The 57,671-nt window shown below is 70.2% G+C and carries 46 protein-coding genes, 1 CRISPR repeat array and 1 riboswitch (1 of these 48 running past the window's edge); of the genes, 32 read left to right on the forward strand and 14 right to left on the reverse strand.

Going from position 1 to position 57,671, the window contains the following annotated elements; translation table 11 throughout:
- The 4 genes from cas3 to cas2 all read left to right on the forward strand — a co-directional run.
- Positions 1 to 1,658 (forward strand): CRISPR-associated helicase Cas3' (gene cas3 / locus DSY14_RS12250; RefSeq protein ID WP_211716645.1); only part of this gene is annotated, 1,658 nt, incomplete at its 5' end.
- Entirely contained in the window at positions 1,655 to 2,152 is a 498-nt protein-coding gene (locus DSY14_RS12255; protein ID WP_211716646.1) for a CRISPR-associated protein Cas4, read from the forward strand. The genes cas3 and DSY14_RS12255, both read left to right, overlap by 4 nt.
- Complete coding sequence (gene cas1 / locus DSY14_RS12260) at positions 2,152 to 3,033, forward strand: CRISPR-associated endonuclease Cas1 (RefSeq protein WP_249187759.1); 882 nt, start codon at positions 2,152 to 2,154, stop codon at positions 3,031 to 3,033. Before DSY14_RS12255 ends, cas1 begins: the two co-directional genes overlap by 1 nt.
- A 106-nt stretch (positions 3,034 to 3,139) precedes the next feature.
- The gene (gene cas2, locus DSY14_RS12265; RefSeq protein WP_211716647.1) at positions 3,140 to 3,403 is read left to right on the forward strand and encodes a CRISPR-associated endonuclease Cas2; all 264 of its coding nucleotides are present in this window, start codon (positions 3,140 to 3,142) and stop codon (positions 3,401 to 3,403) included.
- Positions 3,404 to 3,535: 132 nt separating this feature from the next.
- Positions 3,536 to 4,677: direct repeats of the CRISPR family, unit length 30 nt; unit sequence GTCCTCATCGCCCCTACGAGGGGTAGCAAC.
- Between the two features lie 593 nt (positions 4,678 to 5,270).
- Here the strand turns inward: cas2 and DSY14_RS12270 are convergent.
- Positions 5,271 to 5,873 carry a DUF2637 domain-containing protein gene (locus DSY14_RS12270; RefSeq protein WP_307851199.1) on the reverse strand — a complete coding sequence of 201 codons (603 nt, stop codon included), beginning with the start codon at positions 5,871 to 5,873 and terminating at the stop codon, positions 5,271 to 5,273.
- Between the two features lie 1,591 nt (positions 5,874 to 7,464).
- On the opposite strand from DSY14_RS12270, the gene DSY14_RS12275 reads away from it, so the two are divergent.
- Positions 7,465 to 9,336: a GDSL-type esterase/lipase family protein gene (locus DSY14_RS12275; protein ID WP_211716648.1), complete on the forward strand. Its 1,872-nt coding sequence runs from the start codon at positions 7,465 to 7,467 to the stop codon at positions 9,334 to 9,336.
- Positions 9,337 to 9,358: 22 nt separating this feature from the next.
- Here DSY14_RS12275 and DSY14_RS12280 read toward each other — a convergent pair whose 3' ends face one another.
- Together DSY14_RS12280 and DSY14_RS12285 are read right to left on the reverse strand one after the other, a co-directional pair.
- The gene (locus DSY14_RS12280; protein ID WP_211716649.1) at positions 9,359 to 9,979 is read right to left on the reverse strand and encodes a TetR/AcrR family transcriptional regulator; all 621 of its coding nucleotides are present in this window, start codon (positions 9,977 to 9,979) and stop codon (positions 9,359 to 9,361) included.
- Positions 9,980 to 10,198: 219 nt separating this feature from the next.
- Complete coding sequence (locus DSY14_RS12285) at positions 10,199 to 10,975, reverse strand: glycerophosphodiester phosphodiesterase (RefSeq protein ID WP_211716650.1); 777 nt, start codon at positions 10,973 to 10,975, stop codon at positions 10,199 to 10,201.
- Between the two features lie 231 nt (positions 10,976 to 11,206).
- Between DSY14_RS12285 and DSY14_RS12290 the strand changes: the two genes are divergently transcribed.
- A complete protein-coding gene (locus DSY14_RS12290; RefSeq protein ID WP_211716651.1) occupies positions 11,207 to 11,977 on the forward strand; it encodes a DeoR/GlpR family DNA-binding transcription regulator in 771 nt (256 codons plus the stop codon).
- Between the two features lie 85 nt (positions 11,978 to 12,062).
- Here the strand turns inward: DSY14_RS12290 and DSY14_RS12295 are convergent, their stop codons facing one another.
- Complete coding sequence (locus DSY14_RS12295; protein WP_211716652.1) at positions 12,063 to 13,319, reverse strand: MFS transporter; 1,257 nt, start codon at positions 13,317 to 13,319, stop codon at positions 12,063 to 12,065.
- A gap of 451 nt (positions 13,320 to 13,770) precedes the next feature.
- On the opposite strand from DSY14_RS12295, the gene DSY14_RS12300 reads away from it, so the two are divergent.
- Entirely contained in the window at positions 13,771 to 14,457 is a 687-nt protein-coding gene (locus DSY14_RS12300; protein WP_211716653.1) for a metal-dependent phosphohydrolase, read from the forward strand.
- Positions 14,458 to 14,496: 39 nt separating this feature from the next.
- On the opposite strand, the gene DSY14_RS12305 is transcribed toward DSY14_RS12300, so the two are convergent.
- Positions 14,497 to 14,778 (reverse strand): DUF4031 domain-containing protein, encoded by a 282-nt coding sequence (locus tag DSY14_RS12305; RefSeq protein ID WP_211716654.1) that lies wholly within the window; start codon positions 14,776 to 14,778, stop codon positions 14,497 to 14,499.
- Positions 14,775 to 15,242: an Lrp/AsnC family transcriptional regulator gene (locus DSY14_RS12310; RefSeq protein WP_211716655.1), complete on the reverse strand. Its 468-nt coding sequence runs from the start codon at positions 15,240 to 15,242 to the stop codon at positions 14,775 to 14,777. The genes DSY14_RS12305 and DSY14_RS12310 overlap by 4 nt, the downstream gene beginning before the upstream one ends.
- Positions 15,243 to 15,444: 202 nt before the next feature.
- Here DSY14_RS12310 and DSY14_RS12315 point away from each other — a divergent pair, with 202 nt between their 5' ends.
- The 3 genes from DSY14_RS12315 to DSY14_RS12325 all read left to right on the forward strand — a co-directional run bounded on the left by DSY14_RS12315 (position 15,445) and on the right by DSY14_RS12325 (position 19,230).
- A complete protein-coding gene (locus tag DSY14_RS12315) occupies positions 15,445 to 16,356 on the forward strand; it encodes a tryptophan 2,3-dioxygenase (RefSeq protein ID WP_211716656.1) in 912 nt (303 codons plus the stop codon).
- A 70-nt stretch (positions 16,357 to 16,426) separates the two neighbouring features.
- The gene (gene kynU / locus DSY14_RS12320; protein ID WP_211716657.1) at positions 16,427 to 17,665 is read left to right on the forward strand and encodes a kynureninase; all 1,239 of its coding nucleotides are present in this window, start codon (positions 16,427 to 16,429) and stop codon (positions 17,663 to 17,665) included.
- 698 nt (positions 17,666 to 18,363) lie between these two features.
- Positions 18,364 to 19,230: a hypothetical protein gene (locus DSY14_RS12325; RefSeq protein ID WP_211716658.1), complete on the forward strand. Its 867-nt coding sequence runs from the start codon at positions 18,364 to 18,366 to the stop codon at positions 19,228 to 19,230.
- A 653-nt stretch (positions 19,231 to 19,883) separates the two neighbouring features.
- On the opposite strand, the gene DSY14_RS12330 is transcribed toward DSY14_RS12325, so the two are convergent.
- Positions 19,884 to 20,897 (reverse strand): thiamine pyrophosphate-dependent dehydrogenase E1 component subunit alpha, encoded by a 1,014-nt coding sequence (locus DSY14_RS12330; protein WP_374224006.1) that lies wholly within the window; start codon positions 20,895 to 20,897, stop codon positions 19,884 to 19,886.
- A gap of 190 nt (positions 20,898 to 21,087) precedes the next feature.
- Between DSY14_RS12330 and DSY14_RS12335 the strand changes: the two genes are divergently transcribed.
- Genes DSY14_RS12335 through DSY14_RS12345 form a run of 3 tightly spaced genes read left to right on the forward strand, consistent with a single transcriptional unit; the run spans position 21,088 to position 22,762 of the window.
- Complete coding sequence (locus DSY14_RS12335; protein ID WP_211716660.1) at positions 21,088 to 21,528, forward strand: Lrp/AsnC family transcriptional regulator; 441 nt, start codon at positions 21,088 to 21,090, stop codon at positions 21,526 to 21,528.
- A gap of 23 nt (positions 21,529 to 21,551) precedes the next feature.
- Entirely contained in the window at positions 21,552 to 22,328 is a 777-nt protein-coding gene (locus DSY14_RS12340) for a PhzF family phenazine biosynthesis protein (RefSeq protein ID WP_211716661.1), read from the forward strand.
- A gap of 11 nt (positions 22,329 to 22,339) precedes the next feature.
- Positions 22,340 to 22,762 carry a hypothetical protein gene (locus DSY14_RS12345; RefSeq protein WP_211716662.1) on the forward strand — a complete coding sequence of 141 codons (423 nt, stop codon included), beginning with the start codon at positions 22,340 to 22,342 and terminating at the stop codon, positions 22,760 to 22,762.
- Positions 22,763 to 23,284: 522 nt separating this feature from the next.
- On the opposite strand, the gene DSY14_RS12350 is transcribed toward DSY14_RS12345, so the two are convergent.
- Entirely contained in the window at positions 23,285 to 24,526 is a 1,242-nt protein-coding gene (locus DSY14_RS12350) for a nucleotide disphospho-sugar-binding domain-containing protein (protein ID WP_211716663.1), read from the reverse strand.
- A gap of 151 nt (positions 24,527 to 24,677) precedes the next feature.
- On the opposite strand from DSY14_RS12350, the gene DSY14_RS12355 reads away from it, so the two are divergent.
- A complete protein-coding gene (locus DSY14_RS12355; protein ID WP_211716664.1) occupies positions 24,678 to 26,426 on the forward strand; it encodes an ABC-ATPase domain-containing protein in 1,749 nt (582 codons plus the stop codon).
- Positions 26,427 to 26,459: 33 nt separating this feature from the next.
- Here DSY14_RS12355 and DSY14_RS12360 read toward each other — a convergent pair whose 3' ends face one another.
- A complete protein-coding gene (locus tag DSY14_RS12360) occupies positions 26,460 to 27,056 on the reverse strand; it encodes a hypothetical protein (RefSeq protein WP_211716665.1) in 597 nt (198 codons plus the stop codon).
- Positions 27,057 to 27,187: 131 nt separating this feature from the next.
- On the opposite strand from DSY14_RS12360, the gene DSY14_RS12365 reads away from it, so the two are divergent.
- The 3 genes from DSY14_RS12365 to DSY14_RS12375 all read left to right on the forward strand — a co-directional run bounded on the left by DSY14_RS12365 (position 27,188) and on the right by DSY14_RS12375 (position 30,700).
- Positions 27,188 to 28,168 (forward strand): GlxA family transcriptional regulator, encoded by a 981-nt coding sequence (locus DSY14_RS12365; RefSeq protein ID WP_211716666.1) that lies wholly within the window; start codon positions 27,188 to 27,190, stop codon positions 28,166 to 28,168.
- A 436-nt stretch (positions 28,169 to 28,604) separates the two neighbouring features.
- Positions 28,605 to 29,528 (forward strand): proteasome assembly chaperone family protein, encoded by a 924-nt coding sequence (locus tag DSY14_RS12370; RefSeq protein WP_211716667.1) that lies wholly within the window; start codon positions 28,605 to 28,607, stop codon positions 29,526 to 29,528.
- On the forward strand, positions 29,525 to 30,700 hold the full coding sequence (locus tag DSY14_RS12375) for a quinone-dependent dihydroorotate dehydrogenase (protein ID WP_211716668.1): 1,176 nt from the start codon (positions 29,525 to 29,527) through the stop codon (positions 30,698 to 30,700). Before DSY14_RS12370 ends, DSY14_RS12375 begins: the two co-directional genes overlap by 4 nt.
- A 102-nt stretch (positions 30,701 to 30,802) precedes the next feature.
- Here the strand turns inward: DSY14_RS12375 and DSY14_RS12380 are convergent, their stop codons facing one another.
- Complete coding sequence (locus DSY14_RS12380) at positions 30,803 to 32,341, reverse strand: polysaccharide deacetylase family protein (RefSeq protein WP_374224005.1); 1,539 nt, start codon at positions 32,339 to 32,341, stop codon at positions 30,803 to 30,805.
- A 388-nt stretch (positions 32,342 to 32,729) separates the two neighbouring features.
- The gene (locus DSY14_RS12385; RefSeq protein WP_211716692.1) at positions 32,730 to 34,280 is read right to left on the reverse strand and encodes a polysaccharide deacetylase family protein; all 1,551 of its coding nucleotides are present in this window, start codon (positions 34,278 to 34,280) and stop codon (positions 32,730 to 32,732) included.
- A gap of 245 nt (positions 34,281 to 34,525) precedes the next feature.
- A riboswitch (cobalamin riboswitch) is annotated at positions 34,526 to 34,738 on the forward strand.
- Positions 34,739 to 34,882: 144 nt separating this feature from the next.
- Here DSY14_RS12385 and metE point away from each other — a divergent pair.
- The gene (gene metE / locus DSY14_RS12390; RefSeq protein ID WP_211716670.1) at positions 34,883 to 37,171 is read left to right on the forward strand and encodes a 5-methyltetrahydropteroyltriglutamate--homocysteine S-methyltransferase; all 2,289 of its coding nucleotides are present in this window, start codon (positions 34,883 to 34,885) and stop codon (positions 37,169 to 37,171) included.
- Positions 37,172 to 37,254: 83 nt separating this feature from the next.
- Here the strand turns inward: metE and DSY14_RS12395 are convergent, their stop codons facing one another.
- On the reverse strand, positions 37,255 to 38,301 hold the full coding sequence (locus DSY14_RS12395; protein WP_211716671.1) for a DUF3558 domain-containing protein: 1,047 nt from the start codon (positions 38,299 to 38,301) through the stop codon (positions 37,255 to 37,257).
- A 573-nt stretch (positions 38,302 to 38,874) separates the two neighbouring features.
- Positions 38,875 to 39,918 (reverse strand): hypothetical protein, encoded by a 1,044-nt coding sequence (locus tag DSY14_RS12400; RefSeq protein WP_211716672.1) that lies wholly within the window; start codon positions 39,916 to 39,918, stop codon positions 38,875 to 38,877.
- A 633-nt stretch (positions 39,919 to 40,551) separates the two neighbouring features.
- Here DSY14_RS12400 and DSY14_RS12405 point away from each other — a divergent pair.
- From DSY14_RS12405 to DSY14_RS12435, 7 genes are all read left to right on the forward strand, one after another.
- On the forward strand, positions 40,552 to 41,508 hold the full coding sequence (locus tag DSY14_RS12405) for a methionine ABC transporter ATP-binding protein (RefSeq protein WP_211716693.1): 957 nt from the start codon (positions 40,552 to 40,554) through the stop codon (positions 41,506 to 41,508).
- Positions 41,508 to 42,230 (forward strand): methionine ABC transporter permease, encoded by a 723-nt coding sequence (locus tag DSY14_RS12410; RefSeq protein ID WP_211716673.1) that lies wholly within the window; start codon positions 41,508 to 41,510, stop codon positions 42,228 to 42,230. The genes DSY14_RS12405 and DSY14_RS12410 overlap by 1 nt, the downstream gene beginning before the upstream one ends.
- 78 nt (positions 42,231 to 42,308) lie before the next feature.
- Positions 42,309 to 43,184, forward strand: a complete 876-nt coding sequence (locus DSY14_RS12415; protein ID WP_211716674.1) for a MetQ/NlpA family ABC transporter substrate-binding protein — start codon at positions 42,309 to 42,311, stop codon at positions 43,182 to 43,184.
- 238 nt (positions 43,185 to 43,422) lie between these two features.
- Positions 43,423 to 44,817, forward strand: a complete 1,395-nt coding sequence (locus DSY14_RS12420) for a GH1 family beta-glucosidase (protein ID WP_211716675.1) — start codon at positions 43,423 to 43,425, stop codon at positions 44,815 to 44,817.
- A 148-nt stretch (positions 44,818 to 44,965) separates the two neighbouring features.
- On the forward strand, positions 44,966 to 45,997 hold the full coding sequence (locus DSY14_RS12425; RefSeq protein ID WP_211716676.1) for a LacI family DNA-binding transcriptional regulator: 1,032 nt from the start codon (positions 44,966 to 44,968) through the stop codon (positions 45,995 to 45,997).
- A 132-nt stretch (positions 45,998 to 46,129) separates the two neighbouring features.
- Entirely contained in the window at positions 46,130 to 46,354 is a 225-nt protein-coding gene (locus DSY14_RS12430; RefSeq protein ID WP_211716677.1) for a hypothetical protein, read from the forward strand.
- A gap of 150 nt (positions 46,355 to 46,504) precedes the next feature.
- Entirely contained in the window at positions 46,505 to 47,170 is a 666-nt protein-coding gene (locus tag DSY14_RS12435) for a hypothetical protein (protein ID WP_211716678.1), read from the forward strand.
- Between the two features lie 21 nt (positions 47,171 to 47,191).
- On the opposite strand, the gene DSY14_RS12440 is transcribed toward DSY14_RS12435, so the two are convergent.
- Positions 47,192 to 48,352, reverse strand: a complete 1,161-nt coding sequence (locus DSY14_RS12440) for a M15 family metallopeptidase (RefSeq protein WP_249187761.1) — start codon at positions 48,350 to 48,352, stop codon at positions 47,192 to 47,194.
- Positions 48,353 to 49,052: 700 nt separating this feature from the next.
- Here DSY14_RS12440 and DSY14_RS12445 point away from each other — a divergent pair.
- The 7 genes from DSY14_RS12445 to pgsA form a co-directional block, all read left to right on the forward strand.
- Entirely contained in the window at positions 49,053 to 52,379 is a 3,327-nt protein-coding gene (locus DSY14_RS12445) for a nitrate- and nitrite sensing domain-containing protein (RefSeq protein WP_211716694.1), read from the forward strand.
- Positions 52,380 to 52,611: 232 nt separating this feature from the next.
- A complete protein-coding gene (locus tag DSY14_RS12450; protein ID WP_017599665.1) occupies positions 52,612 to 53,013 on the forward strand; it encodes a roadblock/LC7 domain-containing protein in 402 nt (133 codons plus the stop codon).
- Positions 53,014 to 53,111: 98 nt separating this feature from the next.
- Positions 53,112 to 53,531: a DUF742 domain-containing protein gene (locus DSY14_RS12455; protein WP_249187762.1), complete on the forward strand. Its 420-nt coding sequence runs from the start codon at positions 53,112 to 53,114 to the stop codon at positions 53,529 to 53,531.
- A gap of 34 nt (positions 53,532 to 53,565) precedes the next feature.
- Positions 53,566 to 54,162, forward strand: coding sequence for an ATP/GTP-binding protein (locus DSY14_RS12460; RefSeq protein ID WP_211716680.1), 597 nt, complete (start codon positions 53,566 to 53,568; stop codon positions 54,160 to 54,162).
- Positions 54,163 to 54,252: 90 nt separating this feature from the next.
- Positions 54,253 to 55,950, forward strand: coding sequence for a DUF885 domain-containing protein (locus DSY14_RS12465; protein WP_249187763.1), 1,698 nt, complete (start codon positions 54,253 to 54,255; stop codon positions 55,948 to 55,950).
- A gap of 455 nt (positions 55,951 to 56,405) precedes the next feature.
- The gene (locus tag DSY14_RS12470; protein WP_211716681.1) at positions 56,406 to 56,981 is read left to right on the forward strand and encodes an HIT domain-containing protein; all 576 of its coding nucleotides are present in this window, start codon (positions 56,406 to 56,408) and stop codon (positions 56,979 to 56,981) included.
- A gap of 134 nt (positions 56,982 to 57,115) precedes the next feature.
- A protein-coding gene (gene pgsA / locus DSY14_RS12475; protein ID WP_211716696.1) for a phosphatidylinositol phosphate synthase crosses the window boundary here: on the forward strand, positions 57,116 to 57,671 show its 5' portion. It continues 80 nt past the right edge of the window; 556 of the gene's 636 nt are visible here — the first part of the coding sequence; the start codon lies at positions 57,116 to 57,118; its stop codon lies off the right edge, out of view.

The raw sequence follows: 57,671 nt of genomic DNA on the forward strand, positions 1-57,671 counted from the left end.
ACCCCCACCAAGAACGGGCCCACGCCACCACCACCCACATGGTGCTGCGCGCCCCCACCGGGAAGGGCAAAACCGAAGCCGCCCTGCTGTGGGCCACCACCCACACACACCACACCAGCGCCCACACGGCGGGCACACCCCGCCTCTTCTACGCCCTGCCCTATCTGGCCTCCATCAACGCCATGGCCACCCGCCTACGCACCGACCTGGGACAAGACCAGGTCGGCGTCGTCCACTCCCGTGCCGCCAGCTTCTACCTGGCCAACGCCACCTGCGACACCACCCCAACAGACCCGGCCCAAGCCGAGAGGCACCGTGCCTCCCGCGCCCTCGCCCAAGCCAACGCCAGCCGCCTGTTCCGCGAACTCGTCCGCGTCACCACCCCCTACCAACTCCTCCGCGGAGCCCTGGGTGGCACCGCACACGCCGCCACCCTCATCGACACCACCAACTCCACGTTCGTCTTCGACGAACTCCACGCCTACGAACCCCGCCGCCTAGGCATGATCCTGGCGATGATGGGGCTGTGGGCTAGCCTGGGCGGCCGTATCGGTGTGCTCTCCGCGACCCTGCCCGACCGTCTCCTGGACACCATTCGCACCGCCCTGGGCCAAGACCACAAAGTGGAACTGGTTGAACCCGACACCGACTACATCTGGCCCCGCCGCCATCGCCTACACCTACGCGAGCAACACCTCACCGATTCGGCCAGCATCGAAGAGATGGCCACTTCACTGCGCGCAGGACACAGCGTGGCGGTCATCGCCAACAACGTCGCCGACGCCTGGCACCTGTACGACCGGCTCGCCCCGCTCGCCCGAGAACTCCACGGTGAGGACGCGGCCCTGCTGTTGCACTCACGCTTCAAGACCGGCGATCGTAGCCGCATCGAAAAGGCCATCCAAGACCGCTTCGGCACCCGAATCACGCCTCGCCAGCCGGGGCTGCTGGTAGCCACCCAGGTGGTCGAGGTGTCCTTGAACGTGGACTTCGACATCCTGCACACCTCCGCCGCACCCTTGGAAGCGCTCCTGCAGCGCTTCGGCCGTATCAACCGCATCGGAGCCCTCAATCACCCGGCACCGGTCATCGTCCACCAACCCCACTACGCCCCCAGAGGCAGGACCGGCCCCGACTTCGCCGACAAGGTCTACGACGCCGAACCCACCCACCTGAGCTGGGACATCCTGACCCGTCACCAAGGCCGCGAACTCGACGAACACCTGTTCACCACCTGGCTCAACGAGATCTACACCAGCCCCTGGGGCGACCGGTGGCAAGACCATGCCGACACCTCGCGGGAGATCTTCCGCGACCAGTTCCTGGGCTTCCACGAACCCCTCAACGACACCACCCAACTGTCTAAGGCCTTCGACGAGATGTTCGACGGTGTGGAAGGCATCCTGGCCACAGACCGGCAGGCCTACAGAGACGCCCTGCACGACACCGCACCCGGAGAGAAACCCGGCACCGGCAAGTTGCTGGCCTCCCAGTACCTCATCCCGCTCCCGCACTACGCACGAGCGCTGGGCACCTGGGACCGCTCCCTCAACGTTCTGGTCATCGACGCCGAATACGGACCGGACCGCGGTCTGATGGCCATCCACCCGCCCGGCAGCGCCAGCGCCCACGCCTACCAGCCAGGGGTGCTCCTGTGATCTCCGAACAAGATGTGGGCGGGGTACACATCAAGTACCTCCACCACTGTCCCCGCCAGCTGTGGCTGTTCGCCCGCGGATTCCGCCCCGAGGCCACCAGCGCCACCGTTCAACTCGGCGAAGCCGTCCACGACACCTCCTACCGTCGCGCCCATCCCATAGATCTGGGCTCAGCACGCCTGGACGACCTCGACGGCAACCTGTGGGTACACGAGACCAAATCCTCATCGCGCCCCAGCCCCGCCGACGAAGCCCAGGCCATCCACTACTGCTACCGCCTCCGCCTTCTCGGTGTCGACGCCCAAGGTGCGGTCCTGCGCTACCCCAGGACCCGACGCACGCAACGCCTGCCCTACGAACCCGGCTGGGACGAACGAGCTCGTGCCGACATCTCCCAGGTGCGCACCACCGTCGCCCAACCCCTCCCACCGCCCCGGCTGACCCGAACCCGATGCCGAGGCTGTAGCTACTTCGACTACTGCTGGAGCCAGTGATGCCCACCGCAGCCCGCACCTACTGGCTCACCACCAGCTGCCGTATCCGACGCAAAGACCAGTCCCTGCTCATCGAACGCGACCATGGCGAACACGTGCGTATCCCCATCACCGATGTACGCGACCTCATCGCCTGCAAACCCGTCGACGTCAACACCTCCGTGATGAGCCTGCTCAACCAGCACCACATCAACGTGCATCTGCTGAGCTACTACGGCGACTACACCGGATCATTGACCGCCGCCGACACCGCAACCTCCGGAGAAACCGTCATCGCCCAGGTGTCCTTGGCCACCGCCCCTGAGCGGGCGATGCCTATCGCCCGCGACATCGTGCGCGCCACCGCCTTCAACGTGCGCCGCATCATCGACCGGAACTTACTCAAAGCTTCCTACACCGTGTTGAAGAACAATGCTGAATCAGCTCCCGACACGGCTTCGCTCATGGGCATCGAAGGTAACTTCCGTCGCTCGGCCTGGGAGGTTCTGGACACCAAACTCCCAGATTGGCTGCAACTGCACGGACGCAGCCGGCGCCCACCAAAAAACGCCGGAAATGCCTTTATCAGTTACGTCAACGGCATCGTTTATGCCCGCACCGTGACCGCTCTGCGTCTGACACCGCTTCACACAGGAATCGCGTTCTTGCACAGCACGATGGAACGCCAACGCCACTCATTGGCCCTGGATCTGGCCGAGATGTTCAAGCCGATGTTCTCCGAACGGTTGCTACTGCGCATGGCCACGCGCCATCAGCTCAAACCGCACCACTTCGACGTCGACTCCAACCAGGCCATGCTCAGTGACGCAGGGCGCAAACTGGTCGTTGCCGCAGTGCGCGATGAGTTCGCTACCACAGTCAACCACCGCGAGCTCAAATGATCGGTCGCCTACGACGAACTTCTGTACCTGGAGGCTCTCAAGGTGACCCGGGCCTGCCTGGAACACGAAACCTACAAGCCCTTCCGGATCTGGTGGTGAACCGGCCGTGCACGTTGTGGTCGTCTACGACACCGCCGTAGAACGCAACCCGCAGATCCTTCGGACCTGCCGGATGTACCTGCACCACGTGCAGCGCAGCGTCTTCGAGGGGCAGTTGAGTATGGCTCAGCTCAAACGCTTCGAACGGGCAGTCAAGGACGTCATCGATGACGGGTACGATCACGTTCTCGTCTACACGTTTCCGCCAGGTTCTGTCCCACAGCGCCTGGCGTGGGGGATCACCAAACCGGAGCCGAGCGATATCCTGTGAAGGAGACGACGATGGTACTTGGGGGCCGCTTTTCAGCGACACACCGGGCTGCGCTGCACCACCGGAGGGTCGCTGAAAAATACGGCCACAAGGGCTTCGCTGTAAACCTGGGACCTGCGACTTTACCGTCGGGTCCTCATCGCCCCTACGAGGGGTAGCAACCTGGTGAGCACCACGGCCGCCCACGGGCCGGTGTGGTCCTCATCGCCCCTACGAGGGGTAGCAACTAGGGGACATGCCGGATGTCCCCTGACTGTCACCGTCCTCATCGCCCCTACGAGGGGTAGCAACGTCGAGTTCGCCAACGACCGGGGCGGCGACCAGTGCGTCCTCATCGCCCCTACGAGGGGTAGCAACAACTCCGCCATGCTCGGGTACGTCACCACATGCTGGTCCTCATCGCCCCTACGAGGGGTAGCAACCGTACCGGCCGATCGGCTGGTCCGGCCCCGACCCCTGTCCTCATCGCCCCTACGAGGGGTAGCAACAAAAAGGCCACAAGGTCGCCACCCCGCCTTCATCAGTCCTCATCGCCCCTACGAGGGGTAGCAATCGGCGAGGTCGACACGGACGCCCATCCCGGACCTGCGTCCTCATCGCCCCTACGAGGGGTAGCAACCCGTCCTCTACCAGGGCCACCCCGCCCTGACCATGGTCCTCATCGCCCCTACGAGGGGTAGCAACAGCTCAGCGACGGCCCTGTGCCCGGCTGAGACGAGCCGTCCTCATCGCCCCTACGAGGGGTAGCAACACGATGACCGTGGTGGTGTCCTCGGGCTGGTGGACGTCCTCATCGCCCCTACGAGGGGTAGCAACATGGGCATGGTGGCGTAGCGCTCCCAGCCTCCGGCGTCCTCATCGCCCCTACGAGGGGTAGCAACATCAGGGCCAGGTCCACGCGCCGCCCTCCGCCGAGGTCCTCATCGCCCCTACGAGGGGTAGCAACATCATGATGTTGCGCATCAGGGATCCTTGCTCGATGTCCTCATCGCCCCTACGAGGGGTAGCAACAGAGCGCACTGGACGCCGAGGCCCGCGACGACATCGTCCTCATCGCCCCTACGAGGGGTAGCAACAAGAGGTGGGGAAGAGGACGCCTGGAAAGGCGAACGTCCTCATCGCCCCTACGAGGGGTAGCAACCACTTGGGCTGGCCTTCAACGCCGCCTCGCACTACGTCCTCATTTCCTCTACGAGGGGTAGCAACACTACGGGGTGGTGAGCTCTGAGGCGTCCCGCGACCCAGTCCTCATCGCCCCTGCGAAGGGCAGCAACCTGTGCGCGGCGGCCAGACTGACAGGCCGGCCGTGCTCCTCACCGCCTACGGCGACCCGCCCGAGGTCGTCACAGCGCGATGGCCCGCGAGGTGTTCGGTATCGACTGCCATGTCACCGAAGACTCTGAGACCGGTGCCCCTCTGAACATCCCTAGGGCACGTGCCAACCGAAGTGTCTGATCGGTTCGGCATCGGGTCGCTTGTCAGGAGCGTTGGCACCGTTCCGACCAGAGGCCGCATCGGCAGGAATCCTGGTCTCATGCCGCCCCAAACGCAGAAGCCACCGCCTCTGGTCAGGTTCCATGCCCAACTCGCTGTCTGCCGTGCTCCCTGAGTATTGATCTACTCCAGGTGATGCCTCTGCCACCCTTGGCATGCGCGACGTGGACCACTCTTGAGCAAAGGTGTACCGGATCGGTCCAAGCCCTTGGCCTGCTAGTGCTTGAACCTCGCGACTGCGTACGAGCACCATCCGATGGGGTGGGGGCGTGCCCGGTGAGTGGTCCACCTCGTGCCATGACCGTGCCACCCACCGGGCATCAGGTTCCAGCGTTGTTCTCAGTCGGGCACGAGAGTAATCTGGGTCAAATTGTTACTTATCGTCCTCCTCATTAGCTGATTTCTCCATGATGGCGCGAGCCCATCTGCGTGACTTGCCGAACCGCTCGGCAAGCCTTCTTTCGGAAAGTGGGCTACCGATTCGCACGCTCTCCTGGTAGGCATGGATCGCTTGTTGATCGACATCGTTGGTTCCAGAATCAGATTCCGGTCTTCGGTAAGCGTTCGATCGCACCAACCACATGAGCATTTCGTAGCACCCCACCAGCGCTACGGCTGGCCAAGCCGCCACGATGGAGCCTACGACTCCGTTCTGCCAACCATGCGCGATATTGGCGGCCAGGGTGGCGGTGATCCCTACCCACAGCAGGAGCCAAGCCAGCCAAGGAGCTTTTATTCCTACGCGGGCGGAGTGGAGGATGACCATTGACGCGGCGTACACCAGGCCATCGATGGTCAAGGGGATCATGATCGCAGTGATGCCGCTCTCACCGTATTCGGTGACCACCGCATAAGCGTGGCGGTAGGAAACAACCGCCGCGATTAGCGCGACGCAACAAACGACGAGCTTGGTCGTTCCCCTGATCAGTCGATCGGTCGCGTTCTCTTCTCTGTCGTCGCTAGCTTCCAGGGTCACCTCACCTTCCTGTACTCCAAGGGCAAGGAGTCCTGGCGGGGTAGTCGTGACGATGATCTCCAGAGTGGTTCAACCAACACGGGGGGTTGTGGAAGCAGAGAACGCTGCCCCGGTGTGGCTTCACTTCAAGGTGAGGCGGCATGGACCGGCCTGAACATGCTGGTCAGCCGGGGACGGCAGCTAACACGGCGGAGCGCTCGCGTGTAACCAACCTGCAGCGATGCTGAGGGGTTCTGTGGGTTACGTGAAGCGCGAGTTCCAAGTGGGGATCGAGGGTTCCTGGGATGAGCTTGCGCGCATCCTCCGACAACCAAGTGCTGCAGCTGCCGGCGGTAGTAACCAGACTCACTGAAACGCTGGGCTATGAGCCCAGGGGGCCGCGTGAGGATTGACACCTAAGACTCGGACCATGCGCGGAACCGAGGGCTATCGAGTGCCCAGTGCGAATCTTCTGAACTGCGATGATGTCTGCATCACCTGTAGTTGACGGGTTCCTCCGTGTGTGTCGGAAGCAGGGGGACGCATTCGCCATGGCGGACCGGAAGCGGGGCTCACCCCCGCGTGCGCGGGGAGCAGATCATGGTGATCGTCGGTGGCCTGATCACCCGGGGCTCATCCCCGCCTGCGCGGGGAGCAGTTCTGGATCCCCTGCCCCCTGTGCGATCGGCCGGGCTCATCCCCGCCTGCGCGGGGAGCAGTCTCGATGACTTGCGAGAATGCGACCTGGTAGGGGCCATATCTGCAAGTTGGCGAAAAACGGACAGTTCGCCCGCTCCTGGTTCTGGTTGCTCTGGTACTTCCGACCGAGCAGTGCCCCGCGATGGCCATGGCGGCGGCTGACTGGCCGAGCAAGTGCTCCCGTTGTCAGGCTCTCCTTCGCCGCAGGGGCTCAGTGGCGCTGCCACTGGGTGGTGGAGTCTGCGGAGGGCTGGTCTTCCTGCTCTTGAAAGGCGGGAAAGAAGCCGCCCCCGCTGGCTGGCGATGGGGTTTGTGATCGCTCCAGAGCTGTTCTAGGGTGCAGCCACGACCTCGTACGGTGAATACACGTTGAAGCTTGCGGACGTGGATACGTTGAGGTTGCTGAGGCACTGGTCAGGGCAGGTGTGGCTGGGGCTCGGTCTGAGGACTCATAATCCCTGGGTCGCGGGTTCGAGTCCTGCCCGGCCTACCCCTCCCCAACGCACAAAAAGCGCCGCCGACCTGCGGATACAGGCCAGCGGCGATACACGTTGACGTTCTCCGGTGCGCAAGTCCGCGAAGTCGTCCTGTGTCCCGCGTCGGGAATCATGAGCACCGCTGCGGAATGCGGACATAAATCCCCGGTGGGGCATAAGGGTCGGGTTCCTCCCATTCCGGTGCATGGTGGTGGGGAGCGGAGTCGTCGGCTCGGTCGGGTGAGGCGGATGCAGTGGCCGCGCCGTGGAGTCGGGGCGAACCGGCGTATCTCCCCTACACTGGCCGCCGGTCCGGGCCCGGACGTGGCCCAGGTCTCAGCAACCAACGTCCGGCGGGGATCGTCGGAATAATGGATGGACATCGTGTATCCGGGGGAGAGCGTGTGGTGGACGGAGGTCGAGCGACGCGAACGGGGATGGGCCGACGGAGACCGGCACGCGCCCTTCGTCTGCTCGCCGCCGTGGTGGTGGGCACGTTCCTGGTGACCGCGCTCCACCCCGAGGGCACCCATGACGCGACGCTCCGACCCTTGGACGAGAACGCGGATCGGACGGCCGCGCCGCTGGCCGAGCTGCTGGATCACACCGGCATCTCCCAGGACGGCGTCTCCGACGGCGGCGACCTCGACGGGGCCGGTAACAGCCTCTCCGCGCGCACGCTGGAGGCGGCCGGCTGGCTCCCCGGTGGTGAGGTCACGCTCCTGGACACGCCGCTGCGGCTGCCCGCCTACGGCGAGGGGCGCCCCGATCACGTGGTCGCCGATGGCCAGCACCTGGACCTCGATGTGCTGCCCGCCCGGATGCGCTCCGTGACCTTCCTGGCCACCGGGACGCGCACCGACGGCACCGGAGCCGACGTCCGGGGCGTGGGCAAGGTGATCTACACCGACGGCGGCGAGCGCGACTTCGACCTGGTCGTCCCGGACTGGGCGGCCGGCCCCGCCGGTGACGCGGCCCTGACCCTGCCCTACGCCAACTCCGCGACCGGGTTCGGTCGTGACGCCATCGGATCGGTGCGCCTGTACGCGCGCACGATCCTCGTGGATCCGGGCCGGGAGGTCGACCGCGTGGTCCTGCCCACGGTCACCGACCAGCAGGCCGACCTGCGCGTGTTCTCCGTGGGCGGGCGATCCGCCGTGCAGGACTGGACGGGCACGTGGGCGCGCGCCACCTCCGGGTACGCGGAGGTGGGGCCCTGGGAGGACCAGACGTTGCGGCTGGCGGTGCGGTCGACCACCGGTGGGCCGAAGGTGCGAATCCGGTTGGACAACACCTTCGCGGCGCGACCGGTCACCATCGGGTCGGCGTCGATCGCTCTGCGCGACGAGGGGCCGAGTACGCGTGGGGCCGCCGTTCCCCTGACCTTCGACGGGGCTCCGGGCGGGATCATCCCGGCGGGCGGGCGCCTGTTCAGCGATCCGGTGGAGCTGGCCCTGCCGCCGCAGACCGAGGTCCTGGTCAGTTTCCACCTGCCCGAGCGGGTGACGGCGGCGCCCATCCACTTCGCGTCCGTGGACACCAATCACACCAGTGCTCCGGGCAGTGGGGACCAGACCCTGGACCGCTCCGGTGAGCCCTACACGGGTGTGGTGGACCAGTGGCCCTTCCTCACCGGGATCGACGTGATGGACGGGCCCGGCGCGGTGGTGACGTTCGGTGACTCCATCACGGACGGCATCCGCTCGACCAGGGACGCGCACGCCCGTTGGCCGGACGTGCTCAGCGACCGACTGCACGCGAGGGAGGACCTGCCCCACCCGGGCGTGCTGAACCTGGGTGTGGCGGGCAATCGGGTGGCGGCCGACGGTTACCCGGGCGAAGGGGTGTCGACGTACGCCAACGGTGTGAGCATGCTGCACCGGGCCCAGCGCGACGTGTTCTCCCAGAGCGGTGTGGGGACCGTGGTCGTGTTCGCCGGAATCAACGACCTCCGGTGGGGGGCCTCCTCCGAGGAGGTCATCGCGGGCCTGCACCGGTTGGCGCGTACGGCGGAGGAACACGACGTGCGCGTGTTCGCGGGGACGTTGGTGCCCTGTGGCGGGTCGGCGCGCTGTACGCCGGCGGTGGAGGAGCAGCGTCATCGGGTCAACGCCCACCTGCGGGAAGAAGCCCAGGACCCCGAGTCGATCTTCGCCGGGGTGTGGGACTTCGACGCGGTCGTGCGCGATCCGGTCGACCCGACGCGGTTGCGGCCGGAGTTCGACTCCGGCGACTTCCTGCACCCCAACGACGAGGGGCTGCGTGCGATCGCCGAGTCGGTGGACCTGGACGAGCTGCTCGGAGTGTGAGCGGCGGGCACACCGGGCCGGATCAGCGGGGGCACCCGAGTTGGTGGTGGATGACCAGGTCGACGTAGACCCCGCCCAGGTCCTGCAGGCTGAGGCCCGCCTCCGGGTCGTACCAGTGCAGGAGCGAGTCGAAGGTCTCCAGGACCTTGTCGGCGGCCTTGCCGGTGTCGTCGACCGTGAAGTGGCCCTCGGTGACGCCGGCGATGATGATCTCCCGCACGTGTTCGCGGAAGGCGCGTTGTAACCCCGCGATCTCGCGGTGTCGTGCGGGGTCGATGGCGCGCAGCGTGGGCAGGAGCTCCTGGCCGAGCGCGATCGCGGTGCGGTGTCTCCACCCGTCGGCGACGTGTCCGCGGACGAGCTCGGCCATGCGTTCGGTCGCGGGCGCCCGTGGGTCGTCGGCGGTGGCCCGGCTACGGACCCGTTCTCGGGTGGCGCGCAGCACCACCGCGTAGGTGAGGTCGAAGCGGGTCGGGAAGGCACGCCGCAGGAGGGCGGCGTCGGTGTCGGTCTCGGCGGCGATCCGGTGGGTCAGGGCGGACATGGGCATGCCTCGGGAACCGTGTTCGGAGAACAGGCGCGCGGCGCAGTCCAGGACGGGTGCCGTCGTGCGCAGCGCGTGAGGGGAGAGGTCTGCCGTCATTGCTGGTTATCTCATCGGTCGTTGTGCGCCGTCAGGGGAGGACGTCAAGGATATCGACAAGGGGATGACGAAAAGCGTAGAACGACGGAACTCGACGGAGAATGTCGAGAACATGAGGCGTGTGGTGATCATGTTCCGGTTGACGTTTTTTATGTGCCCTTTTTGTGTCTTTCTTTGTCGGTGTGGATCCCTTCTTCCGCCTCTGTCACGTGTGGCTCGTCAGGAGACCCGGTCCCCTTCCGCGGCCACCGGGGCGAGTCCAGCGAGGTGCCCGGACGCGGATTCCGGGGGGATCGTCGGAGCCTGGGCGCGGCCGGTGGTCAACGACACCAGATCCTCCACACGTTCGGTGGCCAGAGCGTCCACGCCCATTCCTATGAGGCGTGCCATCTCGGGGAAATCGTTGACGGTCCAGGCGACCACGCGATAACCGAAACGGTGTATTTCGCCGACCGTTTCCCGGTCCAAGAGGCTGTAATGGGTGCCCAGGAACGCGGGCCGCAAAGCGTGCACCAGATCCTGCGGAGGCGGCCCCGGCTGGTCCCAGGCCAGCATGATCCGCGCGCCCGGGCGACGCTCACGCAGGGTCCGGAGCACCTCCACCGGACCGGTGAAGAGGGCCTGGTCGGCGAAGCCGTGCTCGCGCAGGACCGTGTCGGCGGCCAGCGCCGTCTCGGGTGAGAGCGCGTCGATCAGCAGGGGGGAGGCGTCACCGCCGCAGAACTCGGCCAGGACCTCCATCATCGTCGGTACGCGCCGTTCCACGTCGTCGCGGGCGGCGGCGAGTTCGGCGAGGGTCAGTTCGCCTACCTGGCGGGGCGGGGAACCCGGGACGGCCACGACGCGTTCGTCCACCAGGACGGGGTATCCGTCCGAGGTCAGGTGGACGTCGATCTTGACCAGGTCGACCCCGGCGCGCAAGGCTGAACGCAGGGCGGGGAGGGTGTTCCCCGGGTGGCGTGCGGTGTCTCCGCGCAGTGCGATGGACAACGTCATGTGTCCAAGGGTCGCAAAGTCCCGCGCCGTACGTGGTGCAAACAGGAAAAACGCCCACCAAGGCCGTCCCGGTCGCGGTCGTGACCTCGGTCGTGAGGCCCGGCACGGCCCTGATTGCGAGCGGTCTCACGTCGAGTCGGATCGTTCCGGTGGCGAGGAGCTGGGAAACTTTGTTACCGGGTGTCGTGACCGCACGGCGCCCTCAGACAGGCCCCCGAGTGTGAGGCGAACATGATTCCGGACCAGCGACGAGAGCACATCCTCAAGCTCCTTCAGGAGCGCCACGTGCTGAGTATCAACGAGCTCACGTCGATGCTGTCCGTGTCCCATATGACCGTGCGCCGTGACATCCAGGCTCTGGAGAACGACGGCAAGGTCCTGTCGGTCACCGGTGGTGTACGGCTGGCCGCCCGGCTCAAGAGCGAACCCTCGTATCTGGCCAAGGCCCAACTGGAGGTGCCCGCCAAGCGCGCCATCTCGCGCGCCGCCGCGGACCTGGTCCGGGAGAACTTCACCATCTACCTGGACGCCGGTACCACCACCCTGCAGATGGTGCCGTTGCTCACCGACAAGGTGGGGCTGACCGTCATCACCAGCGACTTCAACGTCGTCGGCCACCTCATGGAGTACCCGGGCATCGAGTTGATCCACACCGGTGGCGTGGTCTCGCACTCGGACCACTCCTCGGTCGGCCAGTTCACGGCGGACTTCCTGCGTCAGGTGAACGTGGACCTCGCGTTCATCGCGAGCAGCTCCTGGGACGTCGACCGCGGCTCCACGACCCCCTCCGAGGCCAAGGTGATCGCCAAGCAGGAACTGCTGCGGATCGCCTCCAAGAGCGTGCTGGTGGTGGACAGCACCAAGTACGGCAAGTTCGGCACGTTCCGGGTGGCCCGCCTGGAGGAGTTCGACCTCATCATCACCGATGACCGCCTGCCGCGCACGGCCTCCGAGGAGCTCGCCGAACGCGACATCCGCGTGGAGATCGTGCCCAGTCAGTAGAAGGGGGCCGAGGGGACGTCGCCGTTCGGGGGACGCCCCCGCACCGTGCCCGACACTGTCGGCGGTCGTGCGTACGCGGCACCGCTCAGGGGCCCGCCACGGGTTCCAGGGACTCTTCCGGTCGGTTCTCCTCGTCGCGGCGGGCGTACCAACGCCCCCGCATCACCAGGGTGGTCATCGCGAGCGAGAGGACGCCGCCCGCGGTGGCCAACGCGAAGGCGCCCTGGTGGCCGAAGGTGTCGGCCAGGGAGCCGGCGACCATGGACCCCAGCGCCTGGCCCAGGATGAGGCTGCTCAGAACGATGGCCATCGCCTGCGAGAGCCGGTCGGGCGGCGCGGCCCGTTCGATCAGCCCGAAGAGGCTCACGATGTGGGGTCCGATCGCGACGCCGAGCAGCAGGATCGTCAGGGCGAGCGTGGCGGGGCCGTGGTCCAGGTAGAGGGGCAGGGTGAGCAGGGCCAGCCCGCCCGCGGCCACCCGGGTCCGCGCGGTCAGGGAGAACGCCACCGGCAACGAGGCCATCATGAGTCCGGCCACGGCGCTGCTGGTGCCCATCACCGCGTACATGAGGCCGGACAGGTCGCCGTGTCCCGCGTGGTCGGCGAAGGCGGTCACCCCCGTGGACATGCCGCCGAAGAACAGGCCCTGGCAGAACATGGGGACGGTCAGGACCAACAGCGCCGGGCGGACGAGGCGGGCGCCGTCCCCGGCGGTGGGGACACTGCCGGTCGGGGCCGTGGGGTGGAGCGCGAACACGGTGGCGAACACGCCCAACAGCACGGCCGCGCCGATGACGCTCGCGGTGGGGGACAGGGTCAGCGTGAGCACACCCACGAGTGCCGGGCCGAGGACGAAGGAGGCCTCGTCCAGCACGCCCTCCACCGACATGGCGGCCGACACCGACCGCTCGCGCTCCAGACCGCGCTCGGGCCCCTCGCGGATCAGAAGCACCCACCGGGTGCGGGCCATGGGTCCGATCTGGGGCAGGCACAGGCCACCGGCCGCGGCGAGCACGATCAGGACCGGTAGGGACGCGTCGGCGGCCACGGCGGCGACGAGCACGCCGATGAGGACCGTGTCCGTCAGCGCGGTGACGAGGACGGGCAGACGTTGTCCGTACCGGTCCGCGAAGCGGGCGATGACGGGCCCGCCCACGGCCTCCCCGAGGGCGAAGGCGCCCGAGACCAGACCGGCGGCGGCGACGCTGCCGGTCGTGACGGTGACGAGGGTGAGGAGCCCGATCAGGGTCATCGAGACGGGGAGCCGGGCCAGGAAGGTGGCGAGCAGTAGGGGCAGGCCCGCGATCCGATGCATGCGCCGCAGGGTCTGTAGTGGTGACATCCGACCTCGTTCTGTCTCGCCCTCGGCCGCAAACCATCCCATGATAGGTCCACCGGCGTGCGGATCGATGGACGGAGCCCGTACGACCGCGGCCATGGGATGCCTTCCGCGACACGTGATCCCGGCAGGGGAGTCACGTGATCAGGGTGATGTTCGCCGATGACGCACCGACGATCCGCGCCGGGGCGCGCACCGTCCTGGAGAGCGATCCGGACGTCGCGGGGTGGCCGAGGCGACGGGCGGGCCGCGCGCCGGATGGTGGCGGCGCACCCGGCCGCCTCCGTCCGAGGGCGCCGTCGAGGATCACGTGAGCGCCGTCCTCCCGCGATCGGGGCCGGCGAACCGCTTTCAGGCCGTGGTGCCCGTCCCGGGGCCGGGCCGGTGGGCGCCCGATCCCGACCGACCCCCTCGCGGAGGGTGCGGGACGGGGAGCTTCGGGAACACTGTTCCCATGGGGAGCTTCGAGGGCCGATCCGACCGCTTTCGCCCGTTCGACGTGGAGGACGTCGTCCTGCTCGCCGCGGCCTGGCGGCGGCTCGCGGGCGACGGGTTCGAGGCGAGGGCGGTGGGTGAGGAACTCCTGGGGCGATGGAGCGAACCGCATCGCCGCCACCACACGCTCGCCCACCTGTGGGGCACCCTGCGCGCCGTCGACATCCTGCAGGAACGGGCCCGTGACGTCGACGCCGTGCGCTACGCGGTCTGGTTCCACGACGCGGTCTACGAGGGGCGCCCGGGCGAGGACGAGGAGGACAGCGCACAGCTGTCGGTCCGACTGCTGGAACTCCTGGAGGCCGACGCGGCACTGGTCGCGGAGGTCGCGCGTCTGGTGCGACTGACGAAGAGCCACCGCCCGGAGCCCTGGGACCTCAACGGGGCGGTGCTCTGCGACGCCGACCTGTCGACCCTGGGGGCCGGGCCGGACGAGTACCTGGCCTACACCTCCGCGGTGCGGGCCGAGTACCGGCACATCCCCGACAAGGTGTTCCGCGCCGGTCGGCTGCGGGTGCTGCGCTCTTTGTTGGACGAGCCGCACCTGTTCCACACCGACTTCGGCCGGGACCAGTGGGAACCGCGGGCGCGGACCAACATGCTCGCCGAGGTGGACCGCCTGGAACGCGGCTCCCCCCGGGTGTGAGACGCCCCGTGGTCGCTCGCCTCGGAGGGGTGCCTCTCCTCAGGCGTTCCTCGGGAAGCCCGCGTGTTTGGGTCGGCGCAGACCGGAGGCGCGCAGACGGACGACCAGTTCGCGCCCGCTGACGTGCGCGGCCCCCAAGGCCACCGCGCGGGCGTGCAGATGCTCCGGTATGTCGTAGTGGTCCCGCTCGAAGGCGCGCCGCGGTACGCCGAGCCTCTGGGCGAACGCGTGCAGTTCCTCGAAGGAGTGGTCGCTGACCAGGTGCGCGAACAACAGACCGCGCGGGCCGGGCCAGACCGGTGTGTCGACCAGGACGCTCACGGCGCCTCCGGGGCGGTCACCGCGCGCCAGGGCACCGGACTGGACATGACCATCGTGCTGGACGGACGGCCGTGTGCGGCGAGCCGGTCGATGACCTCCTCGAAGTGCTCCATGGAGCGCACCGCGACGAGCAGGAAGCAGCAGGCGTCGCCGGTGACCCGGTGGACCTGGAGGATCTCGGGCAGTCCCAGGGAGGACTGTTCGCGGAGCAGGCAGTGGGTCCCGAAGCACTCCATGCGCACCAGGGCGGTCACCGGGAGTCCGGCGGCGGCCGGGTCGACGTGGGCGTGGTAGCCGGTGATGACCCCGCGGTCGGTGAGCCGGCGGACCCGGTCGGCGACCGCCGGAGCCGAGAGGTTGACCCTGCGGGACAGTGCGTTGAACGACAGCCGCCCGTCCCGCTGGAGCTCACCGAGGATCCGCTGGTCGACGCCGTCCAAAGGGGTGGCAGATCGTGAGGCCATACTTTGTGTTCCCAAGGTGGATATCGGTTTATCGTAATGAATGTAAGCCACAGGGGCGATCTGCGGTAGCGCCGACCCTTCCTTGCTCGGACGATATGTCCGATCATGTGAACTCACGTACACGGTGCCGTGCGCGGCGATCCCGCAGGCGCCGCGGCGTGTGCGATCACCGAAGTCACGCCGTACCCGAGGGGTAGTCACGATGCTCTCCACCACGTCCGCCCAACAGTGCCCCTACGCACCCGCCGAGAGCGGCGCGGAGGACGCCGCGGCGGCCCGGGCCCGCAGGGCCGAGAGCGACCGGGGAGCGCCCACCCTGGCCTTCGAGCGCAACACGCCCTACGTCGACTACGCGGGCATCGACACCCTGCTGGACCTTCAGCACCCGCGTACCGACGAACCCGCCGAGTCCGCGTTCATCATCACCACCCAGGTGATGGAGCTGCTCTTCACCCTGGTCCAGGAACGGTGGGAGGCGGCCCGGGACGCCCTGGAGGCCGACGACGTGCCCGCCGCCCTGGCCCGGCTCCGGAGCGCGTGCAACGCCCAGGACGTGCTCAACCACTCCTGGGGCCTTCTCACGGACATGACCCCCACCCAGTTCAACCGGTTCCGTGACTCCTTCGGCGAGGCCTCGGGCTTCCAGTCCTACGGCTACCGCAAGCTGGAATTCCTGCTCGGCAACAAGTCCGCGGCCATGGTCCGTCCGCACAAGGCCATGGGCCGTGTGGTCGCCGAGCTCACCGAGATCCTGGAGCGCCCCGGCCTGTACGACGCCGCGCTGCGCCTCCTGCACCGCCGTGGTCTGCCGGTCCCCGCCGCGGCCGTCGAGCGGGACTGGACGGTCGCCTACGCACCCTCCGCCGAGGTGGAGCGCGCCTGGCTGAAGGTCTACGAGGACGACCGTCCGGACCACGACCTGTTCCTGGTGGCCGAGGCCCTGGTGGACGTCGCCGAGCGGGTGACCCGGTGGCGTCACCTGCATCTCATGGCGGTCAAGCGCACCATGGGGGGCAAGCCCGGCAGTGGCGGGTCCAACGGACTGAAGTGGCTGGCCCGCAACGCCGAGCAGGACGTCTTTCCCGAGCTCTGGTCGCTGCGCGGCACGGTCTGACGCCGGACCCACACCAACCGATCCACCGAGGCAGTCCGGCCCCCGGGCCGAACGTAGGAAGCGGGACCCGATGACACCCACCACCCGTGAGGAGTGCGCCGCCCTGGACGCGGCCGACCCCCTCGCCGCCCTCCGCGAGGAGTTCGTCCTCCCCGAGGGGGTGATCTACCTGGACGGGAACTCGCTGGGCGCGCTGCCGCGCTCGACCCCCGGCCGGGTGGCCGACATGATCGAACGCGAGTGGGGTCAGGACCTCATCCGCAGTTGGAACGACGCCGGTTGGTGGGACCAACCGCGCACTCTGGGCGCGAAGGTCGCCCCGCTGGTGGGTGCCGACCCCGACGAGGTCATCGTCGGCGACGGCACCTCGGCCAACCTCTTCAAGTGCCTGGTGGCGGCGTTGCGTCTCTCCGGCCGCACGGTGGTGCTGGGTGAGGCGGGCAACTTCCCCACGGACCTCTACGTCACCGAGGGCGCCGCCGCCCTGACCGGTGCGGAGCAGCGGCGCGTGGACCCCGACGGTCCCGCCCTGGCGGAGGAACTGGCCCGGGGTGACATCGGTGTCCTGTTGCTCAGCCACGTGGACTACCGCAGCGGTGTCCTGCGCGACATGGCCGGCATCACCCGCCTGGCCCACGAGCACGGCGCCCTCGTGATCTGGGACCTGTGCCACAGCGTCGGCGCGGTCCCCATCGACCTGTCCGGCCTGGACGTGGACTTCGCCGTGGGGTGCACCTACAAGTACCTCAACGGCGGTCCCGGCGCCCCCGCGTTCCTGTACGCCGCCCGTCGCCACCACGCCGTCGCCGAGCAGCCGCTGAGCGGCTGGCACGGTCACGCCCGCCCCTTCGACTTCACCCCCGACTACGAGCCCTCCCCGGGGGTCTCCCGTTTCCTCAGCGGGTCGCAGCCACTGGTGGCCGACGCCGCGCTGGAGGCGGGGTTGGACGTGTGGGCCAAGGCCGACATGGCGCTGGTGCGGGCCAAGAGCCTGGCGATGACCGACCTGTTCGTGTCCCGGGCCGCGTCGGTGGGACTGGCCACCATCACACCGGCCGCGCACGAACGTCGCGGCAGCCAGGTGGCCCTGCTGCAACCCGAGGAGGGCGCCGGGTATCCGATCGTGCAGGCCCTGATCGAGCGTGGGGTGATCGGTGACTTCCGCGCACCCGACGTCATGCGCTTCGGGTTCACCCCGCTGTACCTGCGCTACGTGGACGTCCACGACGCCGCCGCGCACCTGGTGGAGGTCGTGGAGTCGGGTGAGTGGCGATCCGCGCGCTTCCGCCGAAGGTCACAGGTGACCTGATCCGACGGCGACTCCCCGGTGGGCAACCCACCGGGGAGTTCTTTGCGTCCAGGGGACCTCCGGCGCCTCGACCTGACCCCCGCCCGTATCGGGCTTGCGCGGCCTTTACCCTGTCGGTTCTCCCCGCACCCCCACGGCCTTCTTCGGCTTTCGTGACCTTCCGCCGCGTATAGGGGCTCTGCGGCCGGTTCGGGACCGTTCGGAGGCTCATGCGAGGTTTATGACGAGGGACACGCGCGTGCCCCGCCAACGTCCTCGAATCGGATCGACATCGCCTGTGAGCAGGGGGTTTTCGTGATTCGTCGGCTTTTGTCGGGGCGCTTCATTTCGTGATCGACCAAGCGCGGACCGTCATTTTACTCGAGATCCTTCGGTACTTTGCCGAAGCCTGGGTTAGTGTCCTTCGTGACCGGTTCGTTATGGACCTTTAACGAGCCGGTGCCGAGCCCTTGACCGGCCACAGGCCGGAAGGGAAGAAGAGGCCTTTTCCGTCTCCAGGAACCAGCCGCGCGAATCCACGCGCCAGCTGCATGGCGGAACCGATCCGGTTCCCCGTTCCCACCCGCACCTCGCCGACGGCGACGCGGGAAGCCCCATGACCTGACGTCACCCACCGGGTGCGGCACCCTGCCCACCCGTGTGCTCCGACACCTCATGGGCGGCCTCCTCGGCCCTGTCACCAACCTGGCTGATACTTCATGAGCAACGACACTCCCATCCAGTACGGCGAAGTCACCGCTACCTACTTCTGGGACGACGGTTCCGGCATCAACGGTGACACGGGCATGCCCGCAGGCGGCGAGCCCATGCAGAAGGGGCTCTTCTCCAGCCCGAGCTGGCCGCTGGGTACCAAGGGCTACATCGAGTTCGAGGGCGAGCAGTACGACTTCTTCATCGGCGACCGCGGCCCGGGTGTGCCCTCCAACGACTGCGACGTCCTCCTCGACATCGACGGCAAGACCTTCGCCGACATGATGGGCGAGAGCTGGGACGACGAGACCTACTTCGTCAGTGGCGGCAACGGTCACGCCGAGGTCGAGTACTTCATCACCGAGTGGGGCGACGGCAACGGCACCGAGGGTGCCCCGCACCCCTTCGACCAGCCCGGCAACAAGTGCGAGAACGCCGTCTCTCCGATCCCCGAGGAGCACCTTCCCCAGGAGGAAGAGGACGAGGAGGAGCAGGCCCAGGAGGAGGCCGAGGAGGAGGCCGCCCAGAACGCCTCCGACGAGCAGGAGGAGCAGGAGGAGCAGGAGGAGCAGGACGAGGCTCCCGCGACCTCCGACGACGAGCAGCAGGACACCGGCGTCACCGCCGAGACCGCCGCCAACGACCTGTCCGGCACCGGCCTCATGAACGCCGAGGGCATGCCGTCGGCCGCGGGCCTGCTGACCCTGGCCATCATCCCCGCGATCCTCATCGCGCTGGCCTTCGCCTGGTTCCGCCGTCCTTCCGGCGTCCACGCGGGTGCCGCCGACGACAGCGGCAAGGGCCTGATGGGCCAGAGCAACGGTCGCCACGTGATCGCTTCGTTCCTCGACCGCCTGCGCGGCAACGACAAGTAACGAGAACCACCCCCGGACCCGCTCGGGTCGGCCACGACCCGGGGAGTCCGCACAGCCAGGAGTTCCCCCTGGCCGGGGGAACGAGGGCTCCCCGGATCGGTTCGCCGGAGAGTGGAATGCACAGGGCCGCGGTCATCGACCGCGGCCCTGCGTCGTGTCCGCGTCCGGTGACGACGCGCGCCTTCGCGCGCGCTGACCGACCCGGGCGCACCACGTCCGGGCGCGGGTCCGGTCGCGCCCACACGGCGCCGCGTGCGGCGGTCACGTCGGCCCCGCGCGCACGGGCCGGTGGTCCCACCAGGGGAGAGGTCACCCGTGTCGGTCCGTGGGCGGTCGGCGGCGGGCCGTCGATCATCGTCGACCGGGACGGCCCGCCCGCCCCGCGGGCACCGCGGCGTGAGGGCCGCGTGCCCGTTCCCGTGCCGTGGCCCACCGGGAGGACCCCGAACCCGCGCTGTGATCGGCGGCGCCGTTGCCGCCCGCGGAGTCCTGGGTCTCCCGTGCGCCCGGCACGGTGGTCTGTGCGTGGTCGCCGCACGTCTCGGCGGCCACGGCGTCGTGCGGCGCCCGGTGCACGGCGGTGCCCGAGGCCGGTCCGCAGGTGGGGGAGGTGCGCGCCCTCAGGCCCCCGGAACCCCCTGGACGAGGTCGCCTCACCGTCGCGCCGGCATGGGCCGGACCTCGGCGTGGGCGTCGGGGGAGGGGGACGAGGACGAGGGCTCGTGTCCGTCCTCGCCCGCGAGCCGGTCGTCGACCGCGACGGTCACCCGCGCGGCGTCGCGCTCGTAGGCCTCCAGGACACCGTCGTCGACGATCCGCTCGCCGCGCAGGAGCGCCTCCGAGCGGAGCAGTGGGTCGCGTTCGGCCCGGTAGGCGGCCTCGCCGTCGTCCCGGTGTCGCTGGAAGAGGTCGGCGTCGGTGTGCCGGTCCACCCGGTGGGTGAGCGCCTCCACGATCGCCGGGCCCTCCCCGGCGCGTGCCTCGGCCAGGGCGCGGGCGACCACGGCGTACACGGCGGCGGCGTCGTTGCCGTCCACGCGATACCCGCGCACGTCACTCCCCACCGTTGCGCGCGTCGAGGTGGGCGCCGGGCCGGCGTCGTGCGGGGGAACCCCGGCCGTCCGTTGGTCGGTCTGCACCAGGAACACCACGGGGGTGTTCCACACGGCCGCGAAGTCGTAGGCCTCGTGGACGTCGCCCTCACCGGTGGTGCCGTCGCCCATGAGGACCAGTGCGGCCACGTCGCGCCCCTTGGTGCGTGCGGCGTAGGTGAGGCCGACCGCGTGGGAGGCGTTGGCGGCCAACGGGGTGCTCGGGGGAGCACACCGGTGGCGGTGCGGGTCGTACCCGCAGCGCCGGTCGCCGCGGAAGAGGGCGAGGGTCTCCAGCGGGTCCACGCCGTGCGTGATCATGGCGACGCCGTCGCGGTAGCCGGGGAACAGCCAGTCCTGTGCCCGGAGGGCCAGAACCCCGCCGACCTGGGCGGCCTCCCGACCCGTCGAGGACGGGTGGACCGCGAGTCGCCCCGCCCGGGCCAGGTCCCCGGTCTGCTGGTTGAAGCGACGTCCGATGACCATCGCCCGGTGGAGTTCGGCGAGCACGGCGGGGTCGGGGACGGCGAACGAGGGGTGCGCGCGTCGGCGGCCGTGCCGGTCCACGAGGCGCACCGTTTCCCGGGAGAGCGGAGGAGGAACCGGTCGAGTTCGCTCATCGGTGTGCTTCATGTCTTGAATATGAGTCGAATCACCCCATATTGTCGATCCCTCCAGGCCGATGCTGGACGAAATGCTCGCTCAGCCCGTGGTGGTTGCAGATGTTCTCACATGTCCATCATGCGGACGGTATGAGGTAAGACACATGGCCGTGCAGCTGGACGACACCGACCGCCGGATCATCGCCCTCCTGCGCGACGACGGGCGCATGTCGATCCGCGCCGTCGCCGAACGTGCGCACATCTCCCGGGCCAACGCCTACTCACGACTCGAACGCCTCCGCGACGAGGGCGTGATCAGGGGCTTCACCGCGGTCATCGACCCCGAGAAGTACGGCACCGCTCTGTCCGCGTACGTGTCGGTGCGCATCGAACAACACTCCTGGGAGAGGTTCCGCGGGTACCTGCGCGACATCCCCGAGGTCGACCACGCCGCCCTGGTCTCGGGCGACGTCGACCTGCTCCTCTTGGTGCGGGTCACCGACGCCGCCGCGCTGCGCACCTTCGTCCTCGAACGCCTCCAGCGCCTGCCCGAGGTCAAGAGCACCCAGACCATGTTCATCCTGGACGAACCCCACCTCCAGTGACCTCCGGGTCCTACGCTGAGCGCATGGAATACCGAGTCGTCGACGCCTTCACCGACCGGCCCTTCGCGGGCAACCCCGCCGCCGTCCTCATCCTGGACGGCCCCTATGACGAGGGGTGGGCGCGGCGGGTGGCGGCCGAGTTCAACCTCTCCGAGACCGCCTTCACCCGTCCGCTCCCGGACGGTACGCGTGAGCTGCGCTGGTTCACCCCCGAGGTGGAGGTCGACCTGTGCGGGCACGCCACCCTGGCCACCGCGCACGTGCTCGCCGAACTCGGCGTCGAGGGCCCGTACCGTTTCAGCAGTCGCAGCGGGCCGCTCAGTGTGACCGCCGAGGGCGGTCGGCTGTGGTTGGACTTCCCCTCCCGTCCGGCCGAGGCGATCGAGGCCCCGGACGGTCTGGCCCAGGCGCTGGGCGTGGCACCCCTGTGGGTGGGTCGGGGCGGGACCGACGACCTGCTCGTCGAGGTGGCGGACGAGGCCGCGGTCCGTGCTCTGGCCCCGGACCTGCAGGTCCTGCGGGCCCTTCCCGCCCGCGGGGTCATCGTCACCGCGCCCGGTGACGAGTACGACGTCGTCTCCCGGTTCTTCGCCCCCGGCGCCGGTGTCCCCGAGGATCCGGTGACCGGCAGCGCCCACACCGTGCTGGCCCCCTTCTGGGCCGAGCGTCTGGGCCGCGACGAACTCACCGCCCACCAGGCCTCCGCGCGCGGTGGCGACCTGTTGCTGCGCCTGCGCGGAGACCGGGTCGACATCGGTGGTCACGCTGTCTCCGTCGCCACCGGCGACCTCAAGGTCTGAAAGGCGTCCCCGTGGAACAGTGGAACACCCGTGAAGAGGTCGTCGCAGGGCTCACCCGGTTGGAGGAGGGGCACCCCGGCTGGGAACGGCCCGCCGCCTACGCCGTGGGGGTGCACCGTGACGGCGTGACCACCTTCACCCTCACCAACGTCGGTGAACGTCTCCTGCCGGCCGTCGCGCTGGGTCTCGTCTGCGGCCACACCTTCGGCACCGCGACCTACGAGCTCACCCCCGACCGGTTGGACGCCGCCATCGCCCACCTGGCCCCGGCCGTGGCCTGCACCGAGATGCCCCACCCCAACCACCACCACTGGGTCGCGCTCGCCGAGGACGTCGCCCGAAACGGTGGGCGGCCCGTCGCGGTGTTCGTCGCCGCGCTGGACGATCCCCCCGTGGACGACCACGACCGGGCGTTCCGGGCGGCCATCGCCTGACCCGTCGCCGGCGGATCGGAGCCCAGAGCCCACGGAATCCCGGTTTTCCCCACGTGAGGCCCCCGCTTGGATGACAATGGTGGCGATGGACCCCCTCATCTCCTCCTGAGGGGGTTCCTGCGACGGCCGGGCTCGGGCGCCCCATCCCGAACGACGGCCGCGCGTGGCCGAAGCCCGGGTCCCCATCGGGCTTCGTCCACCATGGCGCTCCGGCACCCGGGGCGCCGGGCCGTGACGGTGGACCCGGGACGTTCACCGATCGGCCCTGCGAGGGACCGCGATCCGGACGCGGACCTCGACGGGGTCGGGTGTCCGCGTCCAGTGACACGGGCATCCGACCCCCCGTTCCACCTCGCGCGCGGCCTGCGCCGTCTCCGATACCGGAGCCCGACGCACTCGTCGGCTCCGCTGAGAGCCGGAGACCGACTCATCGAGGTACCAACGCGTGCGCCCCGGGGCGAGGGTCCCCGGACCGGGGTGGGAGGACGTCGTGCACCGCCCGCAAGGCGGGCGCGGGTCGGGTCAGGCGGCTTCGACCAGGGCGTGGATCCGGTCGGCGGCCTCCCGGGCGCCGTCGGTACCGGCCAGGTGCTCGCGCAGGTCACGGGCGCGCGTGCGCAGGGCGGGGTCGTGCAGGAGCGTTTCGAGGGCGCGGCGCAGGGGCTCACCTTCGGCCCGGCGGGGGCTGAGACCGACCGCGTTGCCGAAGCGCACGCACTCCTCGACGTTCCACCGCTGTTCGAACTGCAGGCCGATGCCCACGAACGGTTTCCCGGAGGCCGCCGCCGTCTGCACGGTGCCCTCGCCCCCGTGGATCACGGAGGCGTCGATGAGATCGTCGAGCCGAGGGGCGGGCAGCAGGTCGAACACGTGCACGTGTGCGCCCAGGCCCGCGAGGTCCTCGGGGCGCAGGTAACGGGAGACCGGTGCCAGCACGGTGACGGGCAGGCGTGACAACTCGTGGAGGATCCGCAGCACGATGTCCCGGTGCGCGGAGCTGCCCATGGCGAAGTACACCACCGGTCGCCGCCGTTCGCGGGCCTCGGCGACCAGACGGGGTATCTCGGGCGGGAGCGGGTGGTCCAGGTGCGCGTAGACGGGTCCGATCCAGCGGTAGTGCGGGGGCAGCAGGTACGGGCGCAGCCGGATGGAGGCGATGAGGTTGAGGTCCCCGTCCAGTGCGTCGATGGTGCGCCGGGGCGGGCGCACACCGTTCTCCTCGGCCACCCGGGCCAGGGCACGGGGTGTGAGGGTGGTGCGCCGGGCGGCCTCGCGCAGGAGGTGGGCGGCGGCGGTGTTGACGGTGCGGGCGAGACGGCCCCGACCCTGGAGCACGGGCAACGCGGGCGTCTGGCGCAGGTGCGGCCAGGAGTAGGCGAAGGGTTTGACGTAGACCAGGGGCACACCGTCGGCGCGCGCGGACACGAACTGGCTGAGGGTGCTGCCGATGACGGTCGCGGCCGGGCGCAGGAGGGAGTTGAGGTCCCGCTCGCTTCGCACGCGTGCGCGCAACAGGTCGGTGGTGAACGGGTGGGTCGGGCTCGCGCCCTGGTCGAAGCGGATCGCCCGGTCGGCCTGGTCCTCGGTGAGCCGCGGTGCCAGGGGGTGGTAGCCGAACCCGGCCTCCTCGACGAGCCCGGCGTACCGTGCCGAGTATCCGGCGAACACGCACTCGTGCCGGTCCCGCAACCTTCGGGCCACCTCGATCGCCCGGGTGGTCTCGGCCAGGTTGAAGGTCTCCGGGGCGAACAGGACCGTGCTCACTGGGCTACTCCTCGTCTGGACGGGCTTCCTGGCAACGTAGTGGTGGGTCCGGGTGGGCGGCAACGCGCGGATGTCCACAGGCCCGGAGCGGGATTCGTGGGGACGTCCTACCCTGGCGGGGCAGTGCAATCGATCGAATGCGGGGGAAACGATGACGGGACGGCAGGGGAACGGCCCTCGTGGCCGGGGCGGTCGCGGGGGCGGCGGTCGCAGGCCCGAACCCGAACCCGTGCGCGGCGTGCGCGACGAGGCCCGGCTCTCCCAGGAGCTGCTCAAGATGGACGGTGCCTCCTACGGGCGCTACAAGTCCCTCAAGGGCGACTGGGACTTCGGCGACTTCACCCTGACCATCGAGCGGGTCCAGGCCGACCCGTTCGCCCCACCGTCGCGGGTCCGTGTCCTGCGACCCGACGCCGGCATCCCGAGCAGCGCCTACGCCGACCCGGTGCGTCGCCGGGCCACCGCGGACTTCCTGGGCAGACTGGCCCGACGTCGGCTCAAGGGGTCGCTGCTGCGGATCGACACCGGGGGCCAGGAGGTGATCGCGCGCTCGTCCTGCCAGGTGGGCGCGGACGGGTCCCTGGACCTGCGGATCGGTCTCGACCTGCCCGGACACGGGCGACGGATCGACGGCCGCACCGCCGAGCGCGAGCTGTGCCGGACGGTGCCCGAGCTGGTCGACGACCTCGACTGGGAGGAGATCGACCAGAAGGCCGCGGAGGCCTTCGCCGACAGCGTGGTCGACACCGAGGCCCTGCGCGGGGCCCTCGCCGAGCGTGACCTGGTGGCGTTCGTGGCGGACGGGGCGATCCTGCCCCGGCGCAGTGGGATCAGTGACGAACCCATGCACGGCGAGGGCGTCGTGCCGTTCGCCGCACCCGAGTCCCTGCGGGTGAGCGTGGACGTGCCGCACCGGGGCACCGTGACCGGTCTGGGCGTACCCGAGGGCATCACGCTCATCGTGGGCGGCGGCTTCCACGGCAAGTCCACGCTGTTGCACGCCCTGGAGCGCGGTGTGTACGACCACGTGCCCGGGGACGGGCGCGAGTTGGTGGTGACCCGGGACGACGCGGTGAAGATCCGGGCCGAGGAGGGGCGCCGGGCGGAGCGGGTGGACGTCAGCCCGTTCGTGCGCAACCTGCCCACCGGCGCCGACACCCGCGACTTTCGCACCGAGAACGCGTCCGGATCCACCTCGCAGGCGGCCAACATCTGTGAGGCCGTGGAGACCGGTGCGCGCACCCTGTTGGTGGACGAGGACTCCACCGCCACCAACCTCATGATCCGCGACGACCGCATGCAGGCCCTGGTGCACGGTGACCGCGAACCCCTGGTGCCCTTCATCGACCTGGTGCGGCCGCTGCGTCGGGTGCACGGGGTCTCGACCGTGCTGGTCATGGGCGGCAGCGGTGACTACTTCGATGTGGCCGATCACGTGATCATGTTGGACGCCTACCACCCGCACGACGTCACCGAACGCGCCGCGGAGCTGGCCCGGGAGCGCACCGACGCGGAGTTCGCGCTGCCGCGCGCCCGGGTCGTGGACCCCCGGTCGGTGGACGACCGCACCGACCGGGGTCGGTCCAAGCTCAAGCGGCGGGACATGGACGTGCTGGTGCTCGGCGAGAGCGACGTCGACGTGCGCGCGGTGGAGCAGTTCGTCGACGCCGGACAGATCACCGGCGCCGGCCTGGCCCTGCGCGCCCTGGTGGCCGCGGGCCACCTGAACGGTGAGCGGACGCTCTCCGAGGCGCTGGACTCCCTGGAGCGGGACCTGGCCGAGCGGGGCGTGACCCTGCTGGGCGAGGACTTCGCCGGGGACTACGCGCTGCCTCGTCGGCACGAGATCGCCGCGGTCCTCAACCGTCTGCGGACCCTGCGGGTGGCCGAACAACGCTGAACCGGTGCGGGGCCGCCCACCGGCGGCCCCGCCTCACAGCAGGAGGAGCAGCAGGATGCCGGCGCCGACCGCGGTGTCGTAGACCATGCACCACTCGGCCAGGGACCGGGAGATCACCTTCCGCGTCCACCAGTGCACGGCGTCCCAGGTGGCGTGGGCGAGCAACCCGAGCGCGATGACCACCACCGCGACCTGGGCGGAGACCACCAGCGCCAGGACGCCGGCCCCACCGAACACGAGCAGGGCGGGGATCTGGAGGGCGAACACACCCGGGCGGCGCAGCTGTCCGCGCACCAGGCCGACCACCACCAGTACCGCGCCCAGGACGAGGACGACGGGCCAGGCCGTCACCCCCACGCCCTCCAGTACGAAGTAGAGGGCGCCGACCGCACCCACCATGAGCCAACTGGTCCGGGCACGGTCCAGGACGGCGATGGCCAGGTACATGACCGGCAGGGTGAACATCAGGAAGAGCAGTCCCCGGTCGTCGGGACCGCCGGAGACGGTGAGCACCGCGGCCAGGGCGGCGGTCAGGGAGGGCCACCAACGGCCCAGGATCTCGGTCACCGTCGCGTGGACGGTCGCGGTTCCGCCCGTGGCCGGGGCGGTGTCCGTTCTCATCGTGGTCATGCGCCCAGACTCGGTCGGGGCCCGCCCCGGTGGCCAGACGTATCCTGGGCCATGTCCGAAACCCTGGGATACCGGGCCGGACCGCCCGGAGCGAGGGCCCGGGTCGACCTACCGGTCGGGGGAGCGGTGGCATGGCCGAGCGCAGGATCGTCGTGGTGGCCTACGACGACGCCGAACTCCTGGAGGTCGCCTCGATCACCTCCACCCTGGCCACGGCGAACGACCTCCTCCCCGAAGGCGCCCCCTACGCAACGGTCGTGGCTACTCTGGGCGGGAATCCGGCGCGCTGCTCGTCCGGCCTGGTCCTGCACGCCCAGGCGGCGCTGGAGACACTCCGTGGGCCGCTGGACACCCTGATCGTGTCCGGTGGACACGGGCACGAACGGGCCGCCGCCGACCCCCACCTGGTCGCGCACGTGCGCCGACTGTCCCGGGAGAGTCGCAGAGTGGCGTCGGTGTGCACCGGATCGAGTGTGCTGGCCGCCGCGGGACTGCTGGACGGCCGGCGGGCGACCACGCACTGGCACTTCGCCCGGGACCTGGCCGCCCGTCACCCCGGGGTGACCGTCGATCCCGCGCCCCTGTTCATCCGGGACGGTGAGGTCTCCACCGCGGCGGGGGTGACCAGCGCACTCGATCTCACGCTGGACTTCGTGGTCGAGGACCACGGGACACCTCTGGCGCGACTGGTCTCCCGGGTGCTGGTCACCCACCTCCAACGCCCCGGTGACCAGGCGCAGATGAGCGTGCTCACCACCCTGGACCCCGAGAACCTGTTGGCCCGGCGGGTGCTCGACCACGTCAGGTCCCACCTGGACGGAGATCTGGGCGCCGACGCGCTCGCCCGCGCCGTCGGGGTGAGCGTCCGTCAACTGCACCGGCTGTGCCGACTGCACACGGGGCTGCCGCCCGGCCGTCTGGTGCGCCGGGCGCGGACCGAGGCCGCCGCGGACCTGCTGGAGTCCACCACGCTCGCCCTGTCCGAGGTGGCCGACCGGTGCGGTCTGGGTTCCACCGAGACCCTCCGGCAGGTCTTCCTCGAACGGTACGGAACCCCACCCTCGCGCTACCGCGCCGCCCACCGGGAACGCGCCGGAGCGCGTCCGTCCTGAACCGGTGTCGGCCCCGTGTCCGTCCGGGAACACGCCGGCGTTCCCCGTCCGGGTGAGCGCCCCGCCCCGTGCCCGACGAGAGCACCACGCCTCACCGTGTCCGCGCACCGCACCCGGTCCGGGCCCGTGGGAACACGCCCGGCCTTGTTCCGGGGGGAGGGCACCCGTGCCGCGCCCGTCGCGCACCCGTGCCTTCGGGGCGCACCCGCCCGCACGTCCGCGTACCCGGGTGGAGCGCGCCCGGACACCGGAACCACGCCCGAGGTGTGGCCGTGGTCACGAGAGGGGGGTTCTCGCCGGTCGGTGGTCGGAGCGGGTCGGTAAGGTGGAAAAGCAGGGCGCAGCAACCCCGAAAGGCGTCATATCGGAACCTTCGGGCCGGTGTTCGTGTGCGTGTCGCCCTGCGGCCCCGACCCTCTTTGGAGACGAGAACCCGGTGCGTGACCCCGCAGATCTGTACGAACTCCACCCAGGTTTCGACGACGTCGCCGGCCAGGCGATGCTGGTCTGTCTGGACGGCTTCGTCGACGCCGGACACGCGGGACGCCAGCTGGCCGAACTGCTCTTCGAGCAGTTCACCGCGGAGAAGATCGCCACCTTCGACACCGATCGGCTCGTGAACTACCGCGACCGTCGCCCGTCGATGACGTTCAGCGAGAACACCTGGCTGGAGTACAAGGTGCCCGAGCTCGGCCTGTACCGCATGCATGACGACGAGGGAGCGCCCTTCCTCGTCCTGCACGGCCCCGAACCCGACCGTGAGTGGGAACTGTTCGTCGCCGCCGTCCAGCAGTTGGTCGACCGCTACTCCGTCTCGCTGACCATCAGCGCGCACGGCATCCCCATGGCCGTGCCGCACACGCGCCCGGTGACGGTCACCCCGCACGCCACCCGGCCCGAACTGGTCTCCGGTCACACGCCGTGGATCGGCCGACTGGAGGTGCCCGGCAGCGCCGTCGCGCTCCTGGAGTACCGTCTGGGCGAGCGGGGCGACGACTTCATCGGCTACGCCGTGCACGTGCCCAGCTACCTGGCCCAGTCCCACTACCCGCGTGCGGCCATCGCCGCCATCGGGTACGTCACCGGCGCCACCGGCCTCGCCGTGCCCACCGCCGAGATGGAGGAGACGGCCACCGCCACCGACGTGGAGATCGCCGAGCAGGTCGCCTCCTCCGAGGAGGTCCAGCGCGTGGTCGCCAACCTGGAACGCCAGTACGACGACATCATGACCTCCAGAGCGGAGGGAAAGACCCCGGAACCGCCCCTGGGCGAGGACGAGGCAGGGCTGCCCACCGCCGACGAACTCGGCGCTGAACTCGAACGCTTCCTCGCAGAGCGCGAGGGCGACGGAAACGGATGACCGTGTTCTACCAGATCCTCTTCAGCTCGGTCCTGCGTCACCTGGACGCGGAGAAGGTCCACCGGCTCAGTTTCGCCGCCCTGCGCGGCGTCACCGCCGTGCCCGCCGTCTCCGAGGCCATGACCCGGGTCCTGGGCCCTCGTGAGCCCGAGCTGACCGTGCACGCGTTCGGTCGCGAGTTCCCCGGTCCGCTGGGGATGGCGGCCGGGTTCGACAAGAACGCGGAGAGCCCCCACGGCCTGGCCGCGCTGGGCTTCGGCTACGTCGAGGTGGGCACCGTCACCGCCCACCCCCAGCCCGGCAACCCCGCGCCCCGGCTGTTCCGTCTCGTCGCGGACCGCGCCGTCGTCAACCGGATGGGGTTCAACAACGAGGGTTCGGCCCTGGTCGCCGAGCGCCTGCACCACGAGCAGGCCCGCCTGGAGCGGCAGGCCGGGCGCGCCGGGCGCGAGCGCCCCGTGCTCGGGGTCAACATCGGCAAGACCAAGGTGACCCCCGAGGACGAGGCGCCCGGCGACTACGCGCTCAGCGCCCTGCGGTTGGCCCGCTACGCCGACTACATGGTCGTCAACGTCAGCTCGCCCAACACCCCCGGTCTGCGTGACCTCCAAGGTGTGGAGCGTCTGCGCCCCCTGATCACCGCGGTCCGCTCGGCGCTGGTCGAGGCCGGTCGTCCCGCACTGCCGCTCCTGGTCAAGATCGCACCGGACCTGGCCGACGAGGACATCGACGCCGTCGCCGACCTGGCCTTGGCGGAAGGGCTCGACGGCATCATCGCCACCAACACCACCATCTCCCGGGAGGGTCTGGACACACCGGCCGACCGAGTGGAGGAGGCGGGCGCCGGTGGGCTGTCCGGAGCCCCGCTCAAGGCGCGCTCCCTGGAGGTGCTGCGTCGCCTGCGGGCCAGGGTCGGTGACCGCGTCACGCTGGTGGCCGTCGGAGGCATCGAGACCCCCGAGGACGCCTGGGCGCGTGTCCGCGCCGGGGCGACCCTGGTGCAGGGCTACACCGGACTCGTCTACGGTGGCCCGCTGTGGCCGCGCCGGATCCACCGGGGCCTGGCCCGCCTGGTGCGCGCCGCCGGATACCGGTCGATCGGCGAGGCCGTGGGCGTGGACGCCCCCGCTCCCGTGCTCACGGTGGTCCCGAAGGCCGACGAGGCCGGCTGAGACCCCCACGGGCACTCCCGCGTCCGGGAACGCGTGCGGCCGGTGGGGAGCCTCCCCACCGGCCGCACGCGTCGTTCGGGCCGACACCCGGCCCCCGTCCGACTACCAGCTGCCGTCCCAGTCCTCGGGGAACCGGGAGCCGGGGTCGGGGTGACCCATCGCCTGGCTGGTGGTGACGAACGTGTAGTCGTCCGCGCGTAGGCGTTCGATGATCTCGGGCATGGCGGCGATCGCGGGGGCCTGGGGGTCGTGCAGCAGCACCACTCCGCCCGGTTCCACCTCGCCGACCACGTTCTCGACGATCCGATCGCGGTCCAGGCCCTCCCAGTCCTTGCTGTCCACCGTCCACATGGTCTCCACCATGTCCTGGTCGGCGATGGTCGCGAGCACGTTCTCGTCGGTGGCGCCGAAGGGCGGACGGAAGAGCTCCACGGTGTGACCGGTCTGCCGCCGGGTCATCGCGCTCACCGCGGCGACCTGTCCGGGAAGCTCCTCGGCGTCCATCCGGTTCATGTGTTCGTGCACGTCGCCGTGGCTGGCGATCTCGTGTCCCTCGGCGTAGGCGCGACGCAGCGGGCCGGGGCGGGTCAGGACCGGGCCTCCGTTGACGAAGAACGACGCGGTCACCTCCTCCTCCGCCAGGATGTCCAGCAGGTGCGAGGTCGCCTCCACCGGTCCGTCGTCGAAGGTCAGGGCCACGCACTTGGTGGCGGCGTCGTCGCAGTCCACGTCCGGGTCGTGGGGCACGATCCGGCCCGGAGGGCGGTCGGCGTCGGACTCCGCCTCCTGACCCGCGGTCGCCGGCGGGGCGAGGTCGGGTTCGTCCACCAGGGACGCCTCCCGCGCGCGTGCGCCCAGTTCGGACAGCAGGGGCGTGGCCGTGTCGTGGTCGACCACGACGACCTTGCGACCGAACTCCGCGTTGGGCACGTGCCCCTCGACGACCGGGGACAGGTGCCCGTCGTCGAACTCCACCACCAGGTCGCCGTCGTCGTTGAAACCGATGGAGTCGTAGGTGCGCAGCACCGGGAACAGCGCGTCGGGGTCGACCTCCTCGTCGTCGGCCAGATCCTCGAGCACGAGGTCGTTGAGCGTGGCCAGGTCCTCCTGGCCGGCGAGCAGCTCGGTGGAGTAGGCGGTGTGGCCGGTGGCCGCGTCGTACCAGTAGGTGGCGTAGCCCTCGCGCAGCCCGTGCATGTCCTCCTCGGTGCGCACCAGTCGCACCCCGAGCACCCCGTCGGCCGCGCCCACCAGCTCCCAGTCGACCTCCAGACGCACCGGGTCGCGGGTGCCGGCACGGAAGTCCTGGACCTCCTCGTCGACACGGGCGGCGAGGCCCTCGGTGAACGGCGCGGCGTCGGTGAACCGGGGAAGGGCGATGTCGATCTCGACGTCGGTCTCCGGAAGGAAGTGGTGGTGTTCGTACTCCTCGGGGCCGGCGGTCCACTCCTCCAGGCCGTCCCCGACCTCCGAACGCAACATCGTGATCGACGCCGCGTCACCGCCGCCGCCGAGATCCTCCCCGCAGGCGGCCAGGGGCAGGACCACGGCCACGGTCAGGGCGCCGGGCCAGAGCCGCCCCCCGCGGCCCCCACGACGCCGGGGCACGACGCGTTCCGGTGCGCTCTCGCTCGACGACACAACCCGACTCCCTCTCCCTGGTACGGCCGCTCCCACCTCTGCTGGCAGCAACATAGGGGAGACGGACCCCGCTCCCGGTGCGGCTGACCACATGTGGACATCGCCCCGCGTCGGGGATCACCCCGTTCCCGGCGGTGCGGCTCCGGCCCGTCGGGAACGGCCGACACGTCGCATCCCCGTATCCCGGCGTCGGGCCGACGGCCGTCACGGACGGTGATCCCGACACGGAATCTCACGCGCCGTGTTCTTCGGGCCCGCGCTGCGCGTCGGCCCGTGGTCGGGCGCCTTGGTGGTCGGGGACCTTCGTCGTCCGCGGTGGGTGACCCGTTCCTCGCGATCCCACCGGGGGCACCCGGACCGAGGGCCCTTCAGGCCCGACACGAGGGGACTAGTCGTCCTCGTCCGCGTCCTCGGTCTCCTCCGGCTCCTCGGTCTCCTCCGGCTCCTCGGGCACCCCGTCGACGTAGCTGCGGCCCGGTTCGGGGGTGCCGAGCAGCTGCGACACCGTCACCATGGTGTAACCGCGTTCGTCCAGTTCACGGATGATCTCGTGCGACGCGTCGATGGTGGTGTCGTGGATGTCGTGCATGAGGATGATGGCTCCGTCCTCGGCCCCGTCGAGGGCGCGCTCGGCCACCACGTCGGCCTCGCGGTCCTTCCAGTCGTTGGTGTCCACGCTCCACATGATCTGGGCCAGCCCCATCTCCTCGGTGACCCGGGCGACGGTGTCGTTGGTGGAGCCGTACGGCGGGCGCATCAGGTCCATGACGTAGCCGGTCTCGCGGTACACCTGGGCCTGGACCGGATCCAGGTCGGCCCGCACGCCGCCGGCGCCGAGCGTGGCCAGGTCCGGGTGGGCCAACGTGTGGTTGGCCAACTCGTGTCCCTCCGCGTAGGTGCGTCGTACCGTCCACGGGTGCTCGGCCACGGGATGCCCGGTGACGAAGAAGGTCGCCTTGGCGTCGTGCTCGGCGAGAGCGTCCAGCAGTTCGGGGGTGCGCCCGCCGGGGCCGTCGTCGTAGGTCAGGGCCACACAGCGCGTGTCGGGGTCGGCGCAGTCGACCTCGTCGTCGATGGGGGAGAACTCCCCGGGTGCGCCCGGGGAGGAGCCGTCCTTGTCGGCCTCGGGGGCGGCGGCCACCGTGAACTCCTCGACGCTCCGGGTCGCCGCCTCGCGGGCCCGCAGACCGAACTCCGACAGCAGTTCCTCGGCCTCCTCACGGTCCACCATGACGTGGACACGCCCCTCGGAGGTCGGAGCGACCTGGCCGTCGTCGAACTCGACGATCAGATCGCCCTCGGGGCTGAAACCCAGGGAGTCGTAGAGGGTGCTGATCGGGTGCAGGGACGTGGCCGAGACGGTGTCCGGGACCTCTTCGCGGACCCGCTCGTTGAGGGCGGCGAGTTCGCTCTGGCCGGCGAGCAGGCCGCTGGAGCCGTGCACGGTGCCGTCGTCGGTCTCGTACCAGTACGTGCTGTGGCCCTCGCGGGTCTCCTCGGAATCGGTCTCGGTCGTGGTGACCCGTACGCCCACGATCCCGTCCCCGGCGGCGGTCAGGCGCCACCCGCCCTCGAAGGAGGCGGCGCCGGGGTTGGCGGCGTCGAAGGCGTGCACCCGGTCGGTGAGGGTGCGGTCCAGGAAGTCGGTGAGCGGGTCGGCGTCGGGGATGGCCGGGTAGGTCACGGTGACGTCGCTGTCGCCCTCGTAAGCGACCGTGGTCTCCTCGGTCCCGGGGACCGCGGCCGCCTCGACCACGGTCGTGCCCTCCTCGGACGCCTCCGCGGGCGGGTCCTCCTCGGTCTCCATCCCGACGTTCTCCGCGAGGTTCGCGATGACACCGTCCTCGGACGGGTCGGGTGGTCGTGTCGTCGACAGCACCAGTCCCGAGAGCACCACCAACGCGATCGCCACCGTGAGGATCGGGTGGTCGGGTGCCATGGTCGGACGGTCTTGCTGCTGCTTCACCTGGGGGCTCTCCACGTTCATCGTCAGACGAACGTTCGCGGAGGACGGGGGTAGGTTCGACTCCGCGTAACGCTGGTTTCGGGTGTGGTGCCGGGCTCACGGCGGGGGTTCGCTCGTGTGCTCCGGTTCAGGGGTCACGCCGGGTACAGGGGCGAAGGGGGTGCTCCCTATACTTGCAGCCGTGGAAGGTACACACTCCCGTCCTCGGTCGCCGGAGCCCGCTCCGGCCTGGTGGGGGTGTGTCGAAAGAGGGAACCCGGTGCGAATCCGGGACTGCCCCGCAGCGGTATGTGGGAACGAGCGTCGCCATGAGCACTGGTGCGCCGATCGTCGAGGTCGGTGGCCGGGAAGCGGTGGCCATTAGGAGAGCCGACGCGTAGCGTCGGAAACGCCCACGAGTCCGAAGACCTGCCTCCACCCGGCGGCGCACCCGTGCCGCCGGTGGTCCCGCGCCCCGAGGGAGGGCCGAGGTCGCCAGGCACGTGTGCGCGTTCGGCGTACCCTTCGGCGTGCCCGCGTTCCTCGTCTCCGCCCTCGTGGCCGGTACCCGGCTTTCGACGAGGGAGAGAAGCTTCATGGACACGACCTCCGCGGCCTCCCGGCCGTCCGTGCGCTCCACGGTGCACGGCTATCCGCGTATCGGCCCCGCGCGCGAACTCAAGCGCGCCAGTGAGTCCTACTGGAAGGGCGCCACCACCGCGGCCGAACTCGACACCATCGCCGCCGATCTGCGCAGGGGCGTCTACGCCGCGCTGCGCGAGGCCGGGGTGGACGACATCCCGTCCAACACGTTCTCCTACTACGACCAGGTGCTGGACACCGCGGTCCTGTTCGACCTCGTACCGTCCCGCTTCCCCTCCCCGGCGCAGGCGGAGGACCGGGAGGAGCAGCTGCGCCGCTACTTCGCGCTCGCCCGCGGGGAGCAGGGCGCGCCGCCCCTGGAGATGACCAAGTGGTTCGACACCAACTACCACTACCTGGTGCCCGAACTGTCGCCGAGCACCCGGCCGCGCCTGGTCGGCGACAAGCCGGTCGTGGAGTTCCGTGAGGCCGCCGAGGCCGGTTTCCCGACCCGCCCGGTCCTGGTGGGGCCGCTGACCTTCCTGCTGCTCGCCAAGGCCGGCACCGACGCTCCCGAAGGCTGGGAGCCGATCGCGCTGCTGGACGGACTCCTGGACGCCTACGCCGCGCTCCTGCGCGAGCTCGCGGCGGCCGGCGCCACCGAGGTCCAGCTCGACGAACCCATCCTCGCGACCGACGAGGGCCGCGCCGCTCTGGGGCACCTGGAACGCTGCTACCAGCGGTTGGGGTCCCTCACCGAGCGCCCCGCGCTGTTGGTGTCCACCTACTTCGGTTCCATCGGCGCGGACGCGCTCCGCGTGCTGAAGCAGGCCCCGGTCGAGGCCGTGGGTCTGGATCTGGTCACCGACGCCGAGGGCGTGGACGACCTCACCGCCGTCTCCGGTCTCGGTTCCACCCGTCTGGTCGCGGGTGTGGTGGACGGCCGCAACGTCTGGCGTACCGACCTGCCGGCCGCCGTCGCCGAACTCGGCACCCTCCTCGCCCTGACCGACGAGCTCACGGTGAGCACCTCGTGCTCGCTGCTGCACGTGCCCATCGACCTGGACGCCGAGACCTCCCTGGCCCCGGAACTGCGCGCCGCCCTGGCCTTCGCCCGGCAGAAGGCCGAGGAGGTGGCGCTCCTGGGCCGCGTGCTTTCCGAGGGGAGTGACGCCGGGTACCGGAGCGACGTCGAACCGCGCGACCCCTCCTTCACCGACGCGCGGGTGCGCGCCCGCCTGGACGCCCTGGGCCCGGAGGCCTACGCACGTCCCCAGGACCGGGTCGTGCCCGCCGTCCGGCCGCTCGCCACGACCACCATCGGCTCCTTCCCGCAGACCCCGGAGCTGCGCCGCGCCCGTGCGGCGCACCGCCGGGGCGAGCTGGCCACCGAGGAGTACAAGGCGCTGTTGCGCGCGGAGATCGATCGGGTCATCACGCTCCAGGAGGAGATCGGCCTGGACGTCCTGGTGCACGGTGAGCCCGAGCGCAACGACATGGTCCAGTACTTCGCGGAGCAGCTGGAGGGCTACGCGACCACCGAGCACGGGTGGGTGCAGTCCTACGGTTCACGGTGTGTGCGTCCGCCGATCCTCTTCGGTGACGTCGCGCGTCCCGCACCGATGACGGTCGAGTGGATCACCTACGCCCAGTCGCGCACCGACAAGCCGGTCAAGGGCATGTTGACCGGGCCGGTGACCATGCTCGCCTGGTCGTTCGTCCGTACCGACCAGCCGCTGGGCGAGACCGCCCGTCAGGTGGGTCTGGCCCTGCGCGACGAGGTCGCCGACCTGGAGCGCGCGGGTATCCGTCACATCCAGGTCGACGAGGCGGCGCTGCGGGAGCTGCTGCCGCTGCGGGCCGAGCGGCGCCCGGCGTACCTGAGGTGGGCGGTCGACGCGTTCCGCCTGGCCACGTCCGGGGTCGCCTCGACCACGACCATCCACACGCACATGTGCTACTCGGAGTTCAACCAGATCGTCGACGGGATCGAGGCGCTGGACGCCGACGTGACCAGCGTCGAGGCGGCCCGTTCGCGGATGGAGCTGGTGGAGGCCCTCGGCCGACGCGGCTACGGGCGCGGGATCGGCCCGGGCGTGTACGACATCCACTCGCCGCGGGTGCCCTCGGTCGAGGAGGTGGAGGCCTCGCTGCGGCTGGCGGTGTCGCACGTGGACGCCGCGCACCTGTGGGCCAACCCGGACTGCGGTCTGAAGACCCGCGGTTACGCCGAGACCGAGCAGGCGCTGCGCAACATGGTGGAGGCGGCCCGCAGGGTGCGTGTCGACCTCCCGGGCACCTGATCACCCTTCGCACATGAAACAGGGGGCCGCGGCTGTGCGCCGCGGCCCCCTGGTGTCTCTTCCGGGGAGGAGTCGGTCGATTCCTACTCGGCACCGAGGAGCGTGAGGGACTCCGCGGCCGCATCGGTCAGCAGGGCCTCGACGTCGTCGATCATGACCAGTTCGGAGCCGTCGAAGGACGAGACCTGGTAGGTGTACTCGATGTTCATGTTGCCCGCACGGACGAGGAGGACGGCGGTGGGGGCCGGGTCGTCGAGGATGGTCGACTCGGTGACGATCAGGTGGGCCTCGTCGCCCAGACCGTCGAGCGCCTTGTCCTCTTCCAGGCTCTCCTCCGGGTAGTAGTCGACACCACCCGTGTAGTTGTCGATGGAGTTCTGGAAGTCCGTCGTCGCGCTTTCGATGGAGTCGCTGCCGCCGAAGGGCACCCTGTACTCCAGCCACAGGCTGCTGTAGGCCCGGTCCGGGTTGCCCTCGGGTGCATCACCCGAGGCGGTGCAGCTCGAACGGCTGTCGGAGACGTTCTTGTTGAGGTTGTCCCGCATACCGAAGTCCGCGACCAACTCGTCGGTCATGGCGTCGCAGGGTTCGGTGGGCAGTGCGTAGGGCGGCTCACCGGTGGGGCCGTCACCACCCGTCGCGGGCTCCTCGGATCCGTCGTCGGCCGGCTCCTCGGTCTCCTCGGTGGTCTGCGTCGTCTCGTCGGGTCCGGCGGCGACCTGGTCATCGCCGCCACCGCGCGCGACGAGCATGATGATCACCGCGATGACGAGGACCACGATGATCGCGCCGCCACCGATGACCACCCACAGGCCGGCCTTGCCGCCGCCACCCTGGGGCGGCTGCTGCGGCGGGGGGTACCCGCCCGGCCCACCGGGGCCTCCGTGGCCGCCGTAGGGCGGCTGTCCGCCCGCGTACATGCCCTGGTCCTGGCCGGGGTTGCCCGGGTAGGGGCCCTGGCCATAGGGGGGCTGCGCGCCGGCGCCGGGCCCGTAGGGCGGCTGCCCGCCGGTGTGCCCGTAGGGAGGCTGTCCGCCGCTGGGGGCGCCGTAGGGCGGCTGTCCGCCGGTGCCGTCCCCGCCACCATAGGGATTCTGCGGTGGCTGGTTGTAAGGTCCGTTTTCGCTCATGGCTCCCCTCGCCCGGTGATGTTCTGGCCGTCGTCTCTGGGACGCGTACGCGCTTTGGTGAGTTCTCACGATTTTTCCGTGATGACCACCGGCGGAGCGCCGGGTGGGTGACAGCACGGGGAATCGCGGGGGAGGAGACCCCGGAACCGTCGTCGCTCCGCGGGCGAGGGCGGGCGGCGAGGAGCGGGAGTTCCCCGAGTCGTGAGAGGGTGCCCCGATTCGTGGAGGGGTTCCCGCCGACCGCCGGGATGATGTCGAGGGGACGAATCCCCACGACCGAGGGTCGGGACGTCAAGCATCCTAACCGCGACCATCGGGGGAGCGGCAGGGCGGACCAGGGTCAACGGGGTGAATCGTCATCGTTTCGTGCCGGTGGAGTTCCACGTCACCCTTCGCGTGACGTGATCGTGATTCCTCCGTGTGGATTTTCGTACCGTCCCGCAGGTAATGGGTCGGACGTCCCTTCGGGCCCTTGGTCCCGAGAGCGGATTCGTGGGCCGCGCGCACCGGGTTCCGGGAACGAGGGGAGCGGGGACGGGCGCGCACGCCGGAGGGGGCGGTCGGACGCCGGGGTCAGAACATCGAGATGTGCACGTGGTCGAAGTGGTTCTCGGTGATGCTGCCGCGGTCGGACATCGCGCGCCAGTCGGTGTCGCCCCGGCGCACGTCCCAGATCTGCTGGCGGTAGATCACGTACATGACCCCCAGGTCATCGGCGTTGTCCCGGGCCCAGTTGGAGATCTCCCAGCCGCGCTCGACCTGGTCCTCCGAGGGCATGGAGCCGTTGGAGCTCAGCATGAAGTCACAGGCGCGGCCCTTGGGGTGCTCGCCCACGACCCAGCCGCCCTCCTCGCGGTAGCAGCCCACGCCGCCCACGTCGGAGCCGCGCCCGAAGATCTCGATGCCCGTGTCGCGCATCTGTTCGGTGCGCGGGGTGATGTTGTCCGGCGGCCGCATGGGCTGCTCCGGGTGATCGGCGATGAGCCGGCGCACCTCCATGCGCCGTTCGTCGAGCTCGTCCATGTCGGCCTCGGCCTCGGCCAGCCGCTCCTCGGCGTTCTCCTGGGCGACCTCGTCCCGCGACAGCGCCTGGTCCAGCTGGTCGATCTTGTCCTGGTTGCTGGTGGACAGGTAGTCGATGACGACGGCGCGGTCGATGACCTCGTCGGGTTCGGACTCCACGAACAGCGACATCGAGGGGTCGATGCCACTGCTGGTGTAGGTCGCCACCGCCAGGGAGCGGACCTGTTCACGCGCCGCGTCCACGTCCTCACGGGTGGAGTCGGCGCGCGTCTGGGCGCGGTCCGCCTCCTCCATGACGTTCTCCATGTCCCGGAGTTCGCCGTTGTACTCCTCGGTGAGGGTCTCGGCGCGCGACTCCAGGGAGCTCATGGACTCCGGGTCCCGGGGTACCGGTGCGGCGGCCGCGGGGCCGGGGACGGCGGTGAGGGCCAGGAGGGCCACGACCAGGGCCGCGGCGCCGCCGGGGCCGGGGCGCGTGATCGTGCGGAGCGCGCTCGCGCTTGCGGAGAGCACGTCCCGCCAGGTGCGGTCGGTGGGGTCGGGCGCCCAGAAATCGGCGTAGTCGTCCACTCGGCTCGGGTCGTCGGACTGCACGGTGTGGTCGCTCCTCGTGCCCACACGCGAACCCCCTACGGGCACGGAGGCGCTGTGGACGCAGCTTCTCGTCTTTCCCGGACCGTGCGCGGGACACGAAGTCGGTGCCGGCCGCGCCGCGTCCACCCCGCTCGGCGAGGCAAGGTCACGGGACGGTCATGAGTGTAGGCACTCTCCGGGGTCTTCGGGAGGGACAGGGGCATTCTCACCCCCATCAAAGCAGGCAATGTGTCCTAAATAACCATATTAAGGTCAAGGGTTTTGCTGAACCGACCCATCCGATCATGGTTGAGTTGGGAGCGTGATGGCTCCCGAACACGACGAAGCGACCCTCGCCACCATGGCCGAACCCACCCGGCGGTGCGTTCCGCTGCCCGGCGGTCGCTGTCGTATGCCGCACCGCTTCTGAAGAGCGGGGCCGTCCTCGCCCCGCCCGGCGCCCCGGCGCCGTCCCGGGCCCGATCAGGGCCCCCGGCCGCCGCTCCGGCGCGTCGCCGACGCCCACCACCAGGCACTTCGTACGCTCGGGTGTGGGCGTCGATCCCACGCTGAGTCCAGCACCTCTTCGCCCGCGTGCGCGCGGGAGCTGCGACACCACCGCCAGACGTCGATGGGAAAACCGTGATTGACGCAGTGGGTCTCCACAAGACCTACAGGTTGAAGAAACGTCGGGTCCATGCCCTCAACGGGGTCGACCTGAATGTCGAGTCCGGCGAGATCTACGGGGTCGTGGGCCAGAGCGGTGCGGGCAAGAGCACCCTCCTGCGCTCGGTGAACCTCCTCGAACGCCCCGACACCGGCACGGTCCGGGTGGGCGACGAGGAGCTCACCTCCCTCCGCGGGGCGCGCCTGCGCGCCGCGCGCCGTCACATCGGGATGGTGCACCAGCACTTCGCCCTGCTCTCCTCCCGCACGGTCGCCGGCAACGTCGGCTTCCCGCTGGAGGTGGCCGGGGTCTCCCGGTCCCGGCGTGCCACCCGTGTGGGCGAACTCCTGGAGCTGGTCGGGCTGGGCGACAAGGCCCGCGCCTACCCGTCCCAACTCTCCGGCGGTCAGAAACAGCGCGTGGGCATCGCCCGTGCGCTGGCCTCGGACCCCAAGGTCCTGCTCAGCGACGAGGCGACCTCGGCGCTGGACCCCGCCACCACCGAGTCCATCCTGGCCCTGCTGCGCCGCCTGCGCGACGAGCTGGGTCTGACCATCCTGCTCATCACCCACGAGATGGACGTGATCAAGCGGATCTGCGACTCCGCCGCGATCATGGAGGACGGCAGGTTCCTGGAGTCGGGCCGGGTGCTGGACCTCATCGGCACCCCGGGTTCCCTGCTGGCGCGCTCGCTGTTCCCGCTGCCGGACAACGGAGGGCCGGAGTCGGTGGTCATCACCTACCCGCGCTCCTTCGACGAGCCCTTCATGTCCGAGCTGACCCGCCGCTTCGACGTGGACGTCAACATCCTCGGCGGCGGTGTGGAGCAGGTCGCCGGTCAGTCCGTGGGCCGGCTCAGCGTCGACATGCGCGGGGCCCGCCGCACCGAGGCGCTCACCTACCTGTCCGAGCACGGCCTGCTGGTCGAGGAGGCCGGAAAGTGATGACCGACGAGATCCTCCACCTGGCCCAGGACGGCGACGCCCTGACCGCGGTCGCCGACTTCGTCCGGGACTGGCCGAACATGTGGCCCAGCCTCTGGTTGGGCACCCAGGACACCATCTACATGGTGTGGTGGGCGACCGTCTTCAGCGTGCTGTTCGGTCTTCCCCTCGGCGTGCTCCTGGTCGCCACCGACAAGGGCGGGCTCATCCCGGCCCCGACCGTGCGCGCGGTGCTCAGCGCCATCGTGAACATCGGCCGCTCGCTGCCGTTCATCGTCCTGATGGTCGCGGTGCTCTCGCTCACCCGGTTCCTGGTGGGCACCACGCTCGGCCCCACGGCCGCGATCGTGCCGTTGAGCATCGGCGCCATCCCCTTCTTCGCGCGCCTGGTGGAGACCTCGCTGCGCGAGGTGGACCGGGGGGTCGTCGAGGCCGCGCACGCCATGGGCACCCGCAGGTTCACCATCGTGGGCAAGGTGATGCTGCCCGAGGCCATGCCGGGTCTCATCGCCGGTCTGGTGATGACCGTGGTCACGCTCATCTCCTACTCGGCGATGGCCGGCGCCATCGGCGGCGGTGGCCTGGGCGACCTCGCGATCCGTGAGGGCTACCAGCGCTTCAACGACCACTACCTGTGGGCGACCGTGATCCTGCTGGTGGTCATCGTCCAGATCGCGCAGAGCCTGGGTGATCTCCTGGTGCGCCGACTGTCCCGACGCTGACGTCCCGACCCCCGCCCTCCGTCCCCCGTATCCCCCCGTGAGTCGTCCGGAAGCAACGGTAAGGAGAAGGAGACAGCCATGACAGGGAGTGCGAACGTGCTGCGGGGGATCGCCGTGGCCGGCGCCGCGGCCGTGCTGCTGGCGGGGTGCGGAAGCCCCAGCGAGCGGTCCGAGCAGGACGGTGCCGACGACGACGTGGTGACCCTCCGGGTGGGGGCGACACCGCTGCCGCACGCGGAGATCCTCGCGTTCGTCAACGACGAGTTGGCGGCCGACGCGGGGCTGGCCATCGACGTCGTCGAGTACACCGACTACAACCAGCCCAACGCCGCTCTGACCGAGGGCGAGTTGGACGCGAACTACTACCAGACGCGCCCGTTCCTGGAGGAGTACCTCGCCGGCAACGACGACGCGGACCTGGAGTACGTGAGCGACGTGCACCTGGAGGCCTTCGGGCTGTACTCGCAGGACGTCGCGGACCTGGACGACCTGTCCGAGGGCGCGGAGATCGCCGTGCCCAACGACGTGTCCAACATGGGGCGGGCGCTCAACCTGCTGGCCGCCAACGACGTCATCACGCTGGCGGAGGGTGCGGGTGAGAGCCCCGAGGAGTCCGACATCGAGAACAACCCACTCGACATCACCCTCACCCCGGTGGAGGCCGCTCAGCTCCCGCGTTCGCTCCAGGACGTGGACGCGGCCGTGGTCAACGGCAACTACGCGCTGGAGGCGGACCTGCCGGAGACCGCGAACGCGCTGGCCTGGGAGGAGACCGAGGGCAGTGTGTACGGCAACGGTCTGGTGGTGCGCTCGGAGGACGTCGACGCCGAGGACATCGTGCGGTTGAACGAGCTGCTGCACAGCCAGGAGGTGCGCGACTTCATGGAGGAGCGCTGGCAGGGCATCGTCATCCCCATGGACGGTGCCGCCGAGCCGCAGGACGGCGGCGAGTAGCCCACCCCTGGGAGGCGGTTCCGCCACGGGCCGTCCGCCATGGCCCGTCCGCCCCACCGTCGTGAGGTGAGCGGTGCGGGTCGTGGGTCCCGGTGCCCTTCGGGATCCACGACCCCACCGCGTAACGGTTGCGTTTCGGCGAACTCTGGACGCGTTGACTTGCGAGTGCCGTTCTGCTTCCGTTATGGGAGCGCTCCCAAGCCGATTCCCCTCGTCACGGAAGGTGCGTAACGTAGCAGTGAGTAACCCGAACGATTTCCCCGAGGACTTCCTCTGGGGGGCGGCCACCGCCTCCTTCCAGATCGAGGGCGCCACCACCGCCGACGGTCGCGGCCGCAGCATTTGGGACACCTTCGCCGAGACCCCCGGCAAGGTGTTGAACGGGGACACCGGTGACCCCGCCGACGACCACTACAACCGCTACGCCGAGGACGTCGCGCTCATGAAGCGGCTCAACCTCGGCGCCTACCGCTTCTCGGTCGCCTGGCCCCGGATCGTTCCCGAGGGCACGGGCAAGGTGAACCAGGCCGGCATCGACTTCTACGACCGGCTCGTCGACGGCCTCCTGGAGGCCGGCATCCAGCCGTGGGCCACGCTGTACCACTGGGACCTGCCCCAGCCACTGGAGGACGCCGGCGGCTGGCCCGCCCGCGACACCGCCCTGCGCTTCGCCGAGTACGCCAAGGTCGTCGCCGACGCCCTCGGGGACCGGGTCTCCCACTGGATGACCATCAACGAGCCCTGGTGCTCGGCGTTCCTCGGCTACCACAACGGGCACCACGCGCCCGGCCACCGTGACGCCGCCGCGGCGCTCGCCGCCACCCACCACCTGCTCCTCGGGCACGGGCTGGCGGTCGAGGCGATCCGTTCCACCGGCCACCCCGCCACCGTGGGCCTGGCCCACAACCAGGCGGTCATCCGCCCCCACGGCGCCAACGCCGCCGACACCCGGGCCGCCCGTCGGGCCGACGGCGTGCGCAACCGCATCTTCACCGACCCCCTGTTCAAGGGCGCCTACCCGGCCGACGTCCTGGAGGACCTCGCCGACATCAGCGACTTCTCCTTCGTGAAGGAGGGGGACCTGGCGACCATCTCCGCGCCCCTGGACTTCCTGGGGATCAACTACTACTCGCCGGAGTTCGTCGCCGGTTCGGCCAAGGGGCTGGACCCGGCGCTGGTCAGCGGCGAGGGCGAGGCCTGGCTCGGGGCCGACCCCGAGGAGGTCCACGTCTCCCAGGGGCTTCCCGTCACCCACATGGGCTGGGAGATCGACCCGAGCGGCCTGTTCGACGTTCTCCAGCGTCTGGCGGGTGAGAGCGGAGGCATCGACCTCTACGTCACCGAGAACGGCTGCGCGTTCGAGGACACCGTCGAGGACGGCGCCGTCCACGACGTCGATCGCACCGACTACTACGAGGGCCACCTGCGGGCCGTACGTGAGGCGATCCACGCCGGAATCCCCCTGCGCGGCTATTTCGCCTGGTCACTTCTGGATAATTTCGAGTGGGCGTGGGGATACTCCCGCCGATTCGGCATCGTGCACGTGAACTACGAGACGCAGGAGCGCATCGTCAAGGACACGGGCCACTGGTACGCCGAGTTGGCCAGGACCGGAAGGTTCCCCGCACGGTGATCCACCGCGGTCGATGGGGCGCTCCTCCCGGGGCGCCCCACTCGCGCGTCGTTCCGGGGCCGGTCCGCGGCGGCACGGTGACGTGACCCTCCACGCCCTCCGTCCGGAACGTCCGGGCGGCACGGTAGACAGTCCAAGGAGCCTCGAAGTGGCCAAGAGCGGCGGCCGACAGCGGCCGACCCTGGAAATGGTGGCGCAACGGGCCGGAGTGGGCCGAGGGACTGTGTCCCGGGTAATCAACGGGTCCTCCCAGGTCAGCCCGCGGACCCGCGAGGCGGTGCACAACGCCATCGCGGAACTGGGCTACAGCCCCAACCAGGCCGCGCGCACGCTGGTCACCCGGCGCACCGACACGGTGGCCCTGGTGGTCTCGGAGTCGCGGGACCGCCTGTTCGCGGACCCCTTCTTCGCCGACATCATCCGCGGCGTCAGTTCGGTCCTGCACGAACGCGACCTCCAACTGATGCTCACCACCGCCCGCGGCGAGGCCGAGCACAAGAGGGTGGGCGAGTACCTCAGCGGTGCGCACGTGGACGGCGCCCTGCTGGTCTCCCTGCACCGCGACGACCCTCTCACCACCAGGCTGGCCGACTCCGGCGTGCCCGTGGTGCACGGAGGCCGGCCCTACTCCGACGTCGCGCCCGCGCCCTTCTGCGTGGACGTCGACAACGTGGAGGGGGGACGTGTGGCCACCCGGCACCTGCTGGAGACCGGGCACGAACGGGTCGGCACCATCACCGGTCCCCAGGACATGAACGCGGGTGTGGGGCGTCTCCAGGGTTTCCGGGAGGCCATGGCCGAGGCCGGTCGACGGGTCGACGAGGACCTGGTGGTGCAGGGCGACTTCAGTGTCGACGGCGGCGCCGAGGCGACCGCGGAGCTGCTCGACCGGGGGGCGCACCCCGACGCGCTGTTCGTCGCCTCCGACATGATGGCCATCGGTGCCATCCGGACCCTGCGTGAGCGCGGCCTGAGCGTGCCCGAGGACGTGGCGCTGGTCGGGTTCGACGACAGCCTCATGGCCCAGCACAGCACCCCGTCGTTGACCACGGTCCATCAGCCCACCGTCCAGATGGGTCGGGAGATGGCGCGCCTGCTCGTGGACGTGGCCATTCCGCGTACCGCCGAGTCGGAGCTGGTCACGTTGGAGACGCATCTGGTCGTCCGCGATTCCGGATGAACCGGCGGTCGGTTCGGTACGGGATCCCTTACCCCGCCGCCGAGCCGGACTTTCGTCCCATTCATCCCTCTGGACTCGCCGGTCCCGCCTGTGCGAGGCTGGTCCGGATTTCGGGGGAGACGGTGGGAGCGCATGGATCCGACGCGGGAGCCGACCCACACCCGGTGCGCCATCGCCCAGTGCGTTCGATGCGACCGGGACGGACTCGACTGCAGGTACTGCTCCGGCACCGGATGGTGGCGGCCCGAGCGTCCGCATCGGGAGGCCAGTGGGGTGATCGTCTGGTCCCGGATCGACGAACCCTGCCGTGGCTGCGCCGGGACCGGCAAGGAGCACGGTCCCGTGGTCACGTCCTGAGCCCCGTCCGGTCCGTGCAAAAGTGGGTGTGAGGATCATGGGCACGCCACCCGCAGCGGGGCGTGTTCCGTGGACGTCGCCCGCCGGTCGGCGGGAGGGGGTCGTCCGTACGCCCCCGGGGACGGGAACAGCACAGGGGGAGTGGGCACATTGCGCTGGGTCACCTATCTGTCGCCGAGTGGTGGTGGCACCCGGGTGGGCGCCCTCGATGACGGCGACGTGATGGGCAGCCCCGACCAGGACGGCCTGGACCGGCTGCTGGAAGCCGGCCTGGCCGCGTTGGAGGCCGCACACCGACGCGCCGTCGAGGGCGCCATCGAGATCATCGTGGAGCCGGAGGCGCGCATGTGCGCCCCCGTCGCGCCCCGCACCCTGGTACCGGTCCGGGTGGGGGACCAGGAGTTCGAGATCCACCCCGAACTGGTGCGCGGGGTCGACGACGCGGTACTCCCCGAGGCCCGGGTCGCGTGTGTGGGCGTGGCGGCGGTCGCCGTCGGACCGGGGCAGGCCCTGGCCTACACCCCCGCCTGCCTGTGGCTGGACGGCGCCGGCGACGGCGTGCAGCTCATCCTGGGACCCGTCCTGACCACCGCCGACGAGCTGGAACTCGGTGCGGTGGAGCTGGCCACCTCGGTGGAGGAACAGGAGAACGGCCGTGGGCGGGTCGACCTCGGCGACCCTCGCCTCACGTCCGGACCCGGGCGGGTGCACGCGGTGCTGCCGATCGTCACCCCGCGACTGGAGGCGGACGACGAGTTGTTCGTCGACGCCGGGGAACTGGGCACCTTCGAGGTCAGGGTCGGCTCCCAGGTCTGAACGCGGGGGCGTGCCGCCCGGTCAGGGCGTGTACTCCCAGTGCCAGGGCTCGAACCCGCCGCGTGCCCAGTCGGGGTTGTCCCAGCCGTGGGAGGGGGCCTGGTCGAGCATCCAGCGGTGCTCGGCGGTCCCCACCTCGTTGACGCCGCCGCACAGGTCCACGGCGATCCCCAGTCCGTGGGCGCTCGTCCCGGGCCGGGCGGCCATGCCGGGCAGCATCTCCTGGAACAGGCGGACCTGCTCGTGATAGGGCCGATAGGAGTCGGTCACGCACATCGGGCGACCGAACTCGGCGCGATAGGCCTCGTCGAGCGCGACGAAGGACTCCGCCGCGTCGGCGCGCAGCATCTCGCCGGCCTGGGGTAGCGGGCACAGCACGGTGTCGGGGATGTGACCGTTGTCGAAGCCCGCGACGTCGTCGCCGGCGCACACGCCCTCCGACGCCTCCCGCGCCTCCGTGGCCTCGGCGGGGTCCGCGGCCGCCGCCGGTTCCGTGTCCGGGACCGGTCCGGAGGCCTCCGCCGCGCGGTCCGACCGCGCCTCGTCCGCACCGTCGTCGGTGTCCTCGTCCTGCGGGTCGTCGGGTTCGGTCGCGGCGAGGGCCTCCTCCAACGCCGTCTGCTGTTCCAGGAGTCCCCGGGCGCGTTCCTCCTGCGCCTCGATGGCCTCCTCGGCGGACTCCCGTGCCTCCTTCGCGTCCTCGGTGGCCTCGTGCTGTTCCTCCTCGGCGGCGCCGGCCGCCTCGGAGAGGGTGTCGGCCGCCACACGGGCGGCCTCGGCCCGCCCCAGGTCCGCGGAGCGGTGCTCACCGAGCAGGACCAGGTAGGCGCCGCGTTCCAGGAGCCCCACGGGCCCCTCGGAACCGGTCCAGGCCTGGGCGATGTCCAGGTCGGCGCCCTTGTAGGCCCCGGCGGCCTGGCGTGCCGCGTTCAGGCGCCGGTCCTCCCGGTGCTCGGCCGCGGTCCGGGAGCGGCGGTCCGCGGCCTCGCGGGCCTCGGTGGCCTCGTCCAGACGCGCGGCCTCCCGGAGATAGACCTCGATCCTCTCCGAGGCCTGTTCACGCAGAGCCGCCACGTCCGATCGGGCGGTGGCGAGTTCCACCCGGAGTACCTCCAGGTCGTTCGGGGGCGCGGCCGCGGCGGGGGCGGCGAGGGCGAGCGTGGACAGCAGGGCGACGCCCAAAGGAAGCAGTCCGTTGACCGAAATCTGGCGGCTCGAAGCGACCCTTGCTGACGTGCTCGGACATCCCAGTGTGTCCGTCGCCTCGCTGCGGGTGATCGACTGTGGGCGTGGCGCGGTGCGCATCTCCGAAACTCCCCCCGGACCTGCGTGTACGTCCTGTCACGATGTCACGTGTCGTCGCTCTTGGTAACGAGGCGGGGGGTGTGTCCAAATAGTTACCTCAATGTCCGAGGGGTTTTCGGTCTCCCCATCTGACCTGGGGGATTGGTCATAATGGGGGCAGAGTGGGCATTATGACCCCCGGTCAGCGCTGTGGATCTCGATCAATCGGTACAAACGGCCGAAGCGAGCGCTTCGCGCCCATTGGTACGCTATCCACCGCACGCGCACCTCGACAGGATCTGGTGTGCGGCTCCTCTCCTCCCAGGCGAGTCCGGCGGACAGTCTTCACATCTCCCCACACTCCCACCGCTTCCTGCATCTGGTGGACCACGTGGTCTCTACCGATTTTCCGGTCCGGAGCGGTTCCACCCCTGGGTTCAACAGCCGTTCGAGGCGGTGACACGAAAGGTTGCGAGGGTCCGTGTCGACACGAGCGACGAAGAACGAGGCCGGCGCACAAGGCGAGGCCCCACAGGCCGAACACGCCGACGCCAGGCCCCGGCGCAAAGCCAACCGGTGGCGGCCACGTAACTGGCGGGTGCGCTCCCGACTGGTGGCCCTCATCGTCATTCCCACCGCCGTGGCGCTCGCGCTCGGCGGCCTGAGGGTCTACGAGGCCTCGGTCTCCACGGTCACCCACGCCCACATCGAGGACAGAGCCGAGATCGGTGTCCTCATCGTGGAGCTGGCCAACCAACTGGGTCGTGAACGCACGGCCGGCGCGGTCTACATCTCCGACAGCGCGGACCCGGGCAGCCGCTCGGACGCCCTCCGCCAGGAGCTCGACGACGAGCGGGACTCCTCCCGCGACCTCCAGAGCACGCTGACCGCCCGTCTCGACGACATGGGCGAGATGGACGGCGACCTGGCCCAGGGGCGCCTCTCGACGATGCGCAGCCAACTCGCCACCCTGGAGTCCCTGCGCACCGAGGTCGACGAGACCCGCATCACGGTCCTGCCCGTGGTCACCAAGTACCGGACCGTCATCCGGTCGCTCGCGGACTTCAACCAGACGATCGCGGACGAGACGAACGACACCGAGCTGCGGGAGAGCGTTCGCGCCCTCACCGCCCTGTCGAACGCCCGCGACCAGCTGTCCTACGAGACGGCGCTGATGGGCCACTCACTGGCTCGTAACCAGATGACCGGCGGTATCGCCGAGGCCATCGACTCCAGCCGGGCGCGCTACGACAACGAGGTCTCCAACTTCGTCCAGGCGGCCAGCGCCGAACAGCGCTCGATCTTCGACGAGAACTTCACGGGTCTGGAGGTCAGCCAGGTCTCCACCATGCGCATGCGCGTCATGTACCGCGCCGAGCGCGGGGACGACCTCACCGGCGTGACCGCCAACGACGGCCCCGAGGACTACAAGGAGATCTCCGACATCGCCCTCGAACGCCTCCACGCGGTCGAGACCGGACTGGCCGAGGGCATCTCGGACGACGCCAACGACCTGCGCGGCGCCGCGCTGATCCGCACGATCATCGACCTCGTCATCGTCGCCGGCGTGCTCCTGGCCGTCTTCATCCTCACCTCGCTCGTGGTCCGCTCCCTGGTGCGCCCGCTGCGCACCCTGGAGGACGGCGCCCGACGCGTCGCCGAGCGCGACCTGCCGGACGCGATCAACCGGATGCAGGAGGCGGGCTCGGTCCCCGACACCGTCAAGGTGACGCCCATCGAGGTCGACACCCAGGACGAGATCGGCGAGGTCGCCCGTGCCTTCGACGACGTCCACCGCGTGGCCCTGACACTGGCCTCCGACGAGGCCGCGCTGCGCAGCAACGTCAACGCGATGTTCGTCAACCTGTCCCGCCGAAGCCAGACCCTGGTGGAGCGGCAGCTGCGTCTGATCGACGGCCTGGAGCAGTCCGAGCAGGACTCCGACCGTCTGTCCGACCTCTTCCAGCTGGACCACCTGGCGACCCGTATGCGCCGGAACAACGAGAACCTGCTGGTCCTCTCCGGCCAGGACAACACCCGTAAGTGGGCCCAGCCCGTCCCGCTGGTCGACGTCCTCCGCGGCGCCGTCTCCGAGGTCGAGCAGTACGAGCGCGTCAACGTGCGCGCCCCCTCCCACATCTCGGTCCTCGGCCGACCGGTCAACGACGTCATCCACCTCGTCGCCGAGCTGGTGGAGAACGCCACCGCCTTCTCCCCGCACGACACCGAGGTGCTCGTCAGCGCCAAGAGCCTGGACAGCGGTGTCGTCCAGGTCGACGTGACCGACAGCGGTATCGGCATGGCCCCGGACGACCTCGCGGGCATCAACGCCCGTCTGGCCGCTCCGCCGGTCATCGACGTCGCGGTCTCGCGCCGCATGGGTCTGTTCGTGGTCTCGCGCCTGGCGCACCGACACGGCATCAAGCTGAACCTCAAGGAGGCGCACGGCGGCGGTACCACCGCGACCGTGATCTTCCCGCCGGACCTGCTCATCACGCCGGTCGAGGGCCAGCACGCCCTCGGCGGCCCGGGCGCCCGTCCCGAGCTCTCCGCGGGTGCGCCCGATACCTTCGCCGACGCCCAGGCGGCCTTCGCGGCCACCCCGGCGGCGGAGGAGCCCGGCGACCCCTGGCAGCACCAGGACGGGGGCGGCCTCTCCCCGAACGACATGGGCGGTCTGCCCAAGCGCACCCCGGGTGGGGGACGTTCCGAGGAGCACCCGCCCAGCGGTCAGGACCTGTGGAAGAACGAGGACCCCGGAACCGGTTCGGTCTGGGAGGCCCCCAAGCGGGCCGAGGGGCTCTCGCCCACCAACGGCGCCTTCGACCAGGGTGCCGGGTCCGTGGTGGACCCCTACGACACGCCGGAGGAGGACGAGCCGAGGCCCCAGGACACCGGCCGCAGCCTGTTCGACCCGGCGCCCCGCTCCACCGACAGCGGCTCGTACAGCGGCCCGAACAGTGGTGCGTTCCGACGGGACTCCGACACCGGCGCCTTCCGTCGGCCGCCGGCGGACACCGGTGCCTTCCGTCGGCCCACCGAGGCCGAACGGCGGGAGAGCGACTCCTACGACGCCTTCGGCGGCGGCAGGAACCGTTCCACCGGTGACACCGGGTCCCGTGACACCGGCGTCCAGCGGGGCGGAGCCTTCGACACCTCCTCCACGGGTGGTTACGACAACGGCTCCCACGGTGCCCACGACGGCGCCTCCACGAGTTCCTACGACACCGGCTCGCACCATCGGGGCGCCGACCACGGGGACGCCAGCACGGAGACCTTCCCGGCGATCTCCGCCTGGGACTCCGCGCCGCCCGCCCCGGAGCAGACCCAGCGTCCGCGTCCGACCGAGCCCCACGAGGCCGGAGGCCGACGCAACGGTGCCGGCGACGGTCGCGAGGGCTACGGCTCCACCGCCTACCTGTCCCGCCGCTACGGCGGCACCCAGGGACCGAACAACACCGTCGTGCCCCCCACGCCCGTCGGTGAGGGCTCCGACTCGCTGCCGATCTTCGACGCGATCGAGTCCAACTGGTTCAAGCGCCGGAGCGGTGGCCCGACCGTGGATGCCACCGAAACCGGTCCGATTCCGCAGGTGCAGCCGGCCGAAAGCCGTCCCACCAGCAAGGAACCGGCTCCGCAGCCTGACCAGAACTCGCGTTCGGAGCAGGACTGGAACTCCGCCGCCGACCGCGGGTGGAAGGCGGCGCGTACCGCCGCCGAACCTCTCGCGGGAGGTCTGACCACCTCGGGCTTGCCAAAACGGGTTCCCAAGGCAAACCTTGTTCCTGGGACCGCACCCAAACCGGAGAACTTCAAGCAGATGCCGACCCGTAGCGCGGACCGTGTCCGCAACCGGTTCTCCGGTCTGCAGAAGGGTGTTCGGGAGGGGCGCAACAGGCGCGGCGACGAAACGGCGGAGGAGTGACCCACGTGGCCGGTGGCGGGACGGGGTCCCCCTTATTCCGGGAAGCAGGATGCAATAGCATCTACCGAGCTTCTCGGACGCACCACACCCATCGCTTGACGAGAACAGAACACCAGACTCCCGGTCTCCCCCACCGGAGGAGCCGGGAAGTTCGCAGAGGCAGTGCTGTCACATGCCGTGCCGGCGGTAGCAGTGCCGAAAGACCAGCCGGCGAACTTGGACAGGAGATCAGATGAGTCGACAGGTCAATGAACTCAACTGGTTGATCACTGACTTTGCCGACCGGGTACCCGATGTCGCCCACGCGATCGTCGTCTCCTCGGACGGCCTTCCGTTGGCGTCGTCCGCGGGGTTCCCCACCGACAGGGCGGACCAGCTGGCGGCGATCGCCTCCGGCCTGTCCAGCCTGACCCAGGGCGCGTCCCGGGTGTTCGAGGGCGGTGCGGTCGCCCAGACCGTCGTGGAGATGGAGCGGGGGCTGATGCTCATCATGGCCATCAGCGACGGCTCCTGCCTCGCGGTCCTCGCGGCCGCCGAGAGCGACCTCGGTCTGGTCGCGTACGAGATGACCCTGCTCGTCGAGCGGGCGGGGCGGGCGCTGACACCAACGGCGCGCACCTCGGGAATCCACTGATCCACCACCGACAGGAGGAAGTGGTGGCACCTCACAGTAGAGATGCCGGGAGCGCCTCGTGGTTCGGTCAACAGCCGGGCCATCCCTCCACCGGAGGGATGCCGGCCGTACCGGGCGGCGGAGATGTTCCTCGACCAATCCAACAACCGTATGACCAACGACCCGCGCCGGGCGGCAGCGCACCCAGTTCGCTGGTGCGTCCGTACGCGGTCACGAAGGGCCGTACCAAGCCGAAGTCGCAGCTTCCCCTGGAAGCACTGATCTCGGCCACGGCTGCGGCTCGGAACGAGTCGGGCACGCTGACGCCTGAATGGCAGGCGATCAGTGACCTGTGTCGGGAATGGCGTTCCGTCGCGGAGATCTCCGCGTTGTTGCGGATGCCCCTCGGCGTGGCGCGGGTGCTTGTGGCGGACATGTCCGAGCAGGGACTGGTCCAGATCAGGTCCTCGCTCAACAATGACGCTCGCCCCAACACCAACCTGCTTGAAAGGGTGCTCAGTGGACTTCGCAAGCTCTAGCCCAGCCGAGGAAGGCGGTGCTGGGGGGAACGCGATGACGTCGGTCAAGATCGTCGTCGCCGGGGGCTTCGGTGTCGGGAAGACGACATTCGTGGGCTCCGTCTCCGAGATCGTGCCGCTGACGACCGAGGCGGTCATGACCAGCGCCAGCGTCGGGGTGGACGACCTCGCCAAGACGCCGGACAAGCAGACCACCACCGTCGCCATGGACTTCGGCCGTGTCTCCCTCGACTCGGACCTGATCCTGTACCTGTTCGGCACCCCCGGACAGCACCGGTTCTGGTTCATGTGGGACGACCTGGTCAAGGGCGCGATCGGTGCCGTCGTGCTGGTGGACACCCGTCGTCTGGCCGACTGCTTCCCCGCGATCGACTACTTCGAGGAGGCGCGTCTGCCCTTCATCGTCGGGATCAACGGGTTCGACGGTTACTACCCCCACGCCGCGGACGAGGTCCGGGACGCGCTGACGCTCAGCCCGGAGATCCCCATCGTCCAGGTGGACGCCCGTGACAAGGGTTCCACCAAGTCGACGCTCATCACCCTCGTCGAGCACGCGATCACGGTGGGGGACCCCGAGGGCGCGGCCGGGCAACAGCCCACCTCCACCGGGGGTCAGAACTCCTGGCGTTGACCAGGACCACTCCCGGGCCGGGGTCCCGCACGAGCACGGCCCGGTTCCCGTCCGACGGGAACCGGGCCTTCGTGCCGGCATCATGGCCGCATGAGCTCTTCCTCCGACGCCGCTGCGATGACCCGACGGTTCCGTGACGTCGCCGAGGCGGTGCTCGACGCGCTGTTGGCCGACGCCCCCGAATGGGCGCTGGACCTCGGTGACGTGCGCGGCGCCCACCGCCTGACCGACCACACGGTCGAAGCCGACGCCCGCCGGGTGGCCGTCCTCACCGACGCCCTCGGTTCCCTGGACGAGATCGACCAGGACCTGCTGCCCACCGGCGACGCCGTCGACCTGGAGGTCCTGCGTTCGCGGGTCTCCGCCGACCTCTGGCACACCGCCGAACTGCGGCCCCACACCTGGGATCCGCTCACCTACACGCCGGGCGAGGCACTGCACGTCCTCCTCGAACGCGACTCCCTGCCCCTGCCGGAGCGCCTGGAGGCCCTCGCCGCCCGCTGCGCCGCCCTGCCCGACCACCTGGCCACGGCGAGGGAACGCCTGTCCCAGGGGCCCGGCATCCCGCGCGTGCACGCCGAGACCGCCCTGGCCCAACTGGCGGGCGCCCGGGCCATGCTCACCGACGACCTGCCGGCCCTCGCCTCGGCCGCGTCCACCCGACCGCCCAGGTGGGAGAGCGCGCGTGAGGCGGCCCTGGCCGCCGTGGACGAGTACACCTCCTGGCTGCGCGCGGAGACCGAGTTCGCCACCGCCGATCCGCGGCTGGGGGAGCGGGTCTTCGCCGCCCGGCTCTGGTACACCCTGGACTCCGAGCTCTCACCCGAGGCACTGCGCGTGCGCGCCGAGAGCGACCTCATCGCCACGGAGGAGGAGTTGGCCGAGGTCGCCGCGGAGTACGAGGGACGACCGCGTCGCCCCGGGCAGACCGCCGAGGTGTTGGCCGGACTGGCCCGCGACCACGCCACCGACGCCGACACGATCCGTCCGCTCGCCGAGGAGGCCCTGGCCCACCTGTACCGACGCGTCCGCGAACTCGACATGGTCACCGTGCACGAGGACCCGGTACGGGTCGTGCCGATGCCCGAGGCGCGTCGGGGGCCGGCCGTGGCCTACTGCGAACCCCCCGGGCCGCTGGACCCGCGTGTGGCGGAGCTGCCCACCCTGGTCGCGGTCGCCCCGCCCCCCGCGGACTGGCCGCGCGCCCGCCGCGCGTCGTTCTTCCGCGAGTACAACGGCATGCTGCTGCGCAACCTCATGGTCCACGAGGCGCTGCCCGGACACGCCCTGCAGTTGGCCCACGCGGCGCGCCACGACGGTTCCACGCGGGTGCGACGGGTGCTGTGGAGCGGCACGTTCGTCGAGGGCTGGGCGGTGCACGCCGAGTCGCTCCTGGCCGCACACGGGTGGACCGACGGCCTCGACGCCGAGTCCCGCCGCACCAACCTGGCCCTGCGCCTGGTCCAGCTCAAGATGCGGCTGCGGATGATCCTCAACGCCATCCTGGACGTGCGTGTGCACACCAGGGACATCACCGAGCCCGAGGCGATCGCCCTCATGGTCGAGCGCGGTCACCAGGAGGAGGGCGAGGCCCACGGCAAGTGGCGTCGGGCCGAGTTGACCAGCGCCCAGCTGTCCACCTACTACGTCGGGCACGCCGAGGTCGCCGACCTCTCCCGTGACCTGAAGGCGGCCCGGCCGGACCTGAACGAGCGTCGACGCAACGACGCCATGCTCGCGCACGGTGCCCCGCCGCCGCGCCACCTGCGCGCCCTCCTCGGTCTGTAGGTCGAGGTCTCCGGGGCCCGCCGAGCACGGGCCCGCGCGCGGACGCCCGACGGCGCGGCGGGAACCCCGGGGAGCCTCGGTGGGAGGGAGCGTTGGTCACCCTCCCGCCTCCGGCCCCTCCACGGGCCCGACAAGCACGGTCCGCCGACGTGCGAAGCGAGGAGCACCCCCGGTGGTCCGTCGCGACGGACGTGGACGGGAACGGCGGGCTCGCCGGTCCGCGTGATCCGACCGGTTGCTCGTGGGCCGTGAGACGGGCGGTGACCGGCCGACACGACCCTCGGCGTCCGTTCCGCCGCGCCCCTGTACGGCACGTGTCCGGTCCGCCCGTCGGGGTCGTCCCTCGGACCGCCCCGGGCCTCGGAACACCCGGCGTACCCCGGCGCGGCCGCTCCCGTGCGCTTCTATGCTGGGACGCGGAGTACGAAAACGGTCAGCGAGGGAACGGACGAGCCATGCGCGGCGCCGACGACGCACCCGACGACGGTGCGGGCACCCCACCCGGTGCGGGAACCGGCACCCCCGACGGTTGGGAACGGCTCTGGACACCGCACCGCATGGCCTACATCAAGGGTGAGGGCAAACCCACCGGCCCCCGTGCCGAGGACGGCTGTCCGTTCTGCCGGGCACCCGGACTGACCGACCCCGAGGGGCTCGTCGTGGCCCGCGGCAAGACCGCCTACGCGGTGCTCAACCTCTACCCCTACAACAGCGGTCATCTGCTGGTGTGCCCCTACCGGCACGTGTCCGACTACACCGGACTGGACACGGACGAGACCGCGGAGATCGCCGCGCTCACCCAGGCGGGGATCCACGCGCTGACCGGCGCCTACAGTCCGCAGGGATTCAACGTCGGCATGAACCTCGGTACCGTTGCCGGTGCCGGGATCGCCGCCCACCTCCACCAGCACATCGTGCCCCGCTGGGGCGGCGACACCAACTTCATGTCCGTGATCGGCCAGACCAAGATCCTGCCCGAGATGCTGGAGCAGACCCGCGTCGCGCTGGCCGAACACTGGCCCCGGGGGTGACCCCGCCCGGTCCCGGGACCATGACCTGAGACGGTGACCCCGGTGACGCGCCACCCCCAGCGGGTGCGGCTCCCACCCCCAAGCCCGTTCCCGTCCTACGATCGCAAGAAGACATGCTGAGAATCCTTCGTCCCATGATCTCCCGGGTCACCGCTCCGCTCGGTCGGAGCCTGGCCCGGATCGGCCTGACGCCCAACGTCGTCACCATCGTCGGTGCCCTCGGCGTCATCGTCAGCGCCCTGTACTTCTACCCCCGCGGCCAGCTCTACGCGGGTTCGGTGGTCATCACCGTCTTCGCCCTCTTCGACATGCTCGACGGGGCGGTGGCGCGTGCCAACGACAGCGCCAGCGCCTTCGGGGCCTTCCTCGACTCCAGCCTGGACCGGGCGGCCGACGCCGCCATCCTGGCCGGGCTCATGTGGTGGTTCGTCGGTGAGGGCGATGATCCGATGCTCGCCGGTCTCACCCTGTTCTGCCTGATCAGCGGGTTCATGGTGTCCTACATCAAGGCCCGCGCGGAGGGGCTGGGCGTCAATTGCGACGTCGGTGTCGCCGAACGCACCGAGCGGCTCGTCATCGTTCTGGTCGCCGTCGGCCTGAGCGAACTCGGCGTGCCGTACATCCTCGCCGGGGGCCTCTGGTTGCTGGCCGGGATGAGTCTCATCACCATCCTCCAGCGGCTGATCGAGA

The sequence above is a fragment of the Nocardiopsis sp. MG754419 genome (assembly GCF_018207095.1).
In the GTDB taxonomy this organism is placed as follows: domain Bacteria; phylum Actinomycetota; class Actinomycetes; order Streptosporangiales; family Streptosporangiaceae; genus Nocardiopsis.

Excerpts from the sequence above, each read along its gene's own strand:
- cas1 (WP_249187759.1), top strand. The coding sequence starts at position 2,152 with ATGCCCACCGCAGCCCGCACCTACTGGCTCACCACCAGCTGCCGTATC.
- DSY14_RS12275 (WP_211716648.1), top strand. The coding sequence starts at position 7,465 with ATGGGCCGACGGAGACCGGCACGCGCCCTTCGTCTGCTCGCCGCCGTG.
- DSY14_RS12280 (WP_211716649.1), bottom strand. The coding sequence starts at position 9,979 with ATGACGGCAGACCTCTCCCCTCACGCGCTGCGCACGACGGCACCCGTC.
- DSY14_RS12285 (WP_211716650.1), bottom strand. The coding sequence starts at position 10,975 with ATGACGTTGTCCATCGCACTGCGCGGAGACACCGCACGCCACCCGGGG.
- DSY14_RS12290 (WP_211716651.1), top strand. The coding sequence starts at position 11,207 with ATGATTCCGGACCAGCGACGAGAGCACATCCTCAAGCTCCTTCAGGAG.
- DSY14_RS12295 (WP_211716652.1), bottom strand. The coding sequence starts at position 13,319 with ATGTCACCACTACAGACCCTGCGGCGCATGCATCGGATCGCGGGCCTG.
- DSY14_RS12300 (WP_211716653.1), top strand. The coding sequence starts at position 13,771 with ATGGGGAGCTTCGAGGGCCGATCCGACCGCTTTCGCCCGTTCGACGTG.
- DSY14_RS12310 (WP_211716655.1), bottom strand. The coding sequence starts at position 15,242 with ATGGCCTCACGATCTGCCACCCCTTTGGACGGCGTCGACCAGCGGATC.
- DSY14_RS12315 (WP_211716656.1), top strand. The coding sequence starts at position 15,445 with ATGCTCTCCACCACGTCCGCCCAACAGTGCCCCTACGCACCCGCCGAG.
- kynU (WP_211716657.1), top strand. The coding sequence starts at position 16,427 with ATGACACCCACCACCCGTGAGGAGTGCGCCGCCCTGGACGCGGCCGAC.
- DSY14_RS12325 (WP_211716658.1), top strand. The coding sequence starts at position 18,364 with ATGAGCAACGACACTCCCATCCAGTACGGCGAAGTCACCGCTACCTAC.
- DSY14_RS12335 (WP_211716660.1), top strand. The coding sequence starts at position 21,088 with ATGGCCGTGCAGCTGGACGACACCGACCGCCGGATCATCGCCCTCCTG.
- DSY14_RS12340 (WP_211716661.1), top strand. The coding sequence starts at position 21,552 with ATGGAATACCGAGTCGTCGACGCCTTCACCGACCGGCCCTTCGCGGGC.
- DSY14_RS12355 (WP_211716664.1), top strand. The coding sequence starts at position 24,678 with ATGACGGGACGGCAGGGGAACGGCCCTCGTGGCCGGGGCGGTCGCGGG.
- DSY14_RS12360 (WP_211716665.1), bottom strand. The coding sequence starts at position 27,056 with ATGACCACGATGAGAACGGACACCGCCCCGGCCACGGGCGGAACCGCG.
- DSY14_RS12365 (WP_211716666.1), top strand. The coding sequence starts at position 27,188 with ATGGCCGAGCGCAGGATCGTCGTGGTGGCCTACGACGACGCCGAACTC.
- DSY14_RS12375 (WP_211716668.1), top strand. The coding sequence starts at position 29,525 with ATGACCGTGTTCTACCAGATCCTCTTCAGCTCGGTCCTGCGTCACCTG.
- DSY14_RS12385 (WP_211716692.1), bottom strand. The coding sequence starts at position 34,280 with ATGGCACCCGACCACCCGATCCTCACGGTGGCGATCGCGTTGGTGGTG.
- metE (WP_211716670.1), top strand. The coding sequence starts at position 34,883 with ATGGACACGACCTCCGCGGCCTCCCGGCCGTCCGTGCGCTCCACGGTG.
- DSY14_RS12395 (WP_211716671.1), bottom strand. The coding sequence starts at position 38,301 with ATGAGCGAAAACGGACCTTACAACCAGCCACCGCAGAATCCCTATGGT.
- DSY14_RS12410 (WP_211716673.1), top strand. The coding sequence starts at position 41,508 with ATGACCGACGAGATCCTCCACCTGGCCCAGGACGGCGACGCCCTGACC.
- DSY14_RS12415 (WP_211716674.1), top strand. The coding sequence starts at position 42,309 with ATGACAGGGAGTGCGAACGTGCTGCGGGGGATCGCCGTGGCCGGCGCC.
- DSY14_RS12430 (WP_211716677.1), top strand. The coding sequence starts at position 46,130 with ATGGATCCGACGCGGGAGCCGACCCACACCCGGTGCGCCATCGCCCAG.
- DSY14_RS12450 (WP_017599665.1), top strand. The coding sequence starts at position 52,612 with ATGAGTCGACAGGTCAATGAACTCAACTGGTTGATCACTGACTTTGCC.
- DSY14_RS12455 (WP_249187762.1), top strand. The coding sequence starts at position 53,112 with ATGCCGGCCGTACCGGGCGGCGGAGATGTTCCTCGACCAATCCAACAA.
- DSY14_RS12460 (WP_211716680.1), top strand. The coding sequence starts at position 53,566 with ATGACGTCGGTCAAGATCGTCGTCGCCGGGGGCTTCGGTGTCGGGAAG.
- DSY14_RS12465 (WP_249187763.1), top strand. The coding sequence starts at position 54,253 with ATGAGCTCTTCCTCCGACGCCGCTGCGATGACCCGACGGTTCCGTGAC.
- DSY14_RS12470 (WP_211716681.1), top strand. The coding sequence starts at position 56,406 with ATGCGCGGCGCCGACGACGCACCCGACGACGGTGCGGGCACCCCACCC.